Origin of the sequence: Brevundimonas sp. (assembly GCF_035561115.1) — a bacterium.
Lineage (GTDB): Bacteria > Pseudomonadota > Alphaproteobacteria > Caulobacterales > Caulobacteraceae > Brevundimonas.
The window spans coordinates 1-40944 of record NZ_DATMYH010000054.1 but is presented as its reverse complement, the minus strand read 5'-3'; the positions used below and the strand labels follow the sequence as shown (position 1 = coordinate 40944).

42 protein-coding genes are annotated in these 40944 nt (G+C 68.8%); 25 read left to right on the top strand and 17 right to left on the bottom strand.

The annotated features are described in order from the left end of the window. Window positions 1–131 precede the first annotated feature (131 nt). Window positions 132–524 carry an NADH:ubiquinone oxidoreductase subunit NDUFA12 gene (locus VN378_RS07015; protein WP_325742291.1) on the bottom strand — a complete coding sequence of 131 codons (393 nt, stop codon included), beginning with the start codon at window positions 522–524 and terminating at the stop codon, window positions 132–134. Between the two features lie 207 nt (window positions 525–731). On the opposite strand from VN378_RS07015, the gene VN378_RS07010 reads away from it, so the two are divergent. The 3 genes from VN378_RS07010 (at window position 732) to VN378_RS07000 (ending at window position 4687) form a co-directional block, all read left to right on the top strand. Further along, window positions 732–3137, top strand: coding sequence for a TSCPD domain-containing protein (locus VN378_RS07010; protein WP_325742289.1), 2406 nt, complete (start codon window positions 732–734; stop codon window positions 3135–3137). Window positions 3138–3200: 63 nt separating this feature from the next. Then, entirely contained in the window at window positions 3201–3692 is a 492-nt protein-coding gene (locus tag VN378_RS07005; RefSeq protein ID WP_325742287.1) for a pentapeptide repeat-containing protein, read from the top strand. Window positions 3693–3787: 95 nt separating this feature from the next. Beyond that, complete coding sequence (locus VN378_RS07000; protein ID WP_325742285.1) at window positions 3788–4687, top strand: pentapeptide repeat-containing protein; 900 nt, start codon at window positions 3788–3790, stop codon at window positions 4685–4687. A gap of 62 nt (window positions 4688–4749) precedes the next feature. On the opposite strand, the gene aspS is transcribed toward VN378_RS07000, so the two are convergent. Then, window positions 4750–6531, bottom strand: a complete 1782-nt coding sequence (gene aspS, locus VN378_RS06995; RefSeq protein ID WP_325742283.1) for an aspartate--tRNA ligase — start codon at window positions 6529–6531, stop codon at window positions 4750–4752. 254 nt (window positions 6532–6785) lie between these two features. Here aspS and VN378_RS06990 point away from each other — a divergent pair, with 254 nt between their 5' ends. The 5 genes from VN378_RS06990 to VN378_RS06970 all read left to right on the top strand — a co-directional run bounded on the left by VN378_RS06990 (window position 6786) and on the right by VN378_RS06970 (window position 9840). Continuing rightward, complete coding sequence (locus VN378_RS06990) at window positions 6786–7469, top strand: chromosomal replication initiator DnaA (protein WP_325742281.1); 684 nt, start codon at window positions 6786–6788, stop codon at window positions 7467–7469. Window positions 7470–7592: 123 nt separating this feature from the next. Next, window positions 7593–8318, top strand: a complete 726-nt coding sequence (locus VN378_RS06985) for an RNA polymerase sigma factor (protein WP_325742279.1) — start codon at window positions 7593–7595, stop codon at window positions 8316–8318. A 49-nt stretch (window positions 8319–8367) separates the two neighbouring features. Continuing rightward, window positions 8368–8889, top strand: coding sequence for a DUF4142 domain-containing protein (locus tag VN378_RS06980; RefSeq protein ID WP_325742277.1), 522 nt, complete (start codon window positions 8368–8370; stop codon window positions 8887–8889). 7 nt (window positions 8890–8896) lie between these two features. Continuing rightward, a complete protein-coding gene (locus tag VN378_RS06975; RefSeq protein ID WP_325742275.1) occupies window positions 8897–9235 on the top strand; it encodes a cupredoxin domain-containing protein in 339 nt (112 codons plus the stop codon). A 161-nt stretch (window positions 9236–9396) separates the two neighbouring features. Continuing rightward, on the top strand, window positions 9397–9840 hold the full coding sequence (locus VN378_RS06970; protein WP_325742273.1) for an RcnB family protein: 444 nt from the start codon (window positions 9397–9399) through the stop codon (window positions 9838–9840). A gap of 52 nt (window positions 9841–9892) precedes the next feature. On the opposite strand, the gene gatB is transcribed toward VN378_RS06970, so the two are convergent. Genes gatB through VN378_RS06940 form a run of 6 tightly spaced genes read right to left on the bottom strand, consistent with a single transcriptional unit; the run spans window position 9893 to window position 14605 of the window. Beyond that, window positions 9893–11386 (bottom strand): Asp-tRNA(Asn)/Glu-tRNA(Gln) amidotransferase subunit GatB, encoded by a 1494-nt coding sequence (gatB, locus tag VN378_RS06965; protein ID WP_325742271.1) that lies wholly within the window; start codon window positions 11384–11386, stop codon window positions 9893–9895. Then, a complete protein-coding gene (locus VN378_RS06960; RefSeq protein ID WP_325742269.1) occupies window positions 11379–11642 on the bottom strand; it encodes a hypothetical protein in 264 nt (87 codons plus the stop codon). Before VN378_RS06960 ends, gatB begins: the two co-directional genes overlap by 8 nt. Next, a complete protein-coding gene (gene gatA / locus VN378_RS06955) occupies window positions 11642–13120 on the bottom strand; it encodes an Asp-tRNA(Asn)/Glu-tRNA(Gln) amidotransferase subunit GatA (protein ID WP_325742268.1) in 1479 nt (492 codons plus the stop codon). Before gatA ends, VN378_RS06960 begins: the two co-directional genes overlap by 1 nt. A 3-nt stretch (window positions 13121–13123) precedes the next feature. Beyond that, window positions 13124–13411: an Asp-tRNA(Asn)/Glu-tRNA(Gln) amidotransferase subunit GatC gene (gene gatC, locus VN378_RS06950; protein WP_325742267.1), complete on the bottom strand. Its 288-nt coding sequence runs from the start codon at window positions 13409–13411 to the stop codon at window positions 13124–13126. 55 nt (window positions 13412–13466) lie between these two features. Continuing rightward, window positions 13467–14081, bottom strand: coding sequence for a class I SAM-dependent methyltransferase (locus tag VN378_RS06945; protein ID WP_325742264.1), 615 nt, complete (start codon window positions 14079–14081; stop codon window positions 13467–13469). Continuing rightward, on the bottom strand, window positions 14078–14605 hold the full coding sequence (locus tag VN378_RS06940; protein ID WP_325742262.1) for a hypothetical protein: 528 nt from the start codon (window positions 14603–14605) through the stop codon (window positions 14078–14080). The genes VN378_RS06945 and VN378_RS06940 overlap by 4 nt, the downstream gene beginning before the upstream one ends. Window positions 14606–14677: 72 nt before the next feature. On the opposite strand from VN378_RS06940, the gene ruvX reads away from it, so the two are divergent. From ruvX to topA, 7 genes are all read left to right on the top strand, one after another. Continuing rightward, on the top strand, window positions 14678–15142 hold the full coding sequence (gene ruvX, locus VN378_RS06935; protein ID WP_325742260.1) for a Holliday junction resolvase RuvX: 465 nt from the start codon (window positions 14678–14680) through the stop codon (window positions 15140–15142). Further along, entirely contained in the window at window positions 15142–16065 is a 924-nt protein-coding gene (locus VN378_RS06930; protein ID WP_325742258.1) for an AEC family transporter, read from the top strand. Before ruvX ends, VN378_RS06930 begins: the two co-directional genes overlap by 1 nt. 23 nt (window positions 16066–16088) lie before the next feature. Next, on the top strand, window positions 16089–17072 hold the full coding sequence (locus VN378_RS06925) for an aspartate carbamoyltransferase catalytic subunit (protein ID WP_325742256.1): 984 nt from the start codon (window positions 16089–16091) through the stop codon (window positions 17070–17072). Beyond that, window positions 17069–18355 (top strand): dihydroorotase, encoded by a 1287-nt coding sequence (gene pyrC / locus VN378_RS06920; protein WP_325742254.1) that lies wholly within the window; start codon window positions 17069–17071, stop codon window positions 18353–18355. The genes VN378_RS06925 and pyrC overlap by 4 nt, the downstream gene beginning before the upstream one ends. Window positions 18356–18370: 15 nt before the next feature. After that, window positions 18371–19024: a glycerol-3-phosphate 1-O-acyltransferase PlsY gene (plsY, locus tag VN378_RS06915; protein ID WP_325742252.1), complete on the top strand. Its 654-nt coding sequence runs from the start codon at window positions 18371–18373 to the stop codon at window positions 19022–19024. Then, entirely contained in the window at window positions 19021–20115 is a 1095-nt protein-coding gene (gene dprA, locus VN378_RS06910) for a DNA-processing protein DprA (RefSeq protein WP_325742250.1), read from the top strand. The genes plsY and dprA overlap by 4 nt, the downstream gene beginning before the upstream one ends. Before the next feature lie 94 nt (window positions 20116–20209). Beyond that, window positions 20210–22849, top strand: coding sequence for a type I DNA topoisomerase (topA, locus tag VN378_RS06905; protein ID WP_325742248.1), 2640 nt, complete (start codon window positions 20210–20212; stop codon window positions 22847–22849). A gap of 29 nt (window positions 22850–22878) precedes the next feature. Here topA and VN378_RS06900 read toward each other — a convergent pair whose 3' ends face one another. The 3 genes from VN378_RS06900 to VN378_RS06890 all read right to left on the bottom strand — a co-directional run bounded on the left by VN378_RS06900 (window position 22879) and on the right by VN378_RS06890 (window position 24906). Next, window positions 22879–23301, bottom strand: coding sequence for a molecular chaperone DnaJ (locus VN378_RS06900; RefSeq protein ID WP_325742246.1), 423 nt, complete (start codon window positions 23299–23301; stop codon window positions 22879–22881). A gap of 4 nt (window positions 23302–23305) precedes the next feature. Further along, window positions 23306–24145, bottom strand: a complete 840-nt coding sequence (locus tag VN378_RS06895; protein WP_325742244.1) for a division plane positioning ATPase MipZ — start codon at window positions 24143–24145, stop codon at window positions 23306–23308. Between the two features lie 116 nt (window positions 24146–24261). Beyond that, on the bottom strand, window positions 24262–24906 hold the full coding sequence (locus VN378_RS06890; protein ID WP_325742242.1) for an SPOR domain-containing protein: 645 nt from the start codon (window positions 24904–24906) through the stop codon (window positions 24262–24264). A gap of 102 nt (window positions 24907–25008) precedes the next feature. On the opposite strand from VN378_RS06890, the gene panC reads away from it, so the two are divergent. After that, entirely contained in the window at window positions 25009–25881 is an 873-nt protein-coding gene (gene panC, locus VN378_RS06885) for a pantoate--beta-alanine ligase (RefSeq protein ID WP_325742240.1), read from the top strand. Here the strand turns inward: panC and VN378_RS06880 are convergent. The 6 genes from VN378_RS06880 to VN378_RS06855 all read right to left on the bottom strand — a co-directional run bounded on the left by VN378_RS06880 (window position 25878) and on the right by VN378_RS06855 (window position 30488). Further along, on the bottom strand, window positions 25878–27575 hold the full coding sequence (locus tag VN378_RS06880) for a hypothetical protein (RefSeq protein ID WP_325742238.1): 1698 nt from the start codon (window positions 27573–27575) through the stop codon (window positions 25878–25880). The genes panC and VN378_RS06880 overlap by 4 nt on opposite strands. A 60-nt stretch (window positions 27576–27635) precedes the next feature. Next, entirely contained in the window at window positions 27636–27908 is a 273-nt protein-coding gene (locus tag VN378_RS06875) for a hypothetical protein (RefSeq protein WP_325742236.1), read from the bottom strand. Next, a complete protein-coding gene (locus VN378_RS06870; RefSeq protein ID WP_325742234.1) occupies window positions 27905–28192 on the bottom strand; it encodes an I78 family peptidase inhibitor in 288 nt (95 codons plus the stop codon). The genes VN378_RS06875 and VN378_RS06870 overlap by 4 nt, the downstream gene beginning before the upstream one ends. A 24-nt stretch (window positions 28193–28216) precedes the next feature. Next, complete coding sequence (locus tag VN378_RS06865) at window positions 28217–28405, bottom strand: I78 family peptidase inhibitor (protein WP_325742232.1); 189 nt, start codon at window positions 28403–28405, stop codon at window positions 28217–28219. 122 nt (window positions 28406–28527) lie between these two features. Further along, window positions 28528–28989 carry a DNA polymerase III subunit chi gene (locus VN378_RS06860; protein WP_325742230.1) on the bottom strand — a complete coding sequence of 154 codons (462 nt, stop codon included), beginning with the start codon at window positions 28987–28989 and terminating at the stop codon, window positions 28528–28530. Between the two features lie 23 nt (window positions 28990–29012). Beyond that, on the bottom strand, window positions 29013–30488 hold the full coding sequence (locus VN378_RS06855) for a leucyl aminopeptidase (RefSeq protein WP_325742228.1): 1476 nt from the start codon (window positions 30486–30488) through the stop codon (window positions 29013–29015). 135 nt (window positions 30489–30623) lie between these two features. Between VN378_RS06855 and VN378_RS06850 the strand changes: the two genes are divergently transcribed. The 9 genes from VN378_RS06850 (at window position 30624) to VN378_RS06810 (ending at window position 40748) form a co-directional block, all read left to right on the top strand. Further along, on the top strand, window positions 30624–31757 hold the full coding sequence (locus tag VN378_RS06850) for an LptF/LptG family permease (protein WP_325742227.1): 1134 nt from the start codon (window positions 30624–30626) through the stop codon (window positions 31755–31757). Beyond that, entirely contained in the window at window positions 31754–32881 is a 1128-nt protein-coding gene (gene lptG / locus VN378_RS06845) for an LPS export ABC transporter permease LptG (protein ID WP_325742225.1), read from the top strand. Before VN378_RS06850 ends, lptG begins: the two co-directional genes overlap by 4 nt. Before the next feature lie 39 nt (window positions 32882–32920). Next, the gene (locus tag VN378_RS06840; RefSeq protein ID WP_325742223.1) at window positions 32921–35365 is read left to right on the top strand and encodes an LPS-assembly protein LptD; all 2445 of its coding nucleotides are present in this window, start codon (window positions 32921–32923) and stop codon (window positions 35363–35365) included. 96 nt (window positions 35366–35461) lie between these two features. Continuing rightward, window positions 35462–36802: a peptidylprolyl isomerase gene (locus VN378_RS06835; RefSeq protein WP_325742221.1), complete on the top strand. Its 1341-nt coding sequence runs from the start codon at window positions 35462–35464 to the stop codon at window positions 36800–36802. Then, entirely contained in the window at window positions 36802–37800 is a 999-nt protein-coding gene (gene pdxA / locus VN378_RS06830) for a 4-hydroxythreonine-4-phosphate dehydrogenase PdxA (RefSeq protein WP_325742219.1), read from the top strand. The genes VN378_RS06835 and pdxA overlap by 1 nt, the downstream gene beginning before the upstream one ends. Before the next feature lie 205 nt (window positions 37801–38005). After that, a complete protein-coding gene (locus VN378_RS06825; protein ID WP_325742217.1) occupies window positions 38006–38359 on the top strand; it encodes an endonuclease domain-containing protein in 354 nt (117 codons plus the stop codon). 121 nt (window positions 38360–38480) lie between these two features. Next, window positions 38481–39299, top strand: coding sequence for a 16S rRNA (adenine(1518)-N(6)/adenine(1519)-N(6))-dimethyltransferase RsmA (rsmA, locus tag VN378_RS06820; RefSeq protein ID WP_325742215.1), 819 nt, complete (start codon window positions 38481–38483; stop codon window positions 39297–39299). A 34-nt stretch (window positions 39300–39333) separates the two neighbouring features. Further along, window positions 39334–40206 (top strand): hypothetical protein, encoded by an 873-nt coding sequence (locus VN378_RS06815; protein WP_325742213.1) that lies wholly within the window; start codon window positions 39334–39336, stop codon window positions 40204–40206. Window positions 40207–40370: 164 nt separating this feature from the next. Next, a complete protein-coding gene (locus VN378_RS06810; RefSeq protein ID WP_325742211.1) occupies window positions 40371–40748 on the top strand; it encodes a hypothetical protein in 378 nt (125 codons plus the stop codon). Window positions 40749–40944 lie beyond the last annotated feature (196 nt).

The window sequence follows — 40944 nt, the reverse complement described above, 5'->3', positions numbered from 1 at the left end:
GTTCAGGGCCGCGGTCGGGTCCCGAACCGGTACGGCGTCCTGGGGCAGGTCGTTCAGGGCCGCGGCGACGACGGCGCCGGACGCTGCCAGCGCCAGGACCACGCTACCGGCGAGAATGACACCACGCACCGTCACTCCGGGCGCCAGGCTTCATAATCGCCCGTGGCGGCGGGTCGTTTGCCTTCCGAGGCGAGCGACCCCTGCGGACGCCAGGCCATCGGCGTGCCCGTCAGATTGGGCAGATGATCTTCTTCCCACCTGCGGCGCGGCAGCGGATGCTCGGTCGGCAGGTCGTCATAGGTGTAGTGCAGCCAGCCGTGCCAGTCGGGCGGCACCTTGGACGCGTCCGCATAGCCGTTGTAGGTCACCCAGCGGCGGCGGCGGCCGTCATAGCTGCTGGTGTCGCGCGACAGGTAGTAACGGTTGCCGAACTCATCGGTCCCCACGTGCTCGCCGCGCTTGGCGATGGTGAAGAAGGTGCCGATGGTGGCGCCGCTGGTCCAGCCGAAAATCCTGCCTAGCACGTCGGGAAATCCACTCGCGATTCGTCGCAGCGGCGGGTGCCGGCGACCATGCGCGATCATAGAAACCGGCGGGCCTCCCGTCCAGCGCCGTGGAAAGGCGGCGGACCTCAACATCTTGGGGGTAACAAGGGGTCAGCACGCCAGATTTATTGCCGACAACCTCGCAGGACCGCTAGTCTGGCCTAAAGGCCACGCCGAGACCGCCGCATGCGCTTTCCGTTTTCTTCCCACGCCGCCGCCCTGCCGCGGCCCCCGCGCCAGATCGAACGATGCGGGCGCGTCGTCTCGGTCCGCGCTCCTGAAGGCTGGACGGACGTGCAGATCGAAGCCTGGCTGGACTGGGCAGACGCCGAGGGGCTCGCCGGCGGCGACACCGACCCGCTTGCCGAGGCCATGGCTGGCTATGCGGCTTCCCTGCCTGGCGGCGACGCGGTCGAGCTGACGGCCACCCTTTTGCTGGGGCTGGTCTCGCCAGCCCGGTCCGCGCGGATCGGCCCCGAAATCCTGAATCTTTCGGATCCTGGCGCCGGCGCAAGACTGGCGGCGGAAGGCGCCCGACGGCGGGCCGGTCGGCGCGCGTCCGGCGCCATCGAGGCTCTGGCGGGAGCTCTGGCCGCCGTCTCGGACGCGGTGAGCCGGTGCGAAGGCCCCCGAGCCGATTGCGCCGATCCTGCGTCGAATCCGGCGCTGGCGAGGGCGGCCCTGACCGCACGTCGCACCGGAGCGTCGGATGCGGACATCCTTCGCGCGATCGCCGGTGAGCGATTCGACGCTGTTCCCTTGCCGACCCCCGCCCCGCCCCTGATCGTCGCCCTGGCCGATCGCGCGATGATCGCCTCGGGTGCGCCGGACGCCCTTCTCGCAGCCGAAGCCGCTCTGGAAGGTGATCTCCTGCTGACCTTCGAGCCGGACGATGCGGAAAATGCGGCTGGTTCGGCGCGGGCGCCGGCCATAGTCCTGTCTTTGACAAGATTGCGGGCGCTCAGCGGACCTGCTGTCGAAGCCTCCCTGGCCGAACTGGTGCATCTATGGGCGCGCGCCCTGACGGCGAGCGGAGCCTCCTCGATAGCGGTCGGGCTCGGCGGACTGTGCGACCTGGTGCTGAAAGAGGGTCCGGAGAACGCCCTGTCGCGGGCGGCCGAACTGGCCGGGACCGTCACCGCGGCATGCGAGGGCCTCGCCCCGTCCCTGTTCGTCGATGACATCGAGGCGGATCTTCGCCTGGCCCTGGGCCCGCTCGCCGCCACCGAGGTCTGGCAGACCGGCGACGGCGAGATCGTCCGCCGGCTACGGCCCGCGCTGGCGTCGGCGATCCGCCAGTCCGGCGGCGACCTCGAATCGGCCGAGCGGCATCTGTTCGGCCGGCGCAGCCTGGTCGACGCGCCCGGCATCGATCATGCGGCGCTGCGGGCGAAAGGGTTCACCGACGTCGAGCTGGAGGCGGTGGAAGCCGCCCTGGCGCATGTGGACGACCTGGCTGGCGCGATCCGCGTCCCGGTGCTCGACGCCGGGTTTGTGCGCGACGTGCTCGGGATCGAGGCTGCGCCGGACGATCTGCTCGGCCGGTTGGGCTTTCCAGCCGAAGCTGTCTCCCAGGCCCAGGCCTGGGCGTTCGGCGAACCCGACCTGACGGGCTGGATGGACGCCCCGCCCGCGTTGCGGACGGTCCTGGACGATCTGCCGGCCTTCGAATCGAGCCTGCGCGCCGTCGTCGAACAGGTCAGCGCCGCGCCGGATTCCGCGCCGACGAGCATCGACTGGCGGACGACGGCGATGCAGGCCGCGCGATTGCTGGGCGACGCAGCCCGCGACGGACGCCGCGCCATCCGCCTCCAGCGCGCCGTCCCCCCGGCCGACGGCATTCTCAACCTGGTCGAACCGGAGGAAACGATCCGCCAGCGTCGCTGGGAGCCGGAAGCCCGCGCCGTCGAACGCGTGGTCGAGAAGGTCATCGAACGCGACCGCACCCGCCGCAAGCTGCCGGATCGGCGCAAGGGCTATATCCAGAAGGCCGCGGTAGGCGGTCACAAGGTCTATATTCACACCGGCGAATACGAGGACGGCGAACTCGGCGAAATCTTCATCGACATGCACAAGGAAGGCGCCGCCTTCCGCAGCCTGATGAACAATTTCGCCATCGCCATCTCGATCGGACTTCAATACGGCGTGCCGCTGGACGAATTTGTCGACGCCTTCGTCTTCACCCGCTTCGAGCCGGCGGGACGGGTGACCGGCAATGATTCCATCCGCTCGGCGACCTCGATCCTCGATTACATCTTCCGTGAACTGGGCGTGTCCTACCTGGACCGGCGCGAGCTGGCCAATGCAGACGCGGGGAGCCTGAACGCCGACGGCCTGGGATCCGGCAAGGTCGAGGACGGGGAGCCGGAGACCGTGCCGGCGGCCCGCTTCATCTCCAAGGGATTCGCCCGCGGCGCAGCGCCGGACAATCTGGTGGTCCTGCCCTTCGGCCAGCCGCGCGGAACACAGGCGTCGCCGACGGCGGCGACCGAAGCAATCGCCTGCCCGGCCTGCGGGGACTTCACCTTGCAGCAGCGGGGGGCGGGCTGGACGTGCGACACCTGCGGCGCAGCGCCCTCGATGCAGGGTTAGTCAAGGATTATGCGCCATGATGGCCCGTGTCTTGCATATCCGAAGGCGAGACCGGAGCCTGTCATGAAAGCCATCCTGACCTTCACCCTGGCCGCTGTGCTGGCCGCCGCCGCCCTGCCCGCCGCGGCGCAGAACGCCGGCCAGATCGCGCGCGTTCGCGGCGGCGCCAGCTGCGCCGGATGCAACCTGTTCCAGGGTGACTTCTCCCGCCTCGAGGCCCGCGGCCTGAACCTGTCCGGCGCCCGGCTGCGACAGGCCGATCTGAGCCTCGTGGTCATGAACCGCACCCGCTTCTCCAACGCCGACATGCGCGACGTCGAGGCCTATGGCGGTGTCTTTTCGAGCGCGAATTTCTCGGGCGCGAACCTGACAAACGCCAGCTTCGTGGGCGCCTATCTGGACGGCGCAACCTTCTCCGGCGCGACGCTGACGGGCGTCAACTTTTCCGGAGCCTCGCTTCAGCGGGCCTCCGGTCTGACCCAGGGCCGGTTGAACCAGGCTTGCGGCGACGAGGCCACGCGCCTGCCGCGCGGCCTGTCGATTCCCCACTGTTAAGCTGACCGACTGCGGCCCCGGACCTTACCGCGATTTAAGTAGGGTTTGCCGGGGTTTGGCGTCATGACAAGGGCGTGAAACAGCTTGTCGCTCCCATGACCCGCCGCCTCTCCGCCGCCGGCCTCGCGCTGAGCGCGGCCGTCGGCGCCCTCGCCCTCGCCGGCCCCGTCAGCGCCGAAATCCGGCTGCAGATGGGCTTCCAGGACCGCGACGTGGCGCGGATGGTGTCGCTGGGCGGTTCGTGCAACCGCTGTGAACTGTCGGGACGCGACCTGACGGGCGCGGCCTTCACCGGCGCCGTCTTCACCAACGCCACCCTGGTGGGCGCGAACCTGCGCGGCTCCGAGTTGCAGGGCTCCAACTTCTCGGGCAGCGATTTCAGCCGGGCCGACCTGTCCGGCGCCGAGATGACGGGCGCCAACTTCACCGGCGCCAATTTCGCCAACGCCAACCTGTCCGGGGCCGAGGCCATGGGCGCGACCCTGGTGCGGGTCCGGATGGCCGGGGCCGATCTGACGGGCGCCGACCTGACCGGCTCGAACATGAACAGCGCGATCCTGACGTCGGCCGACCTCAGCGGAGCCGAGCTGAACGCCACCACCCTGGCGAACGTCAACGCCCGGTCGGCGGATTTCAGCAACGCCGAGATCGCCATGTCGAACCTGGCCAACGGCGACTTCCGGGCCGCTTCGTTCCGCGAGGCCACCCTGAACGGAGCGAGGCTGACAGGCGGGAATTTCGATGGGGCCGACTTCCGCGACGCCGAAATGAACCGGGCGGATATCCGCGGGGCCGATCTGTCGGGCGCGCGGAGGCTGACCCAGGAGCAGGTCAGCCGGGCCTGCGGCGACGCCGGCACCCGCCTGCCGGGCAATCTGAGTCCGCGCATCTGCCGGGGAATATCCTCGGTCCGCGTTACGCCTCGCGTCCCGGCCCCCCCGCAGCCGCCGGCGCCGCCCCGGGTTCGCAACCTGGTGGTCGCTTCGGGCCGCTGACGACAAAGGCCGCCGTCCCCGGGACGGCGGCCTTCTTCATGTCCGGACTTTCCGGCCACCGGTCAGGTCTTGAGCGGCAGGGCCGCACGGATGTGCAACTCCTTGTACTGACGCTCGGCGGCGTCCGACGGCGCGCTCATCAGCAGATCCTGTCCCTGCTGGTTCAGCGGGAAGGCGATGACCTCGCGGATGGCGACCTGGTTGGCCAGCAGCATGACGATGCGATCGATGCCGGGGGCCAGGCCGCCGTGCGGCGGGGCGCCATAGCGGAAGGCGTTGAGCATGCCGCCGAACTGGTCCTCGACCACCGAGGCGTCATAGCCGGCGATCTCGAAGGCCTTGAGCATGATCTCGGCCTTGTGGTTCCGGATCGCGCCCGAGCACAGCTCATAGCCGTTGCAGACGATGTCGTACTGGTAGGCGAGGACGTCGAGCGGGTCCTTCGTCTCGAGGGCCTCCATCTCGCCCTGCGGCATGGAGAAGGGGTTGTGCGAGAAGTCGACCTTCTTCTCCTCCTCCGACCACTCGAACATGGGGAAGTCGACGATCCAGCAGAATTTGAACTCGTCGTCCGAGATCAGGTTGAGGTCCTGGCCCAGCTTGGTGCGGGCGGCGCCGGCGAATTTGTAGAAGACGGCCGGGTCCCCGGCGGCGAAGAAGGCGGCGTCGCCCTTGCCCATGGCCAGGGATTTCATCAGGGCGTCGGTCGCCTCGGCGCCGAGGTTCTTGGCGATCGGGCCGCCCCAGCCGCCCTGGTCCTCGGACCAGAAGATGTAGCCGAGGCCCGGCTGGCCCTCGCCCTGGGCCCAGGAGTTCATGCGGTCGCAGAAGGCGCGCGAGCCGCCGGTCGGGGCCGGAATGGCCCAGACGGCGTTCTTCGCGTCGCCGGCGAGGATCTTGTTGAACAGGCCGAAGCCGCCGTCGCGGAAATGCTCGCTGACGTCCTTCATCTCGATCGGGTTGCGCAGGTCCGGCTTGTCGGTGCCGAACAGGGCGATGCTCTCGCGATAGGGAATGCGGACGAAGGGATAGGGGTCGACCGTCTTGCCGTCGGCGAACTCCTCGAACACGCCGTGCATGACGGGTTCGATGGCGGCGAAGACGTCCTCTTGCGTGACGAAGCTCATCTCGACGTCGAGCTGGTAGAATTCCAGCGAACGGTCGGCGCGCAGGTCCTCGTCGCGGAAACAGGGGGCGATCTGGAAATAGCGGTCGAAGCCCGAGACCATGAGCAGCTGTTTGAACTGCTGCGGGGCCTGCGGCAGGGCGTAGAATTTGCCCGGATGCAGGCGCGACGGGACGAGGAAGTCGCGCGCGCCTTCGGGCGAGGAGGCCGTCAGGATCGGGGTCTGGTACTCGAGGAAGCCCTGCTCGACCATGCGCTGGCGGATCGAGGAGATGACGCGCGAGCGCAGGACGATGTTCTTGTGCAGGGTCTCGCGGCGCAGGTCGAGGTAGCGGTGTTTGAGGCGGATGTCCTCGGGGTATTCGGGCTCGCCGAACACCGGCAGCGGCAGTTCGGCGGCCTCGGACAGGACCTCGACGCCGGTGACGCGCAGCTCGATCTCGCCGGTGGGCAGGTTGGGGTTCACCACCGAGGCCTCGCGGGCCACGACCTCGCCGTCGACGCGGATGACGCTTTCGGCGCGCAGGCGCTCCACGGCCTCGAAGCCCGGCGTCTCGGGGTGCAGCACCAGCTGGGTCAGGCCGTAGTGGTCGCGCAGGTCGATGAACAACAGGCCGCCGTGGTCGCGCTTGCGGTGCACCCAACCGGACAGGCGGACATTGGAGCCCGCATCGGTCAAACGGAGGGCGCCGCAGGTGTGGGAGCGGTAGGCGTGCATGGTCGGTACGTCTTGGATTGTGGGCCGCGAGGGCCGCAATTCGGGAGGCCGGAAGGGCGCATCATCGCCCCGGAAAGTCAAGGTTTGCCGGATCGCCGCGCGCCTGTCCTCCCTGTCCTCCAATTCCTTCCCGGGCGTCTCTGAATTCCTCCGGTTTTCGTGGTCGAATTCCTCGTCCGGTCCTCCACAGCCGAAACCCTTTGTCCACCGACCGGGAAGGAACCCGCGCCGTGGTCTGCTATAGCTGTCCCAATATGACCGCCCGCCCAACCGCTCCCGACCAGATGCGACTGCCGCTGCAACGCGACCTGCCCGAGGGCGCAGAGGGCTTTGTGGTGTCCGACTGCAATCGGGCGGCGGTCGAGGCCCTGGAGGATTGGCCGAACCTGATCGGGGGGGTGATGGCGATCTGCGGCCCGGCGGGTTGCGGCAAGAGCCGGCTGGCGCAGATCTGGGCCGAGCGCGTCGGGGCGGTGGCCCTGCACGGGGCCGAGGCGGCGCTCATCGATCCGCTGGAAATCGAGGGCCGGCCCGTGCTGCTGGACCGGGCGAAGGACATTGACGACGAGACCCTGTTCCACCTGATCAATCTGGCCCAGGCGCCCGGCGGAGCCCTGCTGATGGTGGCGCGGTCCGCGCCGTCCAGCTGGACGGTCGCCCTGCCCGATCTGCGGTCCCGGCTGGACGCGGTCATCAGCGTGCCGATGGAGGCGCCTGACGACGCCGTACTGGCGGCCATGCTGGACGCCCGGTTCGCGGAACGCGGCATCCGGCCGCAGAAGGACGTCATCCCCTATCTGCTGCGCCGTATCGACCGGTCCGCGGCGGCCGCGGCGGCCGTGGTGGAGACCCTGGACGCCCTGCACAAGCCGGTGACGCGGGCGCTGGCGCGGGAAGTGGTGGATGACGGACATGAGACGTCCGATCTCTTCGACTAGTTGCTGGTCACCTTCGCGCCTTCGCCAAGCCCGACAGGGCCGCCCCGATTCGATCGCCCGCCGGCGCGCGGGAACCTTGCGCCAGGCGCCGCATCCAACGGATGGAAGAGCCGGGAGCACCACATGCGGAACCTGAGACAGGCTGATCACGACAAACTGGACGAGGCCGGACTGGTCCGTCTGGCCCAGGCCGGCGACGGGGAGGCTTTCCGGGTCATCATGACGCGTGGCAACCAGCGCCTGTTCCGGGTGGCGCGCGGCGTGGTCCGTGACGACAGCGAGGCTGAGGACGTGCTGCAGGAGGCCTACGCCCGCGCCTTCGCGGCCATCGGCGGATTCCGCGGCGAGGCCGGGGTGATGACCTGGCTGACCCGTATCGTGCTCAACGAGGCCCGCGGCCGGCTGCGGCGGCGGCGGCCCATGGTCCAGCTCGACCAGATCGAGGCGGCCCAGATGGACGACGCCCGGGTGATACCCTTCCCGAACGCCTTCGGCAGCGCCAGCCCCGAGGCGGACGCAGCCCGCGCCCAGATCCGCGGCCTGATCGAGCACGCCGTCGACGATCTGCCCGAAGCCTTCCGGATGGTCTTCATCATGCGCGACATCGAGGAGTGCAGCATCGAGGAGACGGCGGCCACGCTCGATCTGAAACCCGAGACCGTGAAAACCCGGCTGCATCGCGCCCGGCGAATGTTGCGCACGGCGCTGGACGCCCGCCTGGCCAGCACCATGGTCGAAGCTTTCCCGTTTCTGGGCGCCCGCTGCAACCGGATCACCGAGGCCGTGCTGGCCCGGTTGGCGGCCGAGGGACATCTGGTCCGGTCGTCGGGAACCTCGACGGGGATGTGACATCCAATCGGAAGCGGCCGGATCCCCGGCCGGTTTCCAAGGAGTCCCCATGTTCAGAACCCTCATTGTCGCCGGCGCCCTGGCGCTGGCCCCGATCGCGGCTTGCGCGGCCCAGGACGCCGGGCCCACCGATCCCCAGATCGCCCACATCGCCTATACCGCCGGCCAGCTGGATGTCGCCGCCGCCCGACAGGCGCTGAAGAAGTCGACCAATCCCGAGGTTCGCGCCTTCGCCGAACTGATGGCGCGCGACCACGCCGCCGTGAACGACCAGGCCGTGGCGCTGGTGACCCGGCTGCAGGTGACGCCCGAGGCCAATCCGACCAGCGCCGCCCTGACCGAGGCCGCCGCCGCGACCCACACGCGGCTGGAAGCGCTGGACGGCGCGGCGTTCGACGCGGCCTATGTCGCCAACGAGGTCGCCTTTCACCGGACGGTCAACGGTGCGCTGAGCGAAACCCTGATCCCGCAGGCCGACAACGCCGAACTCAAGGCGCTGCTGGAGACCGGGCTGAGCCTGTTCCGGTCGCATCAGACCCATGCCGAACACCTGGCTGCATCGGTCCGGTAGGCCCGTCATGAAAACCGACCATCCGACGCGCCGCGCGGTCCTTCTGACCGTCGCGGCCTCGGCCGCCGCCGCCGCCCTTCCGGCGGCGGCGCGGGCGAGAACCCACACCATCGTCATGGAGAAGATGCGGTTCGGGCCGTCGCCGGCCGGCGTTCGGGTCGGGGACACCATCGTATGGATCAACCGGGACCTGTTTCGCCACACGGCCACGGCGCGCGATCGGTCCTTCGACATCGATCTGGCGCCCGGAGCCAGCGGACGGACCGTGATGCGGCGGGCGGGGAGTCTTCCCTACATCTGCCGCTTCCACCCCGGCATGACAGGGCGATTGACGGTCTCGGCCTGATCTGGAGCGAAGCAGGTCAGCCGGGACGGCTGGCCTGCTTCGCTTAACGACTTGTTCACCATGGGTTCAGGCAGACAGGCGCAGTCTTTCAGCCTTGTCGGGTCTCACGTCGCGGCTCCGATGAAAGGCGAACCGCGGCTCCGCACGAAGGAGACGTTCAGATGACGAAACACCTGATGATCGGCGCCCTGGCCCTGGCGGCCCTGACCGCCCTGCCCGCCGGCGCCTCGGCCCAGTCATGGGGCTATGGCGACCGCGACCGCGACGGCCGCTACGAGCGCTGGGAACGCCGCGCGGACCGCAACCGCCATGACGGCGGCCGCTACACCGACCGCGAACGCCATAACGACTGGCGCCGCGGGCGGCGCGACCAGTGGCGCGACCGTTACGACCGCCCGCCCTATGGCCATGCCTACGGCTATCGCCGCTGGCATCGCGGCGCGGTCATTCCTCATGACTATCGCCGCAGCTGGTACGTGGACGACTACCGCCGCTACGGCTGGCGTGCGCCGCCGCGGGGGTATGGCTACTACCGGACCGATACTGGCGACATCGTTGTCGCAGCCATCGCGACCGGGGTGATCCTGTCACTGCTGAACGACTAGGATCGAGCCTGATGAAAGAGCCCGCCCGGAGCGATCCGGGCTGGTTTTTTCACTAGAGCCCCAGCTTGGCCTTGAGGATGTCGTTCACCGCGGCCGGATTGGCCTTGCCGCCGGTGGCCTTCATGACCTGGCCGACGAACCAGCCGAGGGACTGGGGCTTTTCGGCGACGCCGGCGGCCTTGTCGGGATTGGCGGCGATGATCTCGTCGATGGCTTTCTCGATCGCGCCGGTGTCGGTGACCTGTTTGAGGCCGTGTTTCTCGACGACCTCGGACGGGCTGCCCTCGCCGTTCCAGACGTGGTCGAAGACTTCCTTGGCGATCTTCGACGAGATGACATTGGTCTCGATCAGCTCGACCAGCTGGGCGACGTGGGCGGCCGGCAGGGTGTTTTCCGAGAAGTCGCGGCCGTCGGCGGCCAGACGGGCGGAAATCTCGTTGGTGACCCAGTTGGACACCAGTTTCGCGTCCCTGCCCTTGGCGGCGGCCTCGAAATAGTCGGCCTTGGCCTGTTCGGAGATCAGCACCACGGCGTCGTATTGCGACAGGCTGTAGTCGGCCATCAGCCGGCGGCGTTTCGCGTCCGGCAGTTCCGGCAGGGACGCCTTGATGTCGTCGATCCAGGCCTGTTCCAGCTCGAGCGGCAGCAGGTCGGGGTCGGGGAAGTAGCGATAGTCCATCGCCTCTTCCTTGGAGCGCATCGAACGGGTCTCGCCGGCCGTCGGGTCGTAGAGACGGGTCTCCTGATCGATCTTGCCGCCGTCCTCGAGGATCTCGATCTGGCGCCGGGCCTCATGGTTGATGGCCTGGGAGATGAAGCGGAACGAGTTGACGTTCTTGATCTCGCAGCGCGTGCCCAGATGGCTGAAGTCGCGGGTCGCCTTGTATTTGGCGTACTGGCCCTCGCGGCAGACCGAGACGTTGACGTCGGCGCGCAGATTGCCCTTTTCCATGTCGCCGTCGCAGGTGCCGAGGTAGATCAGGATGGTTCTGATCTTCTTGACGTAAGCCACGGCTTCTTCGGGGGAACGGATGTCCGGACGCGACACGATCTCCATCAGGGCGGTGCCCGCGCGGTTCAGGTCGACGTAGGACTCGGTCGGCGACAGGTCGTGGATCAGCTTGCCGGCGTCCTGTTCCAGGTGCAGGCGCTCGATGCCGACGTTGAAGAAGGAGCCGTCCTCGGCCTCGACCTCGACGACGCCCTCGCCGACGATGGGGAAGTAGAGCTGGCTGATCTGATAGCCGGTCGGCAGGTCGGGGTAGAAATAGTTCTTGCGGTCGAACTGGCTGCGCTTGTTGATCTGCGCATTGAGGCCGAGGCCGGTGCGGACGGCCTGTTCGACGCAGTATTTGTTCAGCGTCGGCAGCATGCCGGGGAAGCCGGCGTCGACCAGCGACACCTGCTCGTTCGGCCCCGCGCCGAAACCGACGGCGGCGCCCGAGAACAGCTTGGCCTTCGACGCCACCTGGGCGTGGATCTCCAGCCCCATGACGATTTCCCACGGGCCGGTGCGGCCGTGGATGAGTTTGGAGGTGTCAGTCATCTTTGGTTCTCGAGGCCGTCTTGAGGGAGGCGCGTTCATTTGCAAGCCGGCGGGCGCGTCCGTGGGTCCAGAGCCTCCAGACGAGAAGAAGCGTCAGGGCGAGGGAGACGGCAAACGACGCTCCCAACGGCAGGACCGCGTTCCCATGCTGGTCAGGAGCGAGCATGAGCCAGCCCAGACCGACTGTCCCCAGCGTGACGACAGGCAGGACGACCCAATAGACCGCCATGAAACCCGTGCTGAGCGCGCGCTTCATCACCACCACTTCTCAGGCCTGGCGACAAACCCCGCCGCATCCTCCAGCGCGCTCGCCACCTGGAAGACGGTCGCCTCGTCCAGCGCCTTGCCGATGACCTGGAGGCCGAGCGGCAGGCCGCCCTTGTCGAGGCCGGCGGGGACCGAAATGCCCGGCAGGCCGGCGAGGTTGGCGGTGACGGTGAAGATGTCGTTCAGATACATCTGCAGCGGGTCGATCTGCCTGTCGCCGATCGCAAATGCCGCTGACGGCGTAGAGGGCGTCAGGATGGCGTCGACCCTGCCCCAGACGGCGTCGAAATCCATGGCGATGCGGCGGCGGACCTTGAGCGCCCGAACGTAGTAGGCGTCATAGAATCCGGCCGACAGCACATAGGCCCCGATGGTCAGGCGGCGCTGGACCTCCTTGCCGAAGCCCTCGGCGCGGCTGGTCTCGTAGAGATCGGTCAGGGACGTGGTCCCCTCGGCGCGGTGGCCGAATCGCATGCCGTCATAGCGGGCAAGGTTGGACGAGGCCTCGGCCGGGGCGATGATGTAATAGGCCGGCAGGGCGTACTTCGTGTGCGGCAGGCTGATCTCGACGATCTCGGCCCCGCCGGCCTTGAGCCATTCCACGCCCTGGTCCCACAGCGCCTGGATCTCGGCGGGCATGCCGTCGACGACGTATTCCTTCGGCACGCCGATGCGCAGGCCCTTGACGCCCTTGTTCAGGGATTGCGTCCAGTCGGGGGTCTCGACGTCGAGGCTGGTGGAGTCCTTCGGGTCGAAGGAGCACATCGAGCGCAGCAGGATGGCGGCGTCCTCGACGGTTTTGGCGATCGGGCCGGCCTGATCCAGCGAGCTGGCGAAGGCGACCATGCCGAAGCGGCTGGCGCGGCCGTAGGTGGGCTTCATGCCGACGGTGCCGGTGAAGGCCGCGGGCTGGCGGATCGAGCCGCCGGTGTCGGAGGCGGTGGCGGCCAGGCACAGGTCGCCGGCGACGGCCGAGGCCGAGCCGCCGGAGCTGCCGCCGGGGGTCAGGTCGGCGTTTGAAGTCGTTGACTTCCATGGGTTCACGACCGGACCGAAAGCGCTGGTCTCGTTCGACGAGCCCATGGCGAACTCGTCCATGTTGAGCTTGCCCAGCATGACCGCGCCGTCGCGCCACAGGTTCGAGGTGACGGTGGACTCATAGGGCGGGACGAACCCGCGCAGCATGTTGGAGCCGGCCGTGGTCTGGACGCCGTCGGTGCAGAACAGGTCCTTGATGCCCAGCGGCGCACCTTCGAGGGCGCCGCCCTCGCCTTTCGCCAATTTGGCGTCGGAGGCGCGCGCCATGGTGAAGGCCTTGTCCGTGGTCTGGACGATGTAGGCGTTGAGGCGCGGATTGGCGGCGTCGATGTTGGCGACGAAGGCTTTCGTGATCTCCTCGGAGGAGAAGTCGCGGGCCTTGAGGCCGTCGAGGGCGGCCTTGAGGGTCAGTCTGGTGAGGTCGGACATCGGCTACTCGACCACCTTGGGGACGACAAAGAAGCCGTCGGCGGAGCGCGGCGCATTGGACAGGACGTCGGCCACCTTGCCGCCGTCGGTGACGACATCGTCGCGCAGGCGAAGGGGCTGGGCCACGTTGGAGGTCATGGGCTCGACGCCCGCGACATCGACCTCGTTCAGTTGCTCGATCCAGGCGAGGATGCCGTTCAGCTCCCGGGCCAGAGGCTCGAGACGTTCCTCGGGGGTCTTGATGCGGGCGAGGTGGGCGACCCGCCTCACCGTCTCTGCGTCGATAGCCATCGGGGCTCCAGCGGCGAACGTGAAGGGGCGGGATTAGCGGGCCGGGTCCCGAATCTCAAGAACGGTGCGCGATTACGGTGATCCAGTCGGCTTCCCGGCCATGGAAGAGCGATCGCCACTCCACAACGAGGCCGTGGCGAGACAGGCCGTCGATCATGTCAGCCTCGCGCCAGCGCACGACCTGATAGGCCCCTGATGATCCGACCGTGGTCTCCTCGCCCTCGCCCTCCTGGAAGGACATCAGCAGCGTTCCGCCGGGACGTAGCGCCGCCGCGATCCGGCCGATCACCCCCTCGACCAGGTCGCGCCCGACATGCTGGATGACATAGAGGGCGACGACGCCGTCCCACGGCCCCCCCAAGTCGCCGGTGATCAGATCCAGTGGTTCGACAGCCCGGCCGCGTTCGCGCTGAAAGGCGATGAAGCCTTCGGAGAGGTCGGTCCGCCGGACCCGTAGTCCCATGCCCTCAAGCCGGTCGGCGTCCCAACCGGGGCCCGAAGCGACCTCCAGCACCCGGCCGCCGGGCCCGACCGAGGCGACGAGCCGTTCCAGGGCCTCGACATGGTCCGGCGTCGGCGCATGATCGGTCTCCGCCGCATAGCTCGCGGCGCAGGCGTCATAGCCGGCGATCGTCGCCCGGTTGCGGGCCAGATCGTCGGATGCGCTCACCGGGCCGGAGTGACAGTCACAGTGGCCGGAGCGGAGCCGTCGGCCGCCACCGCCCAGCCGACAATGACGCGGCGGGTGCGCTCGCCCATCGCGCCGGAAGCCTGATCCATCGTGCTTTCCCTGAGCTCGAGATCGACGCGACCCGGAGCGTCCGACAGGACGCGATATTCGAGGAAGTCCCCCAGGCGGAAGACGCGCCAGCCCTCCGCCGGGTCCTGGTAGAAGGCCACATAGGTGTAGAGACCATTCATTGCGGGGTCGCCGCCGGCCGTGCCGAACAGTTTGACGGTCCGGCCGCCCTGCCGGGCCAGCGGGTCGAGGCTGACGACCGACGCGGCCTGCTGCGCGTCGGGCGCTGTTTCGGGCTGCACCGTCGCGGCCGGGCCCGAGGCGGCGAGCGGTGCGGCGACGGGCGCCGTAGTGGCCGCCTGTTCAGCGGCCGGGACCTCGGCCTTGCGACTTTCGACCTGGGTGTCGCAGGCGGCGAGGCCGAGCACGGCGACAAGGAAGGTGACTGGCTTCATCGGATGTTCCCCCATCAACGATAGTCCACCTTGCACTTTGACAGCGCGGCTCGCCAGTCCTACCGCCAAGCTGTGACAGTTCTATCGCTCGAAGACCTCGCCGCCTCGACGCCGCCCGGCACGCCATGGCTGGGGCTGGACCTCGGCGAGAAGACCATCGGCGTGGCGGCGTCCGACGTCACCCGCATGATCGCCAGTCCGCTGTCGCTGATCCGCAAGACGAAATTCACCGACGACGCCCAGGCGGTGCTGAAACTGATGGACGGCCGCAAGGCCTCCGCGCTGGTGATCGGCCTGCCGCTGAACATGGACGGAACCGAGGGGCCGCGGGCGCAGTCGTGCCGGGCGTTCGCCCGCAATCTGCAGCGCATCCGCGCGGTGCCGGTGGCCTTCCAGGATGAGCGGCTGTCGACCAGCGCGGTCGAGCGCTTCCTGATCGGAGAGCTGGATCTGACCCGCAAGCGCCGCGCAGACGTGGTCGACCGCACCGCCGCCGCCTGGATCCTGCAGGGCGCGCTGGACCGGTTGCGCGGCTGATGGGCGGGCTGATCGCGGGCGTCGTCCCGGTCTTCGTGCTGATCGCCATCGGCTACGGGCTGCGCAAGTCCGACTTTCTGCCCGATGCGACGTGGCGGCCGATCGAGAAGCTGTCGATCCACCTGCTCTATCCGGGCTTCCTGATCCCGGCGATCTGGAACGCCGACATTTCCGGCGGCGGCGCGGGCGCGGCGGGGGCGGCCTCGGTGACCTCGGTGCTGATCATCGCGACGCTGACATTGCTGCTCAAGCCGCTGATGAAAATCGACGGCCCGGCCTTCACCAGCGTCTTCCAGGGGGCGATCCGGTGGAACAGCTTCGTCTTCCTGCCGGTCATCCAGTCCGTCTACGGGCCCGACGGGCTGGCGCTGGCCGCCGTGGTGATCGCGGCCATGATTCCTGTGACCAATATCCTGTGCGTGGTCGTGCTGGTGCGCTGGGGCGCGGATCAGCGCGAGATGTCGGTCTGGGCGCTGACGCGGGCTATCCTGTCCAACCCCATACTGCTGGCCTGCCTGATCGGCCTGGCGCTCAATCTGGGAGGCGTCCCTCGCCTGCCGGGGATTTCGAACACGCTGGAACTGCTGGGCGGCGCGGCCCTGCCGCTGGGCCTGATCGTGGCCGGCGCCGGCCTGAGCTTCGCGGAGGTGGCGCGGCGCAGGATCACCATCGGGGCCGTCTCATTCGTGAAACTGGTCGTCACCCCGCCGCTGATGTGGGGCCTGTGCGTCCTCTACGGCGGCGACGAGACGGCCCAGGGGATCGCCCTGCTGTGCGGCGCGGCGCCGGGAGCGGCGGCCAGCTACATCCTCGCGCGGCAGATGGGCGGAGATGCGCCGCTGATGGCCGGAATCGTGGCGCTGACCACGGTGGGAAGCGCCTTGAGCATTCCGATCCTGCTGGCGCTATTCCATCTGGCCTAGATGCGCCCTATAGGCGGGCCTCGATGAGCCAGCCTGCCGCCCTCACCGATCTGATTCTCGAGCGGCTGGCGCCGTTCCCGCGCAGCCATTTCCTGTCCGCGGGCGATCTGAACGCCGCGACCACGCCGCCGCTGCTGGATCTGGCCGACGCCTTCGTCGACTTCAACCGCCAATCCTCCAAGTCGCTGGACCTGATGCGCGGGCGCACGGTCATGAACCTGTTCTTCGAGAATTCGACCCGCACCAGCGCCTCGTTCGAAATCGCGGCCAAGCGACTGGGCGCCGACGTGACGGCCCTGAGCCCGCGCACCTCGTCGGTGACCAAGGGCGAGACCCTGATCGATACGGCGGCGACGCTGAACGCCATGAAGCCGGATGTGCTGGTGGTGCGCCACGGAGCCTCGGGCGCCGCGGCCCTGCTGGCCCAGAAGGTCGGCTGCGCCGTGGTCAACGCCGGCGACGGACGCCATGAGCATCCGACCCAGGCCCTGCTGGACCTGCTGAGCCTGCGCCGGGCCTTCGGAGACGTGGGCGGACTGACGGTCGCTATCTGCGGCGACATCGCCCACAGCCGGGTGGCGCGGTCCAATGTGTCGATGCTGTCGATGATGGGCGCGCGCGTGCGGCTGATCGGGCCGCCGACCCTTGTGCCCGGCGACGCCGACCGCTGGGGCTGCGAGGTCTTCCACGACATGCGCGAGGGGCTGAAGGGCTGCGACGTCGTGATGATGCTGCGCCTGCAGCTGGAGCGGATGGAGGGGGCGCTGGTGCCGTCGACCCGCGAGTATTTCCGCTTCTGGGGTCTGGACCGTGAGAAACTGTCCTGGGCCAATGCGGGGGCGAAGGTCATGCATCCCGGACCCATGAACCGGGGCGTCGAGATCGACTCCGACGTGGCCGACGACCTGACCGTCTCCCTGATCCAGGATCAGGTCGAGATGGGCGTCGCCGCGCGGATGGCGGTGCTGGCGGCCCTTTCGGCGCGGCTGGACGGAGACGCGGCATGAGCGCGATCGCCATCGTGAATGCGCGGCTGCTGGACCCGGCCAGCGACTATGACGGTCACGGCTCCGTGCTGGTCGAGGACGGCCGCATCACGGAGGTGATCCACGGCGCCGGCGCGGTTGCGCCCGAGGGCGTGACGGTCGTCGATGCGGGCGGCCTGTGCCTGTCGCCGGGCCTGATCGACATCCGGGTCAAGACGGGTGAACCGGGCGCCGAGCCCAAGGAGACGCTGAAGTCCGCCAGCCTGTCGGCGGCGGCGGGCGGGGTGACCACCATCGTCATCCAGCCCGACACAGATCCGGCGCTGGACGATCCGGCGATGATCGAATTCATCCAGCGGCGCGGCGCGGCCCTGGGCCTCGTCAACGTCCGGGCGGCAGGCGCGGCGACCAAGGGTCGCGACGGCGTCCGCATGGCCGAGATCGGCCTGATGGACGAGGCCGGCGCCCTGTATTTCACCGACGTCGACCGCGTCATCGCCAACACCCGGACGCTGCAGCGGGTGATGAGCTACGCCGCCGCCTTCAACGCCCTGATCTCGTGCCGTCCGGCCGAGCCGTGGTTGAGCGAGGGCGCGGTGGCGACCTCGGGCGAACTGGCGACGCGGCTGGGTCTGGCTTCGGCTCCGGCCATCGCCGAACGCATCCAGCTGGAACGCGACCTGGCGCTGGTCGAACAGACGGGCGCGCGCTTCCTGGTCGACCAGATCTCGACCGAGGGCGCGCTGGAGACTCTGGCGCGGGCGCGGGCCAGGGGGCTGGAGGTCGCCGCCTCGGTGTCGATCAACCATCTGTGCTTCAACGAGATCGATATCGGCGACTATCGCACCTTCTACCGGCTGGATCCGCCGCTGCGTCCCGAAAGCGACCGGCAGGCGCTGATCGAGGCCGTGCGCGACGGCCTGATCGACGCCATCACCAGCGCCCACGCCCCCGCCCCGGCCGAAGACAAGCGCCGGCCCTTCGCGGAGGCGACGCCGGGCGCGGTCGGGCTGGAAACCCTGCTGCCGGCGGCCCTGTCGCTGCACCACGAGGACGGGCTGGACCTGCTCGACATCCTGCGGCCCATGACCCACGGCCCGGCGATCCTGCTGGGGCTGGAAGCCGGGGTGCTGGCGGCCGGGGCGGCCGCGGACCTGATCCTGTTCGATCCCGGCGCGCCGGTGGTCGTCGACGCCGACGCCCTGAAGTCCAAGTCCAAGAACTCCCCGTTCGACGGACGGCGGCTGCAAGGCCGGGTGTTGCTTACCGTCGTCGGCGGACGCATCGTCCACGACGCACGCTAAGAGGGAGCGAATCACTTGCAGGATCTGGTCGGACCCGCTCTCGGGACGCTCGCCCTCATGGCGGTCGGCGGCTACCTGCTGGGCTCCATTCCGTTCGGCGTGATCCTGACGCGCCTGATGACGGGCGAGGACGTGCGCAGCATCGGCTCGGGCAACATAGGCGCGACCAACGTCCTGAGGACCGGCCGCAAGGACCTGGCCTTCGCCACCCTGATCCTGGACGCCGGCAAGGGGGCGGCGGCGCTGCTGCTGGCCAGATACCTGCTGGGCGGCGTCAGCCACTCCGCGGAGGTCGCCGGCGCCATCGCGGGCGGCGCAGCCTTCCTCGGTCATCTGTTTCCCGTCTGGCTCGGATTCAGGGGCGGCAAGGGGGTGGCGACCTTCTTCGGCCTGTTGCTGGCCGCGTGCTGGCCGCTGGGCCTGCTGGCCGGCGCGACATGGCTGCTGGTCGCGGCCCTGTTCCGCATGTCGTCGCTGGCGGCGCTGATCGCCGCGGTCGCCGCCCCCGTCTACGCCGTCCTGCCGCTCACCGCCCTGGGCCTGCCCGCGCCGACGCCGGTCGCGGCCCTGTCGGTGTTCACCGCCGTGCTGATCTGGATTCGCCACCACGAGAACATCGCCCGCCTGCTGAAGGGGACGGAACCCCGCATCGGCGCCAAAAAGGGGTGAGCCCCGTCCCGCCCCTGTCGGAGGCGGAGAGATTCGCGCGGCTGAGGCTGGCGCGCACGGACCGGGTCGGGCCCGTCACCTTCCGTCAGCTGCTGGATCGGTACGGGACCGCGGAACGCGCCCTGGAGGCCCTGCCCGAACTGGTGCGGCGCGCCGGGGGCCGGGGCGAAGGCCTGCCGCCGGCAAGTCAGATCGAACAGGAATGCGCCGACGGCGACCGGATCGGGGCCCGCCTGATCGTGCTGGGCGATGCAGGCTACCCCGAACCGCTGGCGGCGACGGACCCGCCGCCGCCCGTGCTGTGGACCCTGGGCGACGCCGCCCTGATGGCCCGACCCTGCATCGCCGTGGTCGGCGCCCGGATCGCGTCCGCGGGCGGTCAAAGGATCGCGCGGGGACTGGCGCAGCAGCTGGGCGAGGCCGGGCATGTCGTCGTGTCGGGGCTGGCGCGCGGCATCGACGGGGCGGCGCACGCCGGCGCCCTTCCGACCGGCACTGTGGGCGTGCTGGGCGGCGGCGTAGACGACGTCTATCCGCCGGACAACGCCGACCTCTATCGCCAGATCGCCGAACAAGGCTGCATCGTTTCCGAAAGCCCGGTCGGGGCGCGGGCCCAGGCGAAGGACTTTCCGCGCCGCAACCGCATCATCTCGGGCCTGTCGCGCGGGGTGATCGTGGTGGAGGCCGAGCTGAGGTCGGGCTCGCTGATCACGGCGCGGCTGGCGGCGGAACAGGGCCGCGACGTCTTCGCCGTGCCGGGCTCGCCGCTGGACCCCCGCTCGCGCGGACCCAATGAGCTGCTGCGGCAGGGCGCGATCCTGTGCGAGGGGGTGGAGGATGTGGAGCGCGCCTTCTCGACCCTGCGCACCCTGCGCGAGCCGGCGCCCGACAATCCCTTCAGCGGCGCGCCTGACGAGGTCGACGCGGCGCTGATCGAACAGATCGCCGCCCTGCTGTCGCCGACGCCGACGCCGCGCGACGAACTGGCCCGGGCGACGGGCGCTCCGATCGGCGCGGTGGCGGCGGCGCTGCTCGAATTGAGTCTCGTCGGGAGAGCCTCGCTCCTGCCCGGCGGCCTTGCATCGCGGTGACTTCCCCGGCTGATTTCAAGCGCCGATTGACAGCGGCCCTCGCGCCAACCACGTTCCGCCCCCTTTCCGCGCCGTTCCAAGGCCCCCTCCCCGCATGAACCTCGTCGTCGTCGAGAGCCCCGCAAAGGCCAAGACCATCAACAAATATCTGGGCCCGGACTTCACCGTCCTGGCGTCCTACGGCCACGTGCGCGACCTGCCGTCCAAGGATGGCTCGGTGCTGCCTGACGACGACTTCGCCATGTCGTGGGAGATCGACGCCAAGGCTTCCAAGCGGTTGAGCGAGATCGCCGAGGTCGCCAAACGCTCCGACCGCGTCATCCTGGCCACCGACCCCGACCGCGAGGGAGAGGCCATCAGCTGGCACGTGCTGGAGATCCTGACCAAGAAGAAGGTGCTGAAGGACACGCACGTCGAGCGCGTCACCTTCAACGCCATCACCAGGAGCGCCGTGCTGGAGGCGATGGCCAATCCGCGCCAGATCGACATGGAGCTGGTCGAGGCCTATCTGGCCCGCCGCGCGCTGGACTATCTGGTGGGCTTCACCCTGTCGCCGGTGCTGTGGCGCAAGCTGCCGGGCGCGCGTTCGGCCGGACGGGTGCAGTCGGTCGCCCTGCGCATCGTCGTCGATCGCGAGATGGAGATCGAGAAGTTCAAGGCCCAGGAATACTGGTCCGTCGAGGCCGACATGGCCGCCGACAGCCCGCCCTTCACGACGCGTCTGGTCAAGCACGCCGGCAAGCGGGTGCAGCGGCTGGACATCACCTCGGAAGCCATGGCGACCGCGGCGCGCGACGCCATCAACGCCGGGACCTTCACCATCGCCTCGGTGGAGAAGAAGCCGGTCAGGCGCGCCCCGGCCCCGCCGTTCATGACCTCGACCCTGCAGCAGGAAGCCTCGCGCAAGCTGGGCTTCACGGCGCAACGCACCATGCAGGCGGCGCAGAAACTGTATGAAGGCGTCGACGATCAGGGCGGTCTGATCACCTATATGCGGACCGACGGCCTGTCGGTCAGCCCCGAGGGCATCGCCCAGGCGCGCGAGGTCATCGGCGACCGCTTCGGCCCGGCCTACGTTCCCGAGCAGCCGCGCTACTACAAGACCAAGGCCAAGAACGCCCAAGAGGCGCACGAGGCGATCCGGCCGACCAACATGACGCGTGCGCCGGAGACCCTGCGTCTCGAGGGCGACCTGCAGAAGCTGTACGAACTGATCTGGAAACGGACCATCGCCAGCCAGATGGAGTCCGCGCGTCTGGACCGCACCACGGTCGAGATCGAGGAGCCGACTGGCCAGACGGGCCTGCGCGCCACCGGCCAGGTCGTGGCCTTCGACGGCTTCATGGCCGTGTACGAAGAGGGCCGCGACGACAAGCCCAGGGACGGCGGAGACGACGAGGACGAAACCACCCGCCTGCCCGCGCTGAAGGAAGGCGCCGTCGCCAGGGTCGAGGCCGTCCGCACCGAGCAGCATTTCACCGAGCCGCCGCCCCGCTATTCGGAAGCGACCCTGGTCAAGAAACTGGAAGAACTGGGCATCGGCCGGCCCTCGACCTACGCCTCGATCCTGACCACGCTGCGCGACCGCGAATACGTTCGCATGGACAAGAACCGGTTCATCCCCGAGGACAACGGTCGGCTGGTCACGGCCTTCCTCGAGCAATTCTTCGGCCGCTGGGTCGAGTATGACTTCACCGCCGCGCTGGAGAACCAGCTGGACGAGGTGTCCGCCGGCGAGCTGGACTGGAAGGTGGTGCTGCGTCAATTCTGGCAGCAACTGAAGCCGGCGACCGAGGCGGTCACCGCCCGTCAGGGCGTGATCGACGAACTGGACACGGCGATCGGCCCCTTCCTGTTCCCCGACAAGGGCGACGGGACCGATCCGCGGCTGTGCCCCCTGTGCAAGAGCGGGCGGCTGCATCTGAAGGCGAGCTTCAAGATGCGCTCGTCCTTCATCGGCTGCTCCAACTATCCGGAATGCCGCTATACGCGCGGTTTCGGGGCGGCGAGCGAAGCCGAGGACGGCGGCGACCGGGACCTGGGCGTCGATCCGGTCACGGGCGCGCCCGTGGCGCTGAAGATCGGCCGCTTCGGGCCCTATGTGGAAACCACGCCGCCGGGCGAGGAGAAGCCGAAACGGTCGTCCCTGCCCAAGGGCTGGTCGGCGGCGACGCTGACGCTCGATCAGGCCTTGCGGCTGCTGGCCCTGCCGCGCGAGGTCGGGATCCACCCGGAGGACGGCAAGCCGATCACGGCGGGCCTCGGCCGCTACGGACCGTTCGTGCTGCACGCCGGGACCTACGCCAATGTCGCCGACATCGACGAGGTGTTCGAGATCGGTCTGAACCGCGCCGTGGTGCTGCTGGCCGAGAAGCGGGCCGGCAAGTTCGCGGGTCGCGGCGCGGCGGCCGCGCCGCTGAAGGACCTGGGCGCGCATCCGGAGACGGGCGAGCCGATCCACGTCATGGCGGGCCGCTTCGGACCCTATGTGAAGTCGGGCAAGATCAACGCCACCCTGCCCAAGGGGACGGCGCCGGAAGACCTGACGCTGGAGCAGGCCCTGCCGCTGCTGGCTGCGCGAGCGCTGGCGGCGCCGGCCAAGGGCAAGAAGGCGCCCGTGGCGAAGAAGGCGGCGGTGAAGAAGCCGGCGGCCGCGAAGGCGACAGCTGCGAAGAAAGCTCCAGCGAAGAAAGCGGCCGCCAAGAAGCCCGCTGTGGCAAAAGCAAAAGCCTGACCCCCCTCCCGCCGGGAGAGGGGTCGGATTTACCGCTTCAGCAGCCGGTCCCGCGCCGCATTGAGCCGCGACGCCAGACCTTCCGTGCCGCCCTGGTCCGGGTGGGCGCGGCCCATCAGGCGGCGCCAGGCTGTGTTGATTGTCTCGGGCGAGGCATCAACGGGGACGCCGAGGATCGACCGGGCTTCGGACTCGGACAGGGCCTCGCTCCGGCGGGACGCGACGGCCCGCTGGCGCGACGCCACGGTCAGCCACAGGCCGGCGCCGATCAGGCCGGCGGCCGGCAGCCAGGACCCGCGCACCGCCAGCAGGACCCCGCCGGCCAGCATCACGGCGCTGAACAGGGTCGCGGCGACGCGCCACTGACCCCGGCGGCGACCCTCGCTCTGACGACCCAGCCGGACCAGGGTCCAGACGGCGATGGCGGCCAGGACCAGCCATATCAGACTCAAGGCGTCATGCCGCCGCGTCGAGCGGGGCGTCCAGCGCGCCGCTGTCCAGTCCCAGCGACTGCATCAGATTGCGCATCTCCTGCCGGGCCGCGACATGGGCCAGCGACACCGCCACGGGCCGCACCTCGTTGGACAGGTCGGCCACGGTCAGGCCGAACGGGAACAGTTCGCGATAGATGACGCGGTCGCGCAGACCGGGCCCCATGCGGAAGCCGACGCGGCGGGCCAGCTTCTCCATCCGCTCTTCCAGCCGCTGGCGGTTGCGGGCGGCGGCCACGGCGAGGCGGTTGGTGACCACGATCCAGTCGATCTGGGCGTGCCGGCCCTGAGTGACGGCGCGCTGCTTGCGGGCCTCCCAGACGCTTTCAGAATAGATCGAGGGCTTGAGCAGATCGAGGGTGACCGGATCCACCGAGCCCAGCAGGTCGAAATCGACGAAGCTGTCGTTCATCGGGGTGACGATCTGGTCGGCGAGGCCGTGGGCCGTGCGCGACAGCAGGGTGTCGCCGCCGGGCGTGTCGATCAGGATGACGTCAGCAGCGGCCCTGGCCTCGGCGAAGGCGGCTTCGAACCGGGCCAGTTGTTCGGTTTCGTCAGCCCGGGCCAGGGCCTTGCCGTCACCCATGTCGGGTTCGATCGGCATCGGCAGGATCTGGGCGTTGCCCGCCATCCAGGCCGCGCGGTTGGCGAAGAATTTGGCCATCGACCGCTGGCGCAGGTCGAGATCGATGATGGCCACCCGCTTGCCGGCGTGCAGCAGGGCGGTGACGATATGGATGGCGAGCGTGGACTTGCCCGCCCCGCCCTTTTCGTTGCCGACGACGATGACCGCGGGGTCAGCCATGGAGGACTCGCACCTGTGTGGGACCGCCGACTCAGACGCGCGGCCAGAACGGGCAGAATCACGGCAGGCGGGCCGGACGTCAACGCAGGGGGACGGAACGGCTGTGGATGTGCGGCCTATGCGGCCCGGCGGCACCAGGGGTCGTCGATCCCGGCGGCTGCGCAGACGGCGCCGGCGCCCGCGGCGGGCGCGCGCACTTTCAGACGGGTGAGCTGACGGCCGCCGACCTCCACGGCCTCATAGACCGGCGACAGGCCGTCCAGGGCCCAGGCCGCCTGCCCGCTCCTGAGGCGGGCCCAGGCCGTGCGGGCCGAAGCCTCACTGGAATAGGCGCCCAGTTGCACCAGACCCCGCGCGCCGGCCGGAGCGGCGGCCGCGACAGTGGGGCGAGTCTGCATAGCGGGGCGCAGGCCGGCGCGGGAGGCCGCGTTGTCGATCCGGGTCGAGACCTGCTGCACCACGGCGTCGGCCATGGCGGGTGCGGCGGCGGCCACGAGGCGCGGCGCGGCGCGTTCGACCATGGCATTCATGTCGGCGTCGCGGGCGTCCCAGAGTGCGTGGGGGTCCAGAACCTCCACGCGGATGGCAGGGCGCAGGCCGGTACCGGTCGTGCTGCTATGGACTGCGGGCGTCGTTTGGACGCCGGGACCGCCGTCCAGCGGGATGGCGGCGACGGACTCGGCCAGGGATTCGAAGCGATGCGGATCGCTTTCGACCATGCCGCAGGCGGTCAGGCCCCCGGTTGCGAGGAGGACAAGCACTGGACGGATCAGGAGGCTCGGCGTCATAAGCCAACCCTCGCACGGCGGCCTTTGCCGCACGGTTCACAAGCACGCTTAAGGCGGAGGGTTAATCCGTTCATCATGACCGAGCCCGATCCCCTTCCCGTCGTGCGCACCGTCGCCGCGTTGCGCGAACAGGTGAGCGCGTGGAAACGCCAAGGGTTCACCATCGGCTTCGTCCCGACCATGGGCGCGTTGCACGAAGGCCACCTGACCCTTGTGCGCGAGGCGGATCGGCGAGCCGACCGGATCGTCGCCAGCGTGTTCGTCAATCCGACCCAGTTCGCCGCGCATGAGGACCTGGGGACGTATCCGCGGCGCGAGGCGCAAGACGCGGAACTACTGGCCGGCGCGGGCTGTCATCTGCTGTTCGCGCCCACGGTGGAGGAGATGTATCCGGAAGGGTTCGTCACCGCCGTCAGCGTGGGCGGTCCCTCCGCCGGGTTGGAAACCGACTTCCGCCCTCACTTTTTCGGGGGTGTCGCCGTGGTGGTGGCCAAGCTGCTGAACCAGGTCCAGGCCGACGTCGCTGTGTTCGGCGAGAAGGACTATCAGCAGTTGATGGTTGTCCGCCGGATGGTCCGGGACCTCGACATGCCGACCGAAATTGTCGGGTCGCCGACTGAGCGGGACGGCTACGGCCTGGCGCTGTCGTCACGCAACGCCTACCTCGGGGAACCCGAACTGGAGACCGCCCGTCGGCTGAACGGGGTGCTGGCCGAGGCTGGAGCACAGGCGACGGCGCGGCGGCCGCTCGCGGCGGTCGAACGGGACGCCCACGCCGCCCTGCTCAAGGCCGGATTCGAGCGGATCGACTATGTCGCCGTCCGAAGGGCCGACGACCTGGCCCCGTTCCGCGACGGCGTCGTGGACGCGCCGGCCCGCATTCTGGCGGCGGCCTGGCTGGGCCGAACCCGGCTGATCGACAACATGGCCGTCGCCGCGCCGTCCTAGGCCAGTTTCAGGTTCATGGCGCCGCCGATCCATTCGACGGTCGACTGGCGTCGCGCCTCGGCGGCCGCGTCCGGATCGCCCAACGCGGTCTCGGCCTCGGCGAGGACGAAATAGCTGTAGGGGTCGCCGGGCCAGTCCTCGAGCAGTTCGACGATCTTCGCCTTCGCGCCCGCCGCGTCGCCCTTGAGCAGCAGGGCGGCGGCCAGGCTGCGCCGGGTCGGGTACCAGAGGATCGGCGGATCGCCGCCTTCGGAGTCCTGGCCCTGGATTTCGGCGGCGCGGGTGAAGGCGGCGACGGCAGCGTCCGCATTGCCCTCGATCATGGCGGCGCGACCTTCGAGCACGCGCTGCGAGACCTCGGTGAAATCGCTGCGGAGCTTGCCTTGGGGGCCGGCGGCGAAGTCAGGGGCCGCGCGCAGGGCCGCGATGGCCTCGGCCTCGGCCCGGACCGCGGAGGCGTCCCCTGCCCGCGCCGCCGCCTCGCCCCGGGCGAAACGCCAGCTGACGCGCAGCATCGGATGGCTTTCCGCCGGCTCGATCAGGGCGGCGACCTGGCCGGGCGAGCCGAAGCGGCCGTAAATGGCGTAGGCGTTGTTGGCCATGGCCTGGCGCCAGACGTTGGTCGCCAGGATGTCCGGGTAGGTGGCCAGGAACCATTCGGCCAGCTTCAGCCCCTCCTCGCCGCCGCCGGCCATGAGGGCGCCGCCCATGCCGAAATGGATGTTGTGGCCGTGCAGGGGCATGCCGGGCACGCCGCCGGGCGGACGGGCCAGCCCGTCATAGCGCCGGTCCAGCGCCACGGCGTTGACGTTGGACATCATGGCGTCCCGGTACCGCCCGACCCGGTAGAAGGTGTGCGAGGGCATGTGCACCAGATGGCTGGCGCCGGGGGCCAGGGCCGCAAGCCGCTCGCCATAGGGAATGGCCTTGTGCGGATCGTCCGACCATTCCGTCAGGTGGATGTAGAGGTGGATGGCGCCGGGATCGTTCGGAGCCTGGGCCAGGGTCTGTTCGAGGATGGCCATGGCGCGGGTGATGCCGGGATCGGCGGCCTTGCCGTCGTCATCCCACCATCTGTCGGCCTTCAGCATCCAGGCGTCAGCGGTGATGGCGGCCACGGTGACGTCGGTCGGATTGTTGCGCGCGATCCGGTCCATCGCCTGGGCGAAGCGTCTGTCGCGCGAGGACTTCTGGCCCGAATAGCGCTGAACCAGGGCGTCGATCATCTGGCGCTGCATCGGCGTGGCGCGGCGGGCCATCCGGCGGGCCTCGCGGGCAGCCTTCAGCGCGGCGGCGAGGCTTTCGTCGTCATTGCCGCCGCCATTGAGATTGGGCCCCAGGGCCCAGGCCTCGCCCCAGGCGCACAGGCCGCAGGCGGGATCCAGCAGCCGCGCCTTGCGGAAGGCGCGCACGGATTCCTTGTGCTCGAACGCCCAGCGCAGGCGGACGCCGTGGTTGAACCACGCCTGGGCCTCGGGACTGGTCGTATCGATGGTGAAGCCGCCCGTGCCGAAGCCGTCGACCATGACCATGTCGGCGACCGGCGTGCCGCTGTTGGCCGAGCTGGCCTGGCCGCAAACCTGGGGTCGTTCGATCAGGTCGCGTACGGCGCTGTTCGCCGTGGCGTCAGCCACAGCCGCCGGTCCGATCAGCGCCGCCGTCAGCGCGACGCCCGCCATCCATATCGTACGCATAACCGTCCCCCTGCCCTCGACGTCACCCTGCCGGGAAAGCAGGCTGACGCCAAGGCTGGATCAGCCGCAGTCGACGCGCTCGATGATTCCCGTGGCCTGGTTGAAGCGAATGTTCAGCCGGTCGGGACGCAGGTCCTTGGTCGTCGGACAGGTCGTGCAGACGATGCGGACGTCGGCGCCGGCCTGGAAATCCACCGCCCCCACATGGGAGCCGATCAGCGACCGCGCCGCCTCGGCGTCGCAGCGCCGGGGACCGGGCGTCGCATCGGGCGTTTCGACAGGCGCGCACGCCGCCAGCGTCAGACCGGCGACGGCGGTGACTACGGCCCTCATCCGCATTTGACCTCGCGAATGATCCCCGTCCGTTCCTCATAGAAGATGTTCAGGCGCGAAGGGCTGTAATCCATCGTCACCGGACAGGTTGTGCAGGTGACGCGCCATGTCTCATTGGCGGGTTTGGGCGGCAGTTCGGAGCGGTTGCGGCCGACATAGCGCTGGTACTGGTCCGCCCGGCACTGGCCCGGACCATCCGAAGGCGGAATCGTATCGCCTTCTTCCACGGGCGCGCAGGCGGCGGTCAGCAGGCCGGCGGTGAGGCAAAGGATCAGGGTCTTCATCGGCGTCGTCTCCCTTTGATGGCGTCAGCCGCAGCGGACCTGTTCGACGATCTGCGTCTGCTCGTTGAAGAAGATGTTCAGGCGTTGGGGCGAGTAATCCTCCGTCACGGGGCAGGTCGTGCAGGTCACGCGCCGGTTCACCACATCGACGGGAACGGGAATCTGGGTCTTCGGTTTCCCGACCAGCCACTGAAGCTCGCCCGCGCGGCACATGTCGACGGTCGGATAGGTGGGCTGGGAACCGACCGGCGGGTTCAGCTGGGCCTCCTCGATGGCGCGCGGCGCCGAGGCGTCGGAGGCCGGCGTCGAACAGGCGGCCAGGGCCGTCAGGGCGATCAGGCCGCCTTTTCCCAGCGACCTTCGGGCGACTGTTTCCAGTAGGCCAGGTTCGCGCCCCGATCCTTCAGCGTCTTCCAGCGGACCCGCGCGCCCGACAGCGCCTCGTCGTTCCGTCCGTCGAAGATGATGAAGCATCGGTCGAAGCCTTTCGTGTCGCCCAGTTCAGCGCTGTCCACGATGAACAGCGCCTGAGCCGCGTTCGGGTTCTCGGTCGAGTCTGTCAGCAGGATGGGCTGACGCGCCGCCTCGGCCTCGGTCGCGCGGCCGTGGGCCAGGAAGCTGTCGTCGCGATACGTCCAGAGGCGTTCGTCGATATCGTCGAGCAGATGGGGGTCGGACGCGCGGACAAGAGCCTTCCAGCCCCGCTCGCGCGTCTTCTCCAGCAGGCCGGGCAGGACCTGGTCCAGCGTCGAGCGCTCGAGATGGTAGAACCAGATTTCCGGCCCGGCGTCAGACACCCGGTTCTACCTCTCGCAGCGGATCAGGACTCGTAGGAGTCGGCCACCATCCTGTCGAGGGTGCGCACGCCCCAGCCGACGGCGCCGTCCGGCACGGTCGGGTTCTTGCTGTCCTTGATCCAGGCGGTCGGTGCGATGTCGATGTGCGCCCATGGCACGCCGTTGGTGAAGCGTTGCAGGAACAGGGCGGCGGTGATCGAACCGCCGGCGCGGCCGTTGCCGGTGTTCTTGACGTCGGCGATCGGCGTGTCGATGTGGCGCTCGTAGGCGGCCGGGATCGGCATCCGCCAGGCGTTCTCGCCGACCTTGGGCCCGGCCGCCAGGAAGTTGTTGGCCAGCTCGTCCGAGTTGGAGAAGACGCCCGCGTACTCCAGCCCCAGCGCCACGATCATGGCGCCGGTCAGGGTGGCCAGGTCGAGCATGAATTTCGGCTTGAACCGCTCCTGGGTGTACCAGAGGCAGTCGGCCAGGACGAGACGGCCCTCGGCGTCGGTGTTCAGGATTTCGACGGACTGGCCGGACAGCGACATGACCACGTCTCCCGGACGCTGGGCCGCGCCATCGGGCATGTTCTCGACCAGGCCGATGACCCCGATGGCGTTGACCTTGGCCTTCCGGCCGGCGAGGGCATGCATGAGCCCGGTCACGGCGGCGGCGCCGCCCATGTCCCACTTCATGTCCTCCATGCCGTCGGCCGGCTTGATCGAAATGCCGCCGGTGTCGAAGCACACACCCTTGCCGACGAAGGCGATCGGCTGGTCGCCCTTCCTGCCGCCGTTCCATTTCATGATGGCGACCTGGCTCTCGCGCACGCTGCCCTGGCCGACGGCCAGCAGGGTGCGGAAGCCGAGCTTCTCCAGCTCCTTTTCGCCCAGAATCTCGACCTCGAGGCCCAATTTCTCAAGACCTTTGACCCGCTTTGCGAACTCTTCGGGGTACAGGACGTTGGCGGGCTCGCTGACCAGATCGCGTGAGAATTCGACGGCGGCGGCGACGGCGGCGAGCGATTCATAGGCCGAATTGGCCGCCTTGGGATCGGCGGAGGCCACCTTGATGGTCTCGATCGACGGGGTCTTTTCGGGCTTCAGCGTCGTACGGTATTTGAGGAAGCGGTAGGCGGCCAGACGGGCCGCGAAGGCGGCGCGCGCGGCCTGTGCGGCCGACAGGTGGGAGGCGTCGATCGTCAGCGATTCGGCGCCCGACAGCTTGACCGCGTGATAGGCGGCGCCGGCGGCGGCTTCCAGCGCGAGGTCGTCGAATTTGGCCGGGTCGCCCGCCCCGGTCAGCACCAGGGTTGCGGCGTCCACGCCTGCGGGGGCGGCGATGATCAGGGTGCTGTTGGAACCGCCGGTGAACCGGCTGGCGGTCATGGCGCGGGTCAGGGCGCCCGATGTCGCGGCGTCCAGGCGGCTGCCCGTCCCGACAAGGGCGCGTCCTTCGTTGACGAGGACGGCGAGAACCTCTGCGGCGCTCGCGGACGCGACGAATTCGATCTTCATTTACTGCTCCCGCCGGGAGGTACGCCCCGGCCATGGTGTCGATTGGGATAAGCGCGCGCGGTTTCACGGGCGCGGTCGGGTGTGTATTAGATGCTCTCCCTCGCCGCCGCCTGCAACGGGCGATTTCTCCTGAACATGACCCTGATCCAAGGCTATCTTTTCCGGCAGATCGCCCGTCCCGTCGTCGGCGCGTGCGCCGCGCTGACCGGAATCGGCATTCTCAGCCAGAGTCTGGATCAGCTCGAGGTCATCGTCGAACGCGGCCAGAGCGTCTGGGTCATGGTCAAGCTGACCCTGCTGGCCGTGCCGCAATTGCTGGCGGTGATCGTGCCGATCGGCATGTTCGTCGGCGCCCTGATCGCCCTGACCCGGCTGCAGCGCGAACAGGAACTGACGGCCGTCTTCGCCTCGGGAGTGACGCGCTGGTCGGCGATCCGGCCGGCGATTCGACTGGCGGCCATCGCGGCGCTTGCGACCCTGCTGATCACCACGGTGCTCATGCCGTGGGGCCAGCGTCAGGCCCGCGCCGAGGCCTTCGCCATCCGCACCGACCTGGCCGCCGTGCTGATCGAGGAAGGCCGCTTCGTCCAGGGCCCCAACGGCCTGACCGTCTATGTCCAGCAGATCGAGCAGAATGGCCTGCTCAAGAATCTGTTCGTCTACGTCGACGAGGGCGACAAGGTCACCACCTGGGATGCGGCGGAAGCGCGATTCGGCCGAATCGATGGAACGCCCTTCCTGACGCTGGTGAACGGATCGCGACAGAGTTATTCGTCGCGCGGCGTGCTGGAATACATCTCGTTCGGGCGCACGGTAGTGGACCTTTCGCCCTATGCCGATGTCACGGACCGAATTCGCTACAAGCCGTCGGACCTGTACCTGCCCCAGTTGTTCAATCCCTCGCCACAGGATCTCAGGAGCGTGGGATCGGCCGGAGAACTGATGGCGGAGGGCCATTCGCGCCTTTCGGCCCCGCTATACGCCCTGATGGCGATGGCGATGGCCCTGACCGCGATCATGGGCGGCCAGTTCAGCCGGACCGGCTACAGCCTGCGAATCGCCAAGGCCGCCGCAGCGTTCCTGATCGTTCGGGTGGCGGGCTACGGCATCGTGTCGGCCAGCGCCTGGAACGGCTGGCTGAACGTGTTCCAGTATCTGCTGCCGATCGTGGCGACGGCGATCTCCCTGAGACTGCTGTTCCGCGCGCTGAAGCCGCGGCGAAGCCGGGCATGGCCCGCGCTGGACCGGTTGAGGGCGAGATTCGCATGAGCCGGACGGTCCTGCCTGTCCCGCGACTGCGTCTGGGCCGCATCGAACGCTATGTCCTGGTCCAGCAGGCGCGGTCGCTGGCGATCGCCCTGGGCGTTATCGGCGCCCTGATCATGCTGATCGATTTCGTGGAGATCTCCCGGGGTGTGGGATCCGAAGTGGATCTGTCCGGCGCCCGCATCCTGGGTCTGATGCTGCTGAAGTCGCCGCAGGTGATCCTGCAACTGCTGCCCTTCGTCTTCCTGTTCGGAACGCTGGCGGCGTTCGTCGGACTGAACCGGCGCAGCGAACTGATCGCGATGCGGGCGGCCGGGGTGTCGGCGTGGCGGTTCGTCCTGCCGGCGGCGGGCGCGGCCTTCATGTTCGGCGTGATCACCGTCGCCGCCCTGGGACCGCTGGCGGCGTCGGCGGATGGGCTGTTCCAGCGCGAGCGATCACGGCTGTCAGGTTCGGCGTCCGCGGGCGTGACGGAACAGGCGGTATGGATCCGCGAGGGCGACGATACGCGCCAGATGGTCATCCGGGCGGCCCGGCAGGATCGCGCCAACGCCCGTCTGCTGGGCGTGAGCTTCTTCATCTACACCAACGACGGCGCCGGCATGCGCACCTTCTCGGAACGGATCGACGCCGCCTCCGCGACTCTGGCCGCGGGACGGTGGCGACTGGTCGACGCCGTTGGCGCCCAGATCGGCCAGCGGGCGGTGCAGTACGCCACCCTGGACCTGCCTTCCAGCCTCGCGGACGACGAGGCGTTCGAGCGGTTCGCCCGGCCCCAGTCCACGTCCTTCTGGTCCCTGCCGGCGCAGATCGCGCGGGTCGAGGACGCGGGCTTCTCCTCCACCGCCTACCGGCTGCGCCTGCAACAGTTGCTGGCCACGCCCCTGATGTTCGCGGCCATGTCGATCCTCGCCGCGGCGTTCTCGCTGAGGCTGATGCGGCTGGGCGATCTGGCCAGGATGAGCGTCGCCGCCGTGGTGCTGGGGTTCGGCTTCTTCTTCGTCAACCAGGCGGCGTCGGCCTTCGGTTCGGCCGAGGTTATCCCGCCCTGGCTGGCGGCCTGGCTGCCGCCGTTGCTGACGGCGCTCGCCGCCTTCACCTTGCTGTTCTATACCGAAGACGGCTAAGCGAACCCCCGTCCCGTCCGCCACCCAGAGTGACCTTGCATGCAGCGTGACCGCCGCGCGCCCGACACGGCAGCCTTGCGCCGCCGGCTCCTGGCCGGGGCGGCTGCCGTCGCCCTCGCCGCCTCGGGCTCCGCCGCGTTCGCGCAGACGCCGCCGCCGCCCGCCGCGACCCCTGCCCCGTCGCCCGTTATCGCGCCGGCCGGTCCAGACGGACTGACCCCTGACGGCGTGTATATCGAGGCCGACGCCGCGGCGCGGTCCGGCGATCTCATCTCCGCCAGCGGCGTGGGCGAAAGCCGGGTGTTGGCGCGGTTCCGGGGCGCGACGCTGAGGGCCGGCGATATCAGCTATGATCTGGCCTCGGGCGTCGCGACGGCCAACCGGCGGGTGGAGTTCACCGATCCGGGCGGAACGGTCATCTTCGCCAGCCATCTGGAGCTCGATTCAGACCTGAAGGCCGGTGTCGCCGTGGACTTCGCCACCCGTTTCACCAACGGCGCCAGCCTGATGGCCGCCACCGCCGTGCGCCGCAGCCAGAACGTCAACGAGCTGAACTACGCGATCTTTACGCCCTGCCCGATCTGCGACGCCGAGGGGAACTCGAAGGAACCCAGCATCTCCATCCAGGCGGAGAAGGTGGTCCAGAACGAGGAATTGCGGGCGATCCTGTACCGCAACGCACTGTTCCGCGTCGGCGGCGTGCCGGTCTTCTATCTGCCGGTCTTCGCCCATCCGGATCCGACGGTGGAGCGGGCGTCGGGCTTCCTGGTGCCAATCCCGAGCTACGACGAAGGCCGGGGCCTGAGTCTGGAAATCCCCTATCTGCACGTCGTCTCGCCCTCGGAAGACTGGCTGATCAGCCCCCAGTTCAACACCGACGTGGCGCCCCTGCTTAACCTGCAGTGGCGGCGCCGGTTCGGGAACGGAATGGTGGAGGCGCGCGCCGGCTATACCTATGAAGAGAATTTCGGGGATTTCGACGGTCCCGACCCGGACAACCTGCCCGACATCCCGATCGCCGCCGAGCACCGCAGCTATCTTCTGGCCTATGGCCGGTTCGATCCGGAAGGCCCGTGGCGCGGGGGGTTCACCGCTGAACGCACCTCGGACAAGACCCTGTTCGATCGCTATGATGTCCGCGACCCCTATCAGGACAACGGTCTCTACTATGGCGATCGCCGTCGCCTGATCAGCCAGGCCTATCTCGAGCGCCAGACCCTTCGGTCCTATGTTTCCATTGCCGCCTTCGACATGCAGAGTCTTCGCGTCGCGGTCCCCAATGTCGACGCGCCGGGCCTGAACATCTTCGAAAGCGACGACAGCCTGCCGTTCGTCGCCCCCTTGATCGAGGCCCGATGGGAGCCCGAGGGTCCCGTCCTGGGCGGACGGCTCCGGCTGCGGGCCACGGCTGTATCGTTGTATCGCGACGCCTATGTCGGCAGTCCGGTCCTGCGGCCCGAGATCGTCCCCGCCGGTTCGCTCCTCGGTCTGCCCGGCGTGGACAGTCGCCGCATCTCCGGCCAGGCCGAATGGCGCCGGGCCGTGACGTCCCGCGCCGGCATCCGGTGGGAGCCGTTCGTCGACCTGCGCGCCGACGCCTATTCTGTCGGCGATCTGCCTCCGGCCCTGGGGCTGGATGACGAAGCCATCACCCGCACCCGCGCCACCGCCGGCCTCGACGTCAGCTATCCCCTGATCCGCCGGATGGGAGACAGCGCCGACCTGATCCTTGAGCCGATGGCGCAGGTCTCCCTCTCCACCGATCCGGATCTCGACGCCCGGATTCCCAATGAGGACAGCCAGACGTTGGAGCTGGACGAGAGCTCGCTGTTCCGGATCGACCGGTTTCCGGGCTACGATCTGCTGGAAGGCGGTCTGCGTTTCACGGCGGGGGTGAGGACGACCCTGCGCTGGGATCAGGGCCGGCAAGCCAGCCTGTTCGTCGGCCGCAGCCTGCGGGACGCGGAAGAGGCGGCCTTCCGGGTCCCCGTGCCGGATGCGCCGAGCCAGCTTTACGATCCCTCGGGACTCGCATCGGATACCTCGGACTGGGTGGTCCAGGGCAGTTTCTCGCCCTCGGACCGGGTTCGGGGTTGGGGCCACGCGACCATCGATTCATCGGGCGAGATCCGCCGGGCCGAGACGGCCGTGGACGGCCGCTGGGGCCGCCGCAACCTGGCAACCGTCAGCTACATCATCGACCGGTCCAATCCGGTCGCGGGGCCGCTGAATCGCAACTATGAATTCGTCCAGCTGTCGGGCCAACAGTTCGTCTACGGCAACTGGGGCGTGGCCGCCGCCGGCATCGCCGATCTGGAGCGGGACGTAATCACCCGTTCCGAAATCGGACTGCTGTTCGATGACGATTGTTTCCGCTTCGAGCTGGGCTGGCGAAGCGACAACACCCGCGTCCGCCCGACGGGCCCCTCGGAGGGTGTTTATGTGCGCCTAAACCTCGCCACTTTCGGCGGTACAGGGTATTGACGCAGCGACGGGCGCTGGACGCCGCGCGGCACGGGGCGCGCGGAAAAATATCCGGATCGGATCCGGACCAACGCCGCTTGAGGAATACGGACTGACATGGGTTTGACGCGTTACATGACGGGCGTGGCGATGGCCGCCCTCCTGGCCGGTACGGCCGTGGCGCAGACCGCGCCGCCCGTGCAGGCTCCGGCCGCGGCGGGGTCCCTGAATCCGGCTGCGGAGGCGGCTCCGGCGGCGGCTCCGGTCGCGCCAGCGTTCCAGATGTCCGACGGCATACTCGCCACGGTCAACGACAGTGTCATCACGGGCTTCGATCTGCGCCAGCGCATGCTGCTGCTGATCGCCATGACCCAGGTCCAGCCGACGGCCGAGAATATCCCCGCCATCCAGCAGCAGGCGCTGAACCTGCTGATCGACGAGCGTCTGCAGGCCCAGGAACTGACCAAGTACGAAGACCTGGTGGTGACCGACGAAGAGGTCGACCAGGAACTGACCGCCATGGCCCAGGAAGTAGGAGCCACGCCGGCGACCTATCTCGAGTTCCTGGCCCAGGGCGGAATCCGCCCCTCGACCCTGCGTGAGCAGATCCGGACCCAGATCGGCTGGTCGCAGCTCGTCGGCGGCCGCTTCCAGAGTCGCGCCCGGGTCAGCAGGTCGTCGGTCGACGCCGCCCTGCGCCAGGCTGCCGAGGCGGCGTCGAAAAAGCAGTATCTGATTGGTGAAATCTATATCGAGGCCAGTCGCGTCGGCGGCCAGCAGGCGGCGGTGAACGGCGCCACCCAGCTGGTGCAGCAGATGGTCCAGGGCGCGCCTTTCCAGGCCGTCGCCCAGCAGTTCTCGGCCGCCCCCTCCGCCACCCGCGGAGGCGACGCCGGCTGGGTCGTCGAAGGCACCGTCCAGCCTGCCCTGCAACAGGCGCTGGACCAACTCGAGGTCGGCCAGCTGTCGCGGCCCATTCCGGTCGATGGGGGGGTCTATATCGTCTATATGCGGGACAAGCGGGACGGGGCGGCGGCGAGCCTGGTGCAGATCAGGCAGGTCATGATCGAACTGCCGGAAACCGCCACCGAGGCGGACGTCGCTGCGGCCACCGCGCGGCTGGAGGCCCTGCGGCCCCAGCTGACGTGCGAGACGATGCTGCAGCGCGCCACATCCGAACAGGGGCTGCTGGGCTCGGACCTCGGCGAGGCCGACGTGCAGAACCTGGCCCCCCAGTTCCAGCAGGTCGCCCGCTCGGCCGAGGTCGGCTCGATCAGCACCCCGGTCCGCACCCCGCTGGGCGTCCACCTGCTGGCCGTCTGCGGACGGCGGGCCGGCGGCGTCGAGGCGCCGGACGCGCGCGCCATCGAAAACCAGCTGTTCCGCCAGAACCTCGCCACCCTGGCCCGTCGCTACATGCGCGACCTGCGTGACGACGCCCTCATCGAAATGAAGTGATGACCGGCCCCGCGCCGCTGGCCCTGTCGATGGGCGAACCGGCGGGCGTGGGACCCGAGATCATCGCCGCCGCCTGGGCGGCGTTGAAGGCCGAAGGCCCGGTCTTCGTCGTCGTCGGCGACGCCGCCCTGCTGCGCGCCCAGGGCCGGCCGGTGCAGACCGTTCCGGCGGCGTCGGAGGCGGCGGCCGTGTTCGGCCGCGCCATCCCGGTTCTGGACGTCCCCCTGCCCGCCCCCGTCTCGCCCGGACGGCCCGAGGCCGCCAACGCCGGCGCCGTGGCCGACTGGATCGAGCAGGCCGTCAACCTGGCCCTCTCGGGCGAGGCCTCCGGCGTGGTCACCGCCCCCATCGCCAAGGCCCCGCTGTACGCCGCCGGTTTCCGCTTTCCGGGTCACACGGAGTTCATCGCCGAACTGACCGCCGACGCGCCGTTCGCCGGCACGCGCGGGCCGGTGATGATGCTGACGGCGAAGGATCTGCGCGCCTGTCTGGTCACCATCCATTCGCCGCTGGCCGAGGCGCCCGCACTGGTCACCGCCGAGCGCGTCTGCCGCACGGCGCGGGTGGTCCATGAGGCGCTGAAGCGCGATTTCGGCATCGCGGCGCCGCGTCTGGCGCTGGCGGCGCTGAACCCGCACGCGGGCGAAGGCGGCGCGATCGGGCTGGAGGAGATCGAGGTGCTGGCCCCTGCGGTCCGGACCCTGCGGGCCGAAGGGATCACGATCACCGACCCCCGGCCCGCCGACACCCTGTTCCACGACGAAGCGCGCGCGACCTATGACGCCGTCCTGTGCCTGTACCACGACCAGGCCCTGATCCCGGTCAAGACGCTGGACTTCTGGGGCGGGGTCAACACGACCCTGGGCCTGCCGGTGATCCGCACCTCGCCCGACCATGGCACCGGCTTCGACATCGCCGGCAAGGGCGTGGCCCGGGCCGACAGCCTGATCGCGGCGGTGCGGCTGGCGGGAGCGATGGCGGCGGCGCGGGCAGGCTAAGCATCCTTCTCCCCTTGGGGGAGAAGGTGGCCCGGAGGGCCGGATGAGGGGTTGGACAGCTGCAGTCGATCAGCCGCATCGCGTCAAACATCCCCTCACCCTCTCTCGAGGGAGAATGGCGCGAATTGCAACCCGGAGTTGGTAGCCCGTAGCCAGCGAGACACGCGCCCGCCATCTTCCGCCCTATGGAGAACCGGAGGGCGTCATGTCCCAGGCATCGCAACGGACGCGTCACGCGCGGCGTCTTCGGGCCGACATGACCGGAGCGGAGATGCGGCTCTGGGCCCTGTTGCGCGGGCGCCAGTTCGAGGGACTGAAGTTTCGCCGACAGACGCCCATCGCGGGCGCCATTCCCGATTTCGTATGTCCGGAACTTAAGCTGCTGATCGAACTCGACGGCGGGATTCACGATCTTAAGATCGTCGAGGACGCCGAGCGCGACCTTCGCCTCGCCGAGGCTGGCTTTACGGTGCTGCGTTTCAGCAACGCGGCGTTCCTGCGTAACCCGAACATCGTGCTGGAGGCGATCCGGGCGCATTCAGCCTCGCGCGCGGGATGATCCGGTCTGGTCGGCTGGCGGAAAAGGGTTGGCGCCGAGCCTGCGGCGGGCTTACCCCTCATCCGGCCCTTCGGGCCACCTTCTCCCCCAGGGGGAGAAGGACTGTTGATGCGGATCTGACGTGACCGACCTCCCCTCCCTCCGCGAATCCCTCGACGCCCACGGGCTGTCGGCGAAGAAGAGTTTCGGCCAGCATTTCCTGCTGGACCTGAACGTGACGCGCAAGATCGTGCGTCTGGCCGGGCCGTTCGAGGGCCGCACCGTGATCGAGGTCGGGCCCGGCCCCGGGGGCCTGACGCGGGCGCTGCTGGAGAGCGACGCGGGCAAGGTCGTGCTGGTCGAGAAGGATCCCCGCTTCCTGCCCCTGCTGGCCGAGCTGGACGACGGCTCGGGCCGGATGACGGTGGTCGAGGCCGACGCCCTGAAGGTGCGCGAGGCCGGGCTGGTCGGACCAACCCCGGCGCATGTGGTGTCCAACCTGCCCTACAATGTCGGCACGCCGCTGCTGATCAAATGGCTGACCGGGCCGTGGCTGCCACACGCCCTGACCCTGATGTTCCAGAAGGAGGTCGCCGAGCGCATCGTCGCGGCGCCGGGCGACGACGCCTATGGCCGGCTGGCGGTCATCAGCCAGGCGGTGTGCGAGGTGCGGCTGGTCATGCACCTGCCGGCCGCCGCCTTCACGCCACCGCCCAAGGTGGCGAGCGCAGTGGTGCATCTGGTTCCGCGCGCGGACCGGCCGGACGCGGAGACGTTGAAGCGGCTGGAACGGGTGACGGCGGCGGCCTTCGGCCAGAGGCGCAAGATGCTGCGGTCGAGCCTTAAGACGCTCGGCGGAGCGGCCCTGTGCGAGGCGGCCGGGATCGAGCCGGACGCCCGGGCCGAGGTGATCGATGGCGCGGGATTCCTGAGGTTGGCGAGGGCGCTGGGTCGAGTCTGACCGGCAGCGCGATGGGGCCAAAAGGAGGAAACGCATGCCATCCAAGGTGACAATGATCTGGCGCCGATGGCCTTGGCTACTGGCAGCTTATGCGGGCTTATTCCTGGCCCTCACAGCGCGACGGGACCTCTGCCTAGACAAGTCCATATGTTACGCCACAGCGGCGGATCGAATCGAGAGTGCGATCCTGTTCCTGTGGGTAAGGGACTGGGAGACGATCTTCGCGGGTGCGCTCGCGCTCGCTGCGGCCTTGATCGCCGCTGTCTTCATCCAGCGCCAGATTCGTCAGGTCGAAGACCGGCGGGAAAGACGCTACCTGGCGGTTCGCGCCACAATGCCGCTGACGCTCAGTCGGTTGTGCAACTACGCCGACGCTTGCGTCCAGCTTCTGCTCCCCTTTAGTCGGAAGAAAGCGAACGGAGGCCATTTCGAGGACGTGGCAGCTCCGGCATTTGAACTTCCGGCCGTTCCTGCAGACATAATCACCGACCTGCGCGACATGATCGAAGCGTGCTCACCCGAGCAGGCGTGCCCGCTTGTTGAGCTGCTAAAGGTGCTCCAAGTCCAGATGTCCCGTCTGCGAAGCCTCCATGCCGACCTCGCCGGGCCAAAGCGCAAGATTGTCGGCGACAGCTATTTCCTGATGGTAATGCTGGACTCCGCAGACCTTTACGCGCGTGCATCCAACCTGTTCGATTTCGCTCGTGCCGAAGATTGGACAACTGAAGGCCGCTTTGCGGAGCATCTATCGGCCAGTGAGATCCGCTCTGCGCTGTTCTCAATGTCCGTACGCGACGACAATGCTCCCGAGCTTTATCGGCACATCGATGCCACCTTCTCCAGGATGGAAGAGCCATCCGTTCACGCTCGTCCTACGGTCGCTGAACCCGACCAAGGTTCATTGTAGGAAAGTGGGGAGAAAGTGGGGATACATACTCTTTTTGCTTTCACTCGGCCGAACAGCCGGAAAAGTGGTGTGTTTACCCCGTTTGGCGCCGTCAGCTTTCGTCCCTCGCGACCGGCGGAGTTGGTCGTTAGGTTGTCGGGCGTGAACGGGATGGGAGGCATTGCATGTCGGAGGCGATCGCGCGGCGGACCCTGGGAGCCGTCGCCCTGTCATTGGCGGTTCTCGGATCGGCGGCGTTCCAGTCGGACCGCGCCCCCTCACGCCCCGTGCGCATCGTCAACGCCACCGGCCAGACGATCACCCATTTCTACGCCTCCACGCCGGGTTTCAATGCCTGGGAGGAGGATCTGCTGGGCGAGGATGTGATCCCGAACGGCGCTTCGATGCGCATCAATGTCGACAACGGGTCCGGCCGATGCCGTTATGATTTCCGCGCCCGGCTGGCCAACGGCGCGGAGCTGGATCGGCGGGGAGTCGAAGTGTGCAGGATCGCCGAATACCGCTTCACGGCGGACGGACCGGAGCCTCGCGCAGACCCGTGACCCTGCATGCAAAAAGGGCCGCCCCCGGGGAGCGGCCCTTCCATTGTCAGCCGGCGAACGGCTTCGTCAGGCGACAGACCCCGCCAGGGGGGAGGCCAGGCTCATCCGACGGGCCGCGCGCGGCGTGAGACAATGAGACATTCGACCACCTCCTTTCGTTGTTGAAACAGCGGGGCGGAGATGGGGAGCCCCGGGG

Bases quoted from the DNA above. Each gene is read 5' to 3' on its own strand.
- aspS (WP_325742283.1), bottom strand. From the start codon at position 6,531: ATGCACGCCTACCGCTCCCACACCTGCGGCGCCCTCCGTTTGACCGAT.
- VN378_RS06880 (WP_325742238.1), bottom strand. From the start codon at position 27,575: ATGCGTACGATATGGATGGCGGGCGTCGCGCTGACGGCGGCGCTGATC.
- VN378_RS06835 (WP_325742221.1), top strand. From the start codon at position 35,462: ATGGGTTTGACGCGTTACATGACGGGCGTGGCGATGGCCGCCCTCCTG.
- gatA (WP_325742268.1), bottom strand. From the start codon at position 13,120: ATGTCCGACCTCACCAGACTGACCCTCAAGGCCGCCCTCGACGGCCTC.
- topA (WP_325742248.1), top strand. From the start codon at position 20,210: ATGAACCTCGTCGTCGTCGAGAGCCCCGCAAAGGCCAAGACCATCAAC.
- VN378_RS06940 (WP_325742262.1), bottom strand. From the start codon at position 14,605: ATGAAGCCAGTCACCTTCCTTGTCGCCGTGCTCGGCCTCGCCGCCTGC.
- VN378_RS07005 (WP_325742287.1), top strand. From the start codon at position 3,201: ATGAAAGCCATCCTGACCTTCACCCTGGCCGCTGTGCTGGCCGCCGCC.
- VN378_RS06985 (WP_325742279.1), top strand. From the start codon at position 7,593: ATGCGGAACCTGAGACAGGCTGATCACGACAAACTGGACGAGGCCGGA.
- gatC (WP_325742267.1), bottom strand. From the start codon at position 13,411: ATGGCTATCGACGCAGAGACGGTGAGGCGGGTCGCCCACCTCGCCCGC.
- VN378_RS06975 (WP_325742275.1), top strand. From the start codon at position 8,897: ATGAAAACCGACCATCCGACGCGCCGCGCGGTCCTTCTGACCGTCGCG.
- VN378_RS06875 (WP_325742236.1), bottom strand. From the start codon at position 27,908: ATGAGGGCCGTAGTCACCGCCGTCGCCGGTCTGACGCTGGCGGCGTGC.
- VN378_RS06960 (WP_325742269.1), bottom strand. From the start codon at position 11,642: ATGAAGCGCGCGCTCAGCACGGGTTTCATGGCGGTCTATTGGGTCGTC.
- gatB (WP_325742271.1), bottom strand. From the start codon at position 11,386: ATGACTGACACCTCCAAACTCATCCACGGCCGCACCGGCCCGTGGGAA.
- lptG (WP_325742225.1), top strand. From the start codon at position 31,754: ATGAGCCGGACGGTCCTGCCTGTCCCGCGACTGCGTCTGGGCCGCATC.
- VN378_RS06990 (WP_325742281.1), top strand. From the start codon at position 6,786: ATGACCGCCCGCCCAACCGCTCCCGACCAGATGCGACTGCCGCTGCAA.
- pyrC (WP_325742254.1), top strand. From the start codon at position 17,069: ATGAGCGCGATCGCCATCGTGAATGCGCGGCTGCTGGACCCGGCCAGC.
- VN378_RS07010 (WP_325742289.1), top strand. From the start codon at position 732: ATGCGCTTTCCGTTTTCTTCCCACGCCGCCGCCCTGCCGCGGCCCCCG.
- VN378_RS06970 (WP_325742273.1), top strand. From the start codon at position 9,397: ATGACGAAACACCTGATGATCGGCGCCCTGGCCCTGGCGGCCCTGACC.
- VN378_RS06850 (WP_325742227.1), top strand. From the start codon at position 30,624: ATGACCCTGATCCAAGGCTATCTTTTCCGGCAGATCGCCCGTCCCGTC.
- VN378_RS06815 (WP_325742213.1), top strand. From the start codon at position 39,334: ATGCCATCCAAGGTGACAATGATCTGGCGCCGATGGCCTTGGCTACTG.
- VN378_RS06855 (WP_325742228.1), bottom strand. From the start codon at position 30,488: ATGAAGATCGAATTCGTCGCGTCCGCGAGCGCCGCAGAGGTTCTCGCC.
- pdxA (WP_325742219.1), top strand. From the start codon at position 36,802: ATGACCGGCCCCGCGCCGCTGGCCCTGTCGATGGGCGAACCGGCGGGC.
- VN378_RS06930 (WP_325742258.1), top strand. From the start codon at position 15,142: ATGGGCGGGCTGATCGCGGGCGTCGTCCCGGTCTTCGTGCTGATCGCC.
- panC (WP_325742240.1), top strand. From the start codon at position 25,009: ATGACCGAGCCCGATCCCCTTCCCGTCGTGCGCACCGTCGCCGCGTTG.
- VN378_RS06895 (WP_325742244.1), bottom strand. From the start codon at position 24,145: ATGGCTGACCCCGCGGTCATCGTCGTCGGCAACGAAAAGGGCGGGGCG.
- VN378_RS06870 (WP_325742234.1), bottom strand. From the start codon at position 28,192: ATGAAGACCCTGATCCTTTGCCTCACCGCCGGCCTGCTGACCGCCGCC.
- VN378_RS06825 (WP_325742217.1), top strand. From the start codon at position 38,006: ATGTCCCAGGCATCGCAACGGACGCGTCACGCGCGGCGTCTTCGGGCC.
- VN378_RS06840 (WP_325742223.1), top strand. From the start codon at position 32,921: ATGCAGCGTGACCGCCGCGCGCCCGACACGGCAGCCTTGCGCCGCCGG.
- VN378_RS06980 (WP_325742277.1), top strand. From the start codon at position 8,368: ATGTTCAGAACCCTCATTGTCGCCGGCGCCCTGGCGCTGGCCCCGATC.
- VN378_RS06810 (WP_325742211.1), top strand. From the start codon at position 40,371: ATGTCGGAGGCGATCGCGCGGCGGACCCTGGGAGCCGTCGCCCTGTCA.
- VN378_RS07000 (WP_325742285.1), top strand. From the start codon at position 3,788: ATGACCCGCCGCCTCTCCGCCGCCGGCCTCGCGCTGAGCGCGGCCGTC.
- VN378_RS06865 (WP_325742232.1), bottom strand. From the start codon at position 28,405: ATGTGCCGCGCGGGCGAGCTTCAGTGGCTGGTCGGGAAACCGAAGACC.
- VN378_RS06925 (WP_325742256.1), top strand. From the start codon at position 16,089: ATGAGCCAGCCTGCCGCCCTCACCGATCTGATTCTCGAGCGGCTGGCG.